This window comes from Pectobacterium polonicum (genome assembly GCF_005497185.1).
GTDB lineage: Bacteria > Pseudomonadota > Gammaproteobacteria > Enterobacterales > Enterobacteriaceae > Pectobacterium > Pectobacterium polonicum.
This window is the reverse complement of sequence record NZ_RJTN01000013.1, coordinates 1-43,554: the sequence shown is the minus strand read 5'-3', so window position 1 is coordinate 43,554 and position 43,554 is coordinate 1. Positions and strand designations below refer to the sequence as shown.

The following is a 43,554-nucleotide window of genomic DNA, read 5'->3' as shown; positions in this document are numbered from 1 at the left end:
GATATTTAATGAATGACCGTTCATTCATTTTGGTGCGAGAGTGTTTGTTTTACAAGTCCTCATTTTTGATATCGCTTTTCCCGCGAGATAAAAACGCACTCCTTACTCCTGCACGACAGGTCAGAAAAGGCAGGTCTGGCATGGAGAAAAAAAGCGCGCTAAAGTGCGCCCATTAATAATAGTCAGGATCAACCATGACGAATGACAATGTGACCTATCACAAACTCATCACTGCCGCTGCCGCTTGTTTTGCTGAGAAGGGTTTTAACGCAACCAGCATAAAAGAAATTGCTACACGTGCCGGCATAAGTCAGGGGGCGATGTATACCTACTTCAAAGGGAAGGGTGAACTGATCTCCGCAATCGTGTTAGAAGAACAAAGGTCAGCGCTTGCGGCTCAGGCATTGTCTCATTCGGGTTCGTACCTGAATTGTCTTTGTACTTTGCTTGAGTCATGCATCAGTGATGTGGGCTATCCTGCCTCACACCATCTTTGGGTGGAAATTATTGCTGAATCAGCCCGCAATCCGTCCTTACGTGAAACCTTCATTACGAGTGATAAGGCAATGCGTGATGGGATAGGAAAAATAATAGCAAAGGGCGTAGAAGCGGGAGAATTCAGTAATAGTATTAACATCGAAGAGACCACGATTATGCTTTTTTCAATCATCGATGGTCTTATCGGTCGGAAAGCGATAAATAAAGGTTTTTCACCCGAAAAAGATTTGCCTTCCTTTCGTCGGGTGATCGAGAAAATTTTACGTTAAGCGGAAACGTGGCGCGGATTTGCGCCCGTTAGATCGGATTCCAGCGATTTTTAAGATAATTAACCGCGTCTTGGGTCTGTGGTTGATTGAGATAATTCTCTCTGAACAGAATCGTGCCATTAATATGTGGCGTAGACTCGTTCAAATCGAGCTGCTTTTTCAGCTCTGGCACGCCGCCCTTTATCATCCAGTCTGGCTCATTCTTTGACGGCTCACCCACTTTATACAGTGCCACACCAATATAAAGGCGCGTACTCGTAGGTTTCACCACATCCGCCCACCATTTTGCTAACACATCGTAGCGAGCAGCATCACGTGCGAAGGGCCAGTATATCTGCGGGGCAATGTAATCCAGCAACCCTTGTTGCACCCACAGGCGCGTATCGGCATAAGCTTCATCGTAAGCCGCCGCGCCTCGCGTGTCGGAACCTGCCGAATCGTGTGATCGGTTGCGCCATACACCCGCAGGGCTAACGCCGAATTCAACCTCGGGTTTCAACTGCTTGATGGTACGCGAAACCTGCTCGATCAGTTGTTGAGTATTGTGTCGCCGCCAGTCTGCTTTTGAGCCAAATCCTTGACCATATCGTTTAAAGGTTTCGCTATCGTTAAGCGTTGAGGTCGATGATTCAGCATAGAAGTAGTCATCAAACTGCACGCCGTCAATAGCATAGCTCGCAACCACTTCGGCCACGATACTGGTGATCCAGCTTCGCGCTTCTGGGATGCCGGGGTCGAGTACAAAGCGATCGCCCGCAGTGCGGACCCAGTCACGGTGCAACACAAATACGCTGGCTGGATTCTGTGACAATGTACGGTTTAGTTCCGTCACGGTTCCTTGCTTGGTATTAACGGATACACGATAGGGATTAAACCAGGCATGGACTTTCATACCACGCTTGTGCGCTTCATCCAGCATGAATTGAAGCGGATCGTAGCCAGGAGCCTCACCAATATTGCCAGTCAACATATCTGACCAGGGCAATATTTTAGAGGGCCAAAGCGCAGTGCCATCAGGCTTAACCTGGAAAAATACGGTATTGATACCGAGGCTTTTCAATTTATCCAGCTTGCCTTTCAGTGCGTCCTGCTGCTGAGTTATGCGGCTAGCAGGGCTGCTGACATTGACGGATGCCACCGGTGGCCAATCCAGGCGGGAGACGGTCGCCAGCCAGACACCGCGCATGGGTTCCTTATTCTGCTGAGATTTCGCCGGAAGCGGCTGTTTAGCAGGAGGAAGCGGGGTGACAAGCGAGCTTGGTGGTTTAGACGCGCAACTGACAAGTAGAAGCGCAGTAGCAATGAGTACGACTGGCTTTTTCACGTTGGTTAGCTCTTATTTCTGCGACTATTAGCCCATGGGTCAACGGTGCTATTATCTGGTTTTACAGGAGCGGAACCGTCCAGAGAATCAAGATACAGTGCTTCAACTTCGGCACGAGCCCAAGGGGTCCGGCGCAGAAACTTTAAACTGGATTTGACGCTTGGATCGCTTTTAAAGCAATTGATGTTGATCAGTTTACCCAGCTCAACCCAGCCAAAACGGGCAACCAGCGCATTGACTTGCATTTCAAGCGTTACGCCATGTAAAGGGTCTTTAGAAATATGAGCTGTCATGTAACGTCCGGTAGTTTCAGATTTTTGTGTTCAGGGTTGAGCTTGTAGTAAGGAAGGTTACAAGAAAGCGGGGCGGCCAGCAATGATCCAAGCCGCGACACCATCGCTATGGGTATGAACCAGCGTACTGTTTTAATTGCAAATCTTGAGTAACAAGGCTGCAATCAGCGTGGGAATAAGTCATGAAAATGTCCAAAGATATAGTGAATGCGTTGAATATTATCTCTGACTGGTTGGCCGTAGATGATTTTACGGAGAGTCAGGAAATAGAGGCTGATCTGCTCATCATCGCCGGGCATGCTGTGATACCCAATATCATTGGTGCCTTGAATTTTGCCTCTGACGCAAAGCTACCTATGTTAATTAGCGGCGGCGTAGGTCATTCAACAGACCTTCTTCGTCATGAAATAGAAAGAAACGTAATCACCACCGGATTAGGTATTGAAACAAAAGGGAAAAGTGAAGCTGAAATCATCGCATCTCTGGCAACAAAACTTTTCAACATACCTCAGGAAAACATTTATATCGAAGGGACTTCAACAAACTGTGGGGCTAATGCAACCCTGAGCCGCAAATTGATCGTGGATCATGGAATAGAGGTGAAATGCGCAATCCTTGTACAGGACCCACTAATGCAACGGCGAACTTATGAGTCGTTTATGCATAGCTGGAGCCAAAGCAATTTGCCATGCACATTTATTAACTGGCCCATTTTGAGTCCACGATTAGTTATCGTCAGTGGTAAACCCCATATAATCGGCGGACATGTGCCTGGCATATGGACAATGGAACGTTACGTCTCAATGGCTTTAGGCGAAATAAAAAGACTATACGATGATGCTGATGGGTATGGCCCAAAAGGTGCGGGTTTCATTGGACACGTGGATATTCCAGATGCGGTATTAGAAGCATGGAACTACCTGAAGGTACATAAAGAGACGAGAGAGATAACTCGCTAAATGAGTACATGAAACAAACCTCATTATCGATATGAAGTAAGTGTACTCAGTGCCTAACGCAAGAAACGGGAGGGCTGTCAGAAATTACTAACATGTTGATTTGCTGGAAAGCGATGGCGGGATATGAAGTTATTTATCATTGTAGGTCATTTAACATAATACACATTATGCGAACCAATGGATAAACAGGAAGAAACTGGCCGTTCTACTGGGCAAATCCCCGCATCCACAAAACTCTTTTTCTGGCATCCACTGAAAATCATGCTGATATACATTGAATGGCGAGCGCTTGTTATTCATCGACAACGTCGCCATTCTTTCTTTACGCTATCCCCGCGTGAAATCAAAATATATTTTCTCGCCATCAATCATCAGGATCGTAACGTGCATTTTCCCATTCGGTAATAGTCTGATCGTATTAGGCGTTAGCGATTTATGATATGGGTGGCTGAACAGACTTGGTTTCTCTGAGTAGGCATAGCTATTAAAAGATAACGCATCATTTTCCCAATGCGCATTGTTATATAGATGATGCCAATTTTCATTGGCAGGCATATACAGATAAATCTGCCCATTTTTCCCTTGGCGGATTTCCAACTGAGTCACACCGTTATTCAGCCATTTGCCGATGTAATTAGCGAGATCTTTATGGTTGGGTATCTCTGGTGCGGGGATAAAATCGCTCTTTTGAAAAGCGGTTTCCCTGCTCCTATCCTTAGGTGTATATAAAAAACATAACGGCATGACCTTATCCACTTTCACATAGGAAAAGGTAAATTTCTCATCCACCACAGCCTGTTCCATCTTCATGACGCGAGACTTTAAATCTATTATTTTCAGTGTATTATTATTTCCAGGTGCGGTGAGGTGTAACAATTTCCCATGCTCATCGACAACGTAATCTGACGTTTCAACCCCTTCTTCAACGTTTGGTTTCTCACAGTTAAAAACGTGCAACAGCGCTTTTCCGCCTGCTCTAAACTCGACAACATTGGCAATACCATTTTTCAATGGCAACATCGCCCAGGTTCCAACCAGCGCGTTTTTATCGATGGATGCAGGAGACTGGGAACATGCGCTTAGAAGTGAGACAAGCAGCAATGTATTTAAAGATTTAACCATAAAACGTCCTGTTTATTTACGCTACGAATTTCATTGCCTAAATGGCAAAATCTGATGCTCTGGCCAGAATACGTTTGCTAAGAAAAGAAAAACCAGGCTGTCTTAATAAGATCCTGTTCTATCTCAAAAGCGGCAATGCTTTCTATTGGTTCAACTGAAAGCCCATGAATTAGCTCATGGTCAAATACTTTATTACCTAATACGGTACGTGACACCAGTTCAGCCCTCAGTTCTGGATTATTGAATCGGTTATTCACGTAAAACTCTCTCAGCGCCTCTTTTCCTTCCATTGACGGTGTTTCTGACGGCATGCGGTAGGCTTTGAAGTCTGGCGAAAAACATACCATGAAAGCATCTATATCATGTTCGTTATAAGCCTTAAACTGCGCTGCTACCACTAACTCTGGTGACATTACGTCCTCTCCATTATGCGTTTATATTCATCATGCTATTTACCTAAATAATCAAGTTAAAGACATGCGGTGTGATTTATCTGGGACTCTGTGTGTTTTCCTCTACAATGTATTTCCCAGCCCGCTTATCAGGTCCATTCCCATGCCCAGACTGACTCAGAAAGACATGACAGAAAGCGAACAACGTCAGCTTAAGACGTTACTCGATCAGGCGAGAAAAAAACAGGACCGTCCGCTAACCAACTCTGAAAGTAATCATATTAAAGACGATTACATCGATAAGCTGATGAAGGAACGTGAAGCCGTGGCAAAACAAGCCCGGGCAGAGAAGAAGAAAAATAAATTTAAACCTGACTCATCCACAACTTACGAATGGTCCGCGAATACAAATTTACGCGGCCGTCGCTAGCCACGCTGTAACACTAGACGTATTACCCGGCAACCTCAGAGTCGCCGGGTGATCGTGTTTCTTTTTATCTTAAAAGCGCATGAGGTAAAGCGTGCTGCTGTTCCAGTCGGAAATGCTCTATCGTTTGCGCCAGCAGCATGGACTGATCTTCCAACGAACTGGCTGCCGCAGACATCTGCTGTACCAACGCTGAGTTTTGCTGCGTGACACCATCCATTTCATTGACGGCGATCGTGACCTGACTTATGCCTTTCGCCTGCTCATCCGATGCAGTGACAATTTCACCGATAATACTTTGTACTGAACTGACGGCATGCGTCATATCCTGCATGGTTTTACCCGCATCATTCACCAGTTTAACGCCGCTTTCAACGCGCTGGCTGGATTCTTCGATCAAGGCGGCAATCTCTTTCACCGCACTGGCGCTGCGCTGTGCCAGACTGCGAACTTCCGATGCCACGACGGCGAACCCTCTACCCTGCTCTCCTGCTCGCGCCGCCTCTACCGCCGCGTTCAGCGCCAGAATATTGGTTTGGAAAGCGATACTGTTAATCATGGAGGTAATGTCGCCAATTTTCTTCGCGCTGTCATCAATCTGCGACATCGTCTGCACCACCTGACTAACCAGCGACTCACCGCGCTGGGCTATCTTCGTGGCATTCTCTGTCAACGTCGTGGCTTGATGGGCATTGTTGGCATTGTGTTTCACCGTGGCGGTGATCTCTTCCATACTCGCTGCCGTTTGTTCCAGTGCGGCGGCTTGCTGCTCCGTACGTGAGGCCAGATTGAGGTTGCCGCTGGCAATTTCCGCGGCACCTTGTCGCACGGAATCACTGGCATCTTTGATCTGTCCAACCACCTGGCGCAGCTGTGATTGCATCGTATGCAGTGCGAAGAACAGGCTGCTGCGATCGTCGGTTCTCACGTCAATCACATTACTCAGTCGCCCTTCAGCAACAGACAGCGCGATAGTTGCGGCTTCAAGCGGCTCACCACCGATCGGTTTAAGCACTTTACGGCTGAATACCCAGCCCAGCAGTGCACTTACCAACAGAATGCTGATCACCATCATGATCACCGCGTTCATTAGCTGGCGCTCAGACGCGGCCATCACCTGACTCACTGGCGCAACAATCCCCAGATACCATTTCTCCGTACTGTTGCCGATGGTGACAGGCTGCCAGGTCACCAGCGCCTGTTCGCCCAGAATCGCATCGTCGTGCTGTACCACTGAAGACGTAAAATTGTCAGTCGGTCCTTGCCAAGCTTTGCTCGTTTGGGATTTGTCAGGATAAGAGATGACTTTACCGGCGCTGGATAGCAGCATCGCGTAGCCGCCGCCTTCCCAAGGCTTAATCTGATTAACTTTTTGCTGCAATGACGCAAGAGAAATATCGGAAGTGACGACACCCCACAGTTTTCCCTGACTGACAATCGGTGCTGCGACTGATGTCAGTAACGTTGGGACGCCATTATAAGCATAGGTGTAGGGTTCAATTAGCGTGTCTTTCTGGCTCTTTTGTGGCAGCAGATAGTAATCGCCCTGGCCGGGAGTCAGATAAGAAAGCAGAGGATGCATCGTGTAATTGCCAGACTGATCGCGGTCAACAAACCAGGCATAGCGACCTTTCGGAGCCTGACCCGGTTGCTCGGCAAACTCAGCATCACGCCCGTCAAACACATTTTCTTCAAAAATGACTGAAACCGAGAGGTATTCCGGGTTATCCCGCAAGGCATATTCCATCATTTTATCGACCACCGCGCGGTCTTTAATGCCTGCGGATGGTAAAGCGACTAGCCCTTGCCCGAGGTTATGAGCCACATCACGAGCGTAGTTGAGTTCTTGTTGAATTCTCAAGGCTTCGCTTTGGGCTATTTGCTGTAAATAGCGCTCGGCCAGAGACTTTTGTTCACGACTAGACTGCCAGCTGAGCACACCGATGGTGACAGCGAAACCGAGTGCGATGGTGAGTGCGCCAGTTAACAATACCTGGGCGCGGGTGCTCATTGTCTTTTTTTGTATTAATTGTTTGGCCATTATGGCTCTCCTGGTGTTGACCCTTATCGTAATCAACATTCCCTTGCAATGAGTTCCCTGCTACTTGTCTATCGGCGTTTTTTTTTTGAACTTTAGCGGTGCAGGAATGAACAAGGGATAAGAGCCGGAGGCCAACGATCGTCGGAGATCGTTTTTACGTCATAGGTTTAGCCGCAGTCTGACGATGAGGTAGGCACTAGACTTTTGTGCATGTTAAAACCGGTAATCTGGAATCCCTGTTTTTCATATAACGCCTTGGCGACCGGGTTATGCGTAGCGACTCTCAGCCCGATTTCACAAATACCTAACGCCGCGAGCGCCACGTCCATCGCGGCCAGTGAGGCTTTACCAAAACCTCGGCCACGCCACGCTGGCAGAAGGATAAAATCGGATACCCAGGCCGAATTTCCGTTCAGAACTACCCACAAATAGCCAATGCTGACATCTTCATTATTTAAAGACTGAATGGACCATAATTTATTGGCTGGCGTATGAGTACCCTGCGGTAGCGCAATATCGATTGATTGCGTGGCAATCGCCCTCGCCTTTTCCACGTCATATCCTCGGGACGCTTGTAAATCCTGAGCATATTCAAGAATGAAGAACTGGCGATAGTTGGGATAATCCAACTCGGTGATATCCGTTAAATTTACCATTACGTTCGCTTTCCTAGATTGGAGTGACGGCCAGACTCACTGCTGTTATTTAATATTGGTGGCCATCACGTAATTTATTTTCAACATAATCAACATGGTGACACAGACTGCACGGTTCCGATAATACGAAATGGAACCGTGCAAAGACGTCAGGATGGCGTTTCAGATGCCGTACTGGCTCCCCGATCGCGGGCGGCAGAAGAACAAATAAAAGCCAGAATCACCATGGCAAGCACGGGTAACATCGCGATGCGCAACCCCGCCACCTCGCCAAGAAAGCCCAATGCAGGCGGCCCCACGAGAAAAGCAAAGTAACCCAATGTTGCGGCAATCGTGACGCGAACGGCACTGTTTTCTCCACTTCCTGCGGCAGAAATCGTGAGTGGGAATCCCAATGAGGCCCCAATTCCCCAGAAGATAACCGCAGCGGCAGCCAATAATGGAGCATCAGAGAAGATCACCAGCGCCAGCCCCAGTGCGGCGGAAGCGGCACTGAATCGGAGGACATTGACCTTACCGAAGCGATCGACAAAATATCCTCCGGCAAAACGACCCAGCGTCATACCTGCCGTAAACCCGACATAAACCAACGTTCCTGTCGTGTGGCCGAAGTTGTGGCCATCGATCATCAGTAACGGCAGCCAGTCGTTGGCAGAGCCTTCTGCAAGCGCCATCGCAAGAATAACCACGCCAAGAATCAACAAGCGGCGGTCTTTAAGTTCGTTAAAAACCTGGGTTTTGTAATTCCCTTTATCTTCTTGCTCAGAACTGGCTAGATCGCTCAGCCATGGCATTTGGCGCATCAGCAAAACCGCGGTAAGTATCGACAGTGCAACTACCGCGACAAAATGCAGCGTTGTATTAACGCCGAACGCCGTCATCGCCATCCCAGCCAGTGCACCAACCAGCGTTCCCAGGCTAAAGAAACCGTGTAACGTTGTCATCAGGCTTTTCTTCAGATGTTGCTCAAACGCCGCGCCTTCAATGTTGATGGCGATATCAACCAACCCAACGCCTGCACCGAAAATCAGCAGTCCCATAAAGGCACCCGGTGTGATCCGAATAGACAGCGAAACGGCAAGCACAAGTAGCCCAAACAGAAGCAGTAGAAATCCACCGGCCATGGTTTTACGGATGCCGAGGACGTTAATCACTTTACCCGCCCCCAATACGCCGAGCATGGAACCACATGAAAAACCGAACAGGATCATACCCATGGTTTCCGTTGAGGCATTCAGCACATCTCGCATCACGGGAGTTCGGGTCACCCAGGTTGCCCACGTAAAACCGGGAATGAACATCAGTCCGAACAGTGCGAATTTATTGATCGCGGATTTTGTAGTCATAGTTCTCGTCGTCTTTATTTAAATCAATTCGTACATATGTACGAATAACTATCGCACGAATATACGCCGCTTTGCACCTGTTTCATTACGTTCTTTTTTTCATGGGAAGACGTCTGGCAAGATCGCGCCAGACGGTATCAGGATGTCAGTTTTATCACCGTATTGAGAATATCTTCGCGGCCGACGGCTTCATTATTGAGATAGTTATGGATCGTATATCCTTCAATCACCGCATCCAGCGAACACGCGGTCGCAATACTGAAATGGAGGTGAAGTGATTTTCTGCTGCGCGTCATCCACTCCTGCAATATCAGCCGATACTCTTCTTTGCGCGATGCCAGCGCGTACAGTTCAAAGCTCAATGTCAGATGCCGCGGCGTCGCCCAGATATCGCCACAGATCAGATCAACCACCGCTTCGCGCGCGCTCTCGATGTCTTTTGCCTGTTTGAGACGGACTCGGAATGCGTGTGATATGCCATCAACCATGTAAACGAACGCGTTGTTCAGCAGCAGTTCAATACTGCTATAGCGATAGGTCAGCGTCCCCGGCGACAGCCCTGCCTGTTGCGCAATTTTTCGGTAGGTTGCCCCTCGCACGCCATGATCCAGTATGACTTCCAGCGCAGCCTCAAGAATTCTGTGTTGTGTATCTTTGCCATCATGCGTTGCATCGAGTGATGGTGACATTGTTCTATTCCCCCTTTTAGCTGGCAATGCTGACGATCGTAATCTTTATAATAAAAAAGCCGCCAGTGAGTTCGGTTCCCACTGGCGGCTTATGGTAAACGAAAAGCGGTTTAGCCTCTCAATTTACTGTGATATTCACCTTTCAAGGTGTTGATTTCTGCGAGCGCCGCTTTCGCTTCACTCAGTTTACCAGCATCCGCTAGAGCCTGCGCGCTGTCGACTTTTTGCAAAATCTTATCCAGACCTTCCACATAGGCTTTTCTGTCTGGGCCATCCGCAGGCTGCTTGGCGAAATCAGGCGGCACCTGTGTTTTAGCATTCACAACATGCTCACGGAATGTGCTCAGCGCTGTTTTCAACGTTGTAGCGTCGTCCGCTTTAGTCGCGGCAGTATAACTTTTTTGCATACCGCGCATGTCTTCCGACACGGTCGCATTTGCTAAAACAGGTGTCAGCAAACTACCGGCCAACAGTACAGAAAAACAGATCTTGGTCATTCTATTCATCTTGAACTCTCGCTTGTGTTCCATAGCACGACATACTCAAAGAATCTGGCCACCGTAGCCGGCCAGCCCAATATTGCTTTTGTTATTTATATTGCCTACAACACCACGACCAGATTACACCGTAATGGCAATTCTGATTTTATGGTTATTATCGTAAAGATGTTAAATTATTTTTAATCATTTTGCTGTTTTTGATTGGGTGAATGTAAAAAGGCCCACCAGTATCGCCTGGCAAGCCCTTTCATCGCCCCCGTATGTCGTCACGCTCAGTCGTTAGTTCAACTGATAGTCCAGTGTAATTTCGGCCTTGAGCACTTTTGACACGGGGCAGCCCGCTTTCGCTTTTTGAATAATCTTATCGAACGCGGCTTCATCAATCCCCGGTAGTTTCACCGTGCTGTGAAGCGCGATGTTAGTAATCGCAAATCCACCATCGACTTTATCCAGCGCCACATCCGCCGTCGTATCAATCGACTCGGGTTTATGGCCTTCTTCGCCTAACATCAGCGAGAGCGCCATAGAGAAACAGGCCGCATGCGCCGCGCCAATCAGCTCTTCCGGGTTCGTGCCAGGTTTACCCTCAAAGCGGGTATTGAAGCCATATGGTTGCTGCTGCAATGCCCCGCTTTCTGTTGAAACCGTGCCCTTTCCCTGCTTGATATCACCTTCCCAATGCGCTTGCCCTTTCTTATGAATAGTCATGCAATCTCCTCGTTATGCAACTCGAATTATTTGGGGTATAGATTAGCCATTGGCAGCTATCTGAGTTGAAGCGTAAGTCATGCCCTTTAAACCGTAGAACATATTTGATATAAATCCAAATCGATTATTCTATTCACATAATGATTTTACCGTATATAAATAAAGTCAGTGATATATTCACTGCTTTCTTATTTTAAGATAAAACTGATTTACCTATTTATACAAACCCTGAATTATCGATGGGTCAAAGCGATGGATTTTAAGAAAATGGAATTCTGTTTTGGCGCATTTATTTTTACGACTCAACTATGTTATTACTCTTGAATCATATTGGATGTGAAACATGAATAAAATAACCTCATTAGCGTTGTCCGCATTATGCATTATTCCTCTGATTAATACCGCTCACGCCCAGTGGGAACTGGACGATATCTGTTACGGCTACGCTACCGCAACGGGCTCTGGGTATCAGGGCGGAGCACTCTTATTGGACCCTATTCCACAGGATATGGAGATCACCGCGTTAAACCGGAGCCAACTGGATTATCGCGGTATTAAAGCGTCGCTGGCTGGAGCTTACCTGAAAGTGAATGGTCCAAAAGGCAGCACGGTGGTTTATGTCACGGATCTTTATCCAGAAGGTGGAGATTGCGCATTAGATTTATCGTTTAATGCATTCGAGAAAATAGGCAATCTGCAAGATGGGAAAATTAATATCGACTGGACGTTGATCGAAGCGCCGGTCAATGGCAACGTTATTTATCGTATAAAAGAGGGTTCAAACCCTTACTGGGCAGCGGTACAATTTAGGAATGTAAAATATCCGGTTATTGAAATGAAATATATGCGCAATAACCAATGGATTGCTGCACAAAAAACCGATTACAACCACTTTATTGTGGAGCACGTCGGAATGAACGATATTCCCATTGAATTTACCGATGTGAAAGGCAACGTCCTCAGTGATACGCTGCCGCCGATGTCACAAAGCACTTCATCTGCGTACCTGATCACGGGCAACGTCCAACTGTAATCACTCAAAACCTTGAGGGAAGCTGACACTACGCAGCATCCCTCATTTCTGCCAGATTGCGATTGACGCAGTAGACACTTTTTTTCAGCATTTTCATCGTATTATCTGGATGTTGTCCATTCTTCGTAAGTCCGCATCTCGCTTCCCACTTTTTCTATTGCCCAAATATTTGTTAGTTTTATCACTTCTTTAAGCGTTTGATTCGCCATCATTCGCACTACAGTATACCCTGTCGCAGATTACATTCTATTTTCTGCTTTAGGCATCATTACAAAAGGTCTCTTTTGCGTGGCAAAATTATTTTTACGTAGTGGAAGTTTGGATGATTTTCTGGCGCTGGGTGAGAACGGGCAGCCAGTTTATGCATCAGCACTTCAATTGCGGGAAACGTTACGTCTCAGAAAACAGCAGCAAATTGCCGATTGTCTGGCGATTCCTCAACCCAACGAGCATGGCGACCGTATTGACTGGTATGCGCCAATTGACGGTAAAGTCACCTCCTGGATTGCTGCCAGTGAAGAAGAACGAGAAAAGGCGCTGTCGTTACTGGAAACCTATCAAACCGCGGTTGCCGACATCAGCCTGCGTGCGCAAAATGCAGAGAAAGCCGGGCAGAAACTTTTCGGTGTCCTGCTGGCAAAAGCGATACAGTTCCCCGGTGCAAACCACGTCTATCTGGTTGATGGCAAACCCGTTTTAACGTTCTGGGGCTTCGTTAATCTCGATAAGAAATCCCGTCTTGATGCGTTAGACTGCCTGCGCCCTGTCATCAAGGACGCCGAGCCGCTTGTGATAACACCGACTCCCGTAGCAAGCGTACCAACGCTTCCATTGATTGACCCTGAACCCGAGCCAGAACCACAGCCTATCGCTCAGTCCGAGTCCGTCGAGCCGACACCAGCGCCTAACGTCGCGGCAACGTTGCCCGCTCGCACGCCATTCTTCCGTCTGTGGTGGCTGTTACCTGCCGCCGCACTGTTAGCTATTTTGGCATTACAAATACGTGGCTGCGTGTCAGGACAAGACGACAAACCGACATCCGACCAGGCTGCAACGGTCAAGCAGGAAAAACGTGCATTGCCCGCCTCTACACCGGCTGAACCCACACCGCCACCCGCCCCACCTGTCGTAGAAAAAGAGATCGTAAAAACCGTTGAGCCACCCGTTTCGGCTCCGCCGATTGTAGAGGCAGTCAAACCAGAAGCCCCTGCGGTTGTTGAATCCAAAGAGCCTGTTACACCATCGGTTGAACCTGTTATCGAACCAGTGCCAGCACTTCCTGCGGGCCGGGATGACCTGGTGATGCCGGCAGATGCGGTGAAAATCGGTTCTATCAAATTCCTGAACGGCAACTGGCGCGTTATTGTTGATGGAAAAGCCCCAATTACCGGAAGGCCACCTAGCCTGCGCTACCAAATCCAAAATGGCAAAGGGACTGCGCGTATCACCCATGGTGACGGTGTCACGTGTCGTGCCAATGTTGAGGCGGGATTAATGGGCTCTGGCAATCTGATCATCAATAGTCGTTCTGGTGCACGCTGTTCCGATAATTCTCGTTTCCAAATGCCGGAACTGGTCTGTAAACAAGGTGCATCTGGCACCGCTGCGGAGTGTATTGGTCGTTATGACGCAGACACCGTTTTCCCGATGACGATAAAGCGCGAGAGTAAATAATCATGCTGGCGACGATTACCGATTATAAACAACGCATTACGTTGATTCAGGACAGCGGGATTCAGTTTTTGGATTTTGCGTTAAAGCCGCAGTTTTTAGCTGAACAGCCTAGCTGCTATGTGCGTAAAAGTGCCAATGGCCCTTTACTACACCTGCTCTACGATGAACACTCGGACAAATACCTGCTACCTTCTGCAACCGGTATGCAACCGGAAGTCGTGAAGCCTGAGTTGAGTATTTCGCTTGAGCAATCGCTTAAGCTGTTGGAAAAAGTCTGGCTGCCACTGCCCTTCTTCCGTTTCAATCCGCCGCGTACTTTTATGGGCGGTCCTGACAACTGGGCGCGGATGCAGATCCTCACTTTAGATACGCCCGATCAGGACGGCAACACGCACCGCATTTGTTTAGCGTTCGATACCAAAACCTATCCCGAAGGCCACGAGTACGAGTCCCTGGCACCGAATGCCAATGACATCAAAACGGGTGGAAATTTCGCGTTGGCTTATCACAGCGATGAACTGGGTGAATTCCTCGATGAAACCTGGGTTGACGGGTGGCTGCGTGAAGTCTTTACTCAGCAGGTTAAAGTGCAGGAAAACCGCGATAGTCACGATGTGAAAGTGGCGCTCAGGGGATTTGAATATCAGGCACACTATTTGAATGTGTTGGATATGCTGGGCAACCAGCTCGAAATACCCGAAATACGCATCAATACCAGCACGTTGCAGGAACCCGCGGTCAACGTTGACCTGATTTTGGATGTGGGCAACTCGCACACCTGCGGCATTCTGGTGGAAGATCATGCTGATGAAAGTAACGGCCTGAAGCAGACCTATGAGCTGCAACTGCGCGATCTGAGTGAACCGCACTATCTGTATAATGAACTGTTTGAGAGCCGCGTCGAGTTTTCACAGGCAAAATTCGGCAAGGAAAACTTCTCCGTAGAAAGCGGTCGTGATGACGCCTTCATTTGGCCGTCGATCACCCGCGTTGGGCGTGAGGCTAGCCACATGGCGTTGCTGCGTCAGGGAACGGAAGGATCGAGCGGTATTTCCAGCCCGCGTCGTTACCTGTGGGATGAAGAAAGCTATGCACCAGGCTGGCGCTTCAGCCAGACGGACGCCCATTCGCAGACCGAACCGTTAGCGACTGCCATGCCGCTGACCATCATGCTGAATGATGAAGGTCAACCTCTCTACAATCAGCCGCTGGATGAGCGTTTACCGGTATTTTCACCGCACTACAGCCGCAGCTCGATCATGACCTTCATGCTCTCTGAACTGCTGGCACAGGCGCTCATGCAGATGAATAGCGCCGCTCAGCGGTTGAAGATGATCCACAGCAGCGCACCGCGCCAGCTGCGTAATATCATTTTGACGTTGCCTTCTGCGATGCCGAAGCCTGAACGTGAAATTTTCCGCCGCCGGATGCATGAAGCGATCGCGCTGGTCTGGAAAGCGATGGACTGGCATCCGATGGATGACGATTTCACCACCCCTGCCGACAAGCAACAGAGCCGGGTTCCGGTTCCTGACGTGCAAATAGAATGGGATGAAGCGACCTGCGGACAGATGGTTTATCTGTATAACGAAGCACAGGTGAATTTTGGCGGTCGAGCGGAAGATTTCTTCGCCAGCATGGCGCGACCGGATAAAGAACTCGACGAAGGCGAACCCGTAGGAAAAACGCTGCGCATTGCCTCAATCGACATCGGTGGCGGCACCACCGACCTCGCCATTACGCAATATCTGCTCGATGACGGTGTGGGCAACAACGTTAAAATCATTCCACGCCTGCTGTTCCGCGAAGGCTTTAAGGTCGCGGGCGATGATATCCTGCTGGACGTGATTCAGCTCTATATCCTTCCCGCGCTACAGGCCGCGCTGAAAACAGCAGGATTGGCCAGCCCGGATGCGCTGATGGCAAAACTGTTCGGCAATGAAGGCCGTATGGACGCGCAGCTTACGCTACGCCAGCAGGTAACGTTGCAGGTCTTTATCCCGATCGGTCGCGCGATTCTGGAAGCCTATGAGCGCTTTGATCCGCTGGATACCAGCGTCGAGATCGAATCCACCTTCGGCGAATTGTTGGAACAGGCACCGACAGGTAAAGTGCTGGAATACATCAATACGGAAGTGCAGCGCGAGCTGCCGGTTAGCGATATCGTATTCGATATTTTGCAGGTGCCGCTCATCCTCAAACTGAACAAGCTGCACGGCGAATTCCTGTCTAACAAAATGAATATCACGCAGAATCTGCGCCTGATGTCTGAAGTGGTATCGCTGTATTCCTGCGATGTGCTGCTGCTCACCGGCCGTCCTTCGCGTTTCCCTGGGATTCAGGCGCTGTTCCGCCACCTGCAACCGCTGCCGATTAACCGGATGCTGTCACTGGATGGCTATCACACCAACGACTGGTATCCGTTTAACAAACGTGGGCGTATCGATAACCCGAAATCCACTGCGGCCGTCGGTGCGATGTTGTGCCTGCTGGCGCTCGATCTGCGCTTACCGGGCTTTTACTTTAAGGTCGGTGATTTTCAGCCATACTCTACGGTGCGCTACCTCGGCATGATGGACAGCAATAACGCACTGACGCTGGATAACGTGTATTACAGCGATATCGATCTGGATGCGCCGGATTTCGTGCTTGACCCGAAACATAGCTTCCAGGTACGCGGTTCACTCTGCCTCGGTTTCCGTCAGTTAGACAACGAACGCTGGCCCGCCTCCTCGCTCTATATGCTGTCGATCGTCGATCAGGATTTAGCCCGCAAGGTTGTCGGCGACAGTAAACTGCGCGTCCGGTTAGCCGTAACAAAAAGCGACGATCAGGACAGCCCCGAACGCTTTGAAATTGCCGATGCAGTGCTGGAAGATGGCACTCGCGTGCCGCCCCATCATTTACGACTTAAATTGAACACATTATCCGCTAACGGTTCAGGAGCGACCCATTATTGGATCGATAGTGGGAGTGTATTTAAAAAATGAAACGATTAACGCCTAAACAGCTTTCCACCCGACTTCACGGCCAGCTACAGGCCGTTACACAAGGTGTCGAACAAGCCATCGACTGGGTTGAAACCACGCGTCAGAACGCCCCGCGTCTGGATATTGAAGCTGACCGCCTGATCGTCAAATTGCGCCGTAATTACAATAAAGCGCAGCACCTGTCCAATGTGGCGCAGAAAGAGATTGCCATCGGCTTTTTTGGCCTGTCTCAGGCGGGGAAAAACTATCTGATCGCATCACTGGCCGGGGGAGAAAACGGCAAGCTGGAAACCTCGTTTGAAGGGCAACAGCTGGATTATATCGATCATATTAACCCGTCTGACCGAGCCGCTGCGCTCGTCACACGCTTTAGCCGACAGTCTGGCGTGAAGAACAAATCGTTTCCCGTTCAGTTGCAACTCCTCAGCGAGTTGGATATCGGCAAGATCATGGCCAACGCGTTTTTGAACGATCTCAACCAAGAGACAACGTTCGAAGAGTTAGATGAACGTCATATCGCCGAGCATATTAAAACGCTGTTGATGCACCGTCAGCCAGAACCCGTAGAAGGGATGAGCCGCGACGAAGTGGTCGAACTCTGGGACTATCTCGCACGTCACGATAGCAAACGGCAGAAACAGCTGGAGGCACACTTCTGGCCAGTTGCGATTGAATTAGCCCCCTCTCTCACCGTTGATGACCGCGCCCAACTTTTCTCTGTGTTATGGGGTGAATTGAATTCGCTAACCGCTGCGTATCGCCATTTCAGTCACACGTTGCAACACCTGTCCGGTACGAGCAAGCTGCTAGCCCCGTTACGAACGTTGGTGGATGATGATTTGAATCCAGCGGACAGTTTGATCGACGGTTCCGCGCTGGAGTGTCTGCACAGCGCCGACGATCCCGGCGTGTTGGTGCGCCCAGTTCAGAATGGACGTGCAGGGAAGACCACAGAACTCTCGCTGGCTGAATTAACGATGCTGACCGCAGAGTTACTTGTCCCGCTGCACTTGCCTCCCAAAGAAGCATTGTTCGAGCAGGTCGATGTGTTGGATTTTCCCGGCTTTGGTGAAATCCGCGAAACGCGGGACGAGCCACCAGCAAAACGCCAACATATACCGTATCCGCTGGCCCACACGTTATTGCGCGCAAAACGCGCCTATCTGCTAGAGCGCTATACCGATAATCAGGAAATGAACGTACTGATGGTATGCAGCGCCGCTGGCGATCGTGGCGATGTTAAAGTGGTCGGTAAAGCCTTGGATCACTGGGTGAAACAAACGCAGGGCGAAAACGCGCAGGTTCGTAGCCACCGTAAACCGGGGCTGATTTGGGCGGTCACTCGCCACGATCGGCGTATTACGCACGGGCAAAACTACGATGCGGCGGTACAGCGCTATGTGGGTAACCCAGGTGATGCCTGGGGAACGATGCTGGCGATGGATAAGCGCGGTGTGGCGCGTATGGCAACGTGGTTGGGTGCCGAAGTCCACCGGGAAGTGAAGCTTGGGCGCATCGGTGAACAGCTCAACGAACTTCAGCGTGAACTCAGCGATAACCTGCTGGGGAACTGGTATCTACCCGTTGATGTTGACGATCCCGCGGAAAAACAGCGCATCGCAGAAACCTTGCTTAAATCGCTCCAGACCCGAACCGGCGTGCACGGCGAGTTGCTGGAACGTCTTTTGCCTTCGCGTGATGAGCTACGCCGTCTGTATCTGCAACAGCGAGGCGCAAGCTATGGCAGTTTTCTCACCGATGCCGAAGACCCTTCAGCTCCCTTGATCAATAGCGATCCGTTTGGTGTCGGGATCGAGATCGATCTCTTTGCCGATGAACCGATCGCGCTTGACCAACCTGCTGCGCCCGCCATTACCGTCGATCATGGCTATGAGGCGGACTATGCACACGGCGTTTATCGCTACTGGATTAACTACCTACGTGGCCTGCCGGAAAATGCCCCGCTCCTCGATCTGCTGAATGTGCCGAAATCAACGATCGAAATGCTGGTCGAAGAATTGATTACCGGCAGCATCCGTTTGCGGATCGAAGAAGCGTTGGTCGATATGTTGGTCGATGGTGAATCGTTGGGCATCAACCGCGAGAATAAAGCTGACCGTCAGGTTTCGCGCGTGCTAACTATTCTCGGGGACTTTGTTGCCTGGCTCGGTTTCCAGCAGCTTGATGAATCCCTGCGCCCTGCCAGCCGGATTAATCGCGGACATAAAATTTTCGCCAAGCCGGAAAAGCAGGCGGTCAGCTTTGGTGCTTCGCAGCGCCTCACCAAGCTATCACTCACGCCCACCAACAATACGGCGTTTTATATCTATGACTGGTTAGTTGGCTTGAATGAGATGATTATCCAGAATGCGGGTTATTCCGCTGCGCGCGAAGTCAGTGCTGAACAGCGCGAACAGTTGGGCACGATTCTGGCGTTAATTAAACCCGCCGAGAAATAATTTCCAGGCTATCGCTATTGATGTAGGAAACATGGCGTGACGTTGTCACTATCTTTCATGTCATGTTTCCTTTTTCTGCCACATTTCCCCTCCTAATGTACTTATCGCTCCCTTGTCATTCCTAAAAATCTTATTTGACGAATGGTGGATTCAATCTATACCTAAGCTGATAACTTTCAATTAATAAGCGTTGACGTTCCTCTATCTGTTAGCCATTTCCACTACGTGGATGTGGGTGACCTTAACAGGAGTGGTTATGACGATAGAAAAAGCGCGCGAGGAAGGCGGTATCTCGCTAGAAAACAGCGAATATGAACCCATTTTGCTGAAAATAAAGACATTCTATCGAGAACTGACGACCGAGGGATTAACGGAACTCGGCGATATTTATCATCAGGATATTCACTTTATCGATCCTATTTCCAACCATCATGGGCTGAGTGCCTTACAGCGTTACTTTTCCTACTCACTCAACAATCTGAGCTATTGTCAGTTCAATATCAGCGATATCCATACCTTTCGCGGTGGCGCAACGATGTTCTGGACGATGCACTATGCCCATCCGTCGCTAAAGCATAATGCGCCGCTGACGCTCGCGGGCTGTAGCCACCTACTCTTTGCTGACGACAAAGTGATCTACCACCGAGATTACTACGACATGGGCGCGATGCTTTATCAACATGTTCCCCTGCTGGGCTCGTCAATCCGTTATCTAAAATCGAGACTTCAGGCATGAAGCGCGTGTTGATTACCGGAGCCAGTTCGGGCATCGGTCAACAGTTAGCGCTGGATTATGCCAGAGACGGCTGGGACGTCCTCGCCTGCGGGCGCGATGAGCAACGGCTTCACGCATTAACTGCCGCCTTCCCAGCCCTCCGTACCACAGCATTTGATATGACGAACGTAGCCGATACGCGGCAGGCATTGGACGGCGTCACAGCCGATCTGGTGATTCTCTGCGCGGGGACCTGTGAATATTTGGATAATGGCGTCGTTGATGCGGAAAAAATCGGCCGGGTGCTAACAACCAACGTGATAGGTCCCGTGAATTGCCTGTCAGTCCTATTGCCTCAACTTGCTAACCATAGTCATCTGGCATTCGTCGGGTCAACCGCCAGCCTCGTTCCCCTACCGCGAGCGGAAGCCTATGGGGCTTCAAAGTCCGCACTGGCGTATTTCGCCCGTAGCCTGTCACTGGATTTGCAAGCCCGCCATATCACCGTGTCGCTGATCCTCCCCGGTTTTGTGGATACCCCGCTAACTGCGCGTAATGATTTCCCCATGCCGATGATGATCGCTGTGTCACATGCCTCTGATGCTATTCGTCGCGGGCTGAAAAAGAAGAAACGCGAAATCGCCTTCCCTCTGGGGTTTGCGCTATTACTCAAATTGATTTCCGTGCTCCCACAGTCATGGCAACGTCTGCTGGCCAGCCGGTTAGTAAGGTAAAGGTATGAAGATTGCCATTATTGGTAGCGGTATCTCTGGTTTAACCTGCGCGCTCAGGTTATCCGAACGCTTTCAGGTATCGATATTTGAAGCGAACGATTATCTGGGGGGACACACGGCAACGGTCGATGTGGTTCAGGATGGCATCCACTATGCTATCGACACGGGTTTTATTGTTTATAACGAGCGAACCTATCCAAACTTCATTGCCCTGCTGGATGAACTGGGCTTAATCGGCCAGCCCACGGAAATGAGTTTCTCGGTCAGTAACCCGGTTTCTGGCCTGGAATATAACGGGCATACGCTAAATACGCTATTTGCCCAGCGCGGTAACCTGTTCCGCCCGGCGTTCTATCGGTTTGTGGCGGAAATCGTGCGCTTCAACCGGGTGTGCAAGCGGTATCTTGCCAGTGGAGATAACCAAGGGCTGACGCTAAGCCACTTGTTACAGCAGGAAAAATTTTCGCCCTTCTTTGCGCAGCACTACCTTTTGCCAATGGGCGCAGCAATCTGGTCATCATCGCTTGAGGATATGCGGCATTTTCCTCTATCGCTTTTCCTCACCTTCTTCAACCACCATGGGCTGTTGGATTTGGTCAATCGTCCGCAGTGGATGGTCGTGCCTGGCGGTTCACGGGAGTATGTGCGACGCATTGCCGAGCGTATCCGCGATCGAGCAGCGATCCACCTCCATACGCCAGTCAACCAGGTGGTACGTGATAACGCAGGAATTACGCTGCATACTGCCGAACAGGCGTATCGGTTTGATCAGGTCATTTTCGCCTGCCATTCCGATCAGGCGCTGGCTCTGCTGGAAACAAGCACGTCCGATGAACGACGCATCCTCGGAGGCATACGCTACCAACCTAATCATGTGATCCTGCATACCGATACCCGGCTTTTACCCCAGAACCATCGGGCTTGGGCGAGTTGGAATTATCGTCTGCCGGTCGATCAAGCGCTTAGCCGTTCGCGCGCGTCCGTCACGTATAATATGAATATCCTACAAGGTGTTCGTTCATCCACCACCTTCTGTGTCTCACTGAACCCTCAACAGGATATTGACCCGGATAAAACATTGCACCACGCGGTTTATCATCACCCGGTGTTTACGCAACAGACGCCGGAGTACCAACAGCAGCGTGAACGTATTAATGGACACCACCGTAGCTGGTTTTGTGGTGCCTATTGGTACAACGGTTTTCATGAAGATGGTGTAAAAAGCGCTCTGGATGTCATCAGCCAATTCGACCAAGGTATGCCGTATGAATAGCGCCCTGTATGTGGGTAACATTCGTCATCGGCGCTTCACGCCCGTCACGCATCGTTTTGACTATGCGCTCTTCATGCCGCTCATTGATTTAGATGAAATTCCCGCTTTGCCGCATATGGGTATTGCGCTGGAGCGCTTCGCCCCGGCGTCATTTTGTCGCGGTGATTACCTCGGCGGCGGCGATATCAAAACCAAGGCACAGGATCGGATTGCGGAACTGACTGGGGAACGTCTCACCGGGAAGGTTTTCCTACTGTGCCAACTGCGTTATCTGGGCTGTTATTTCAATCCGGTTAATTTCTATTATTTATACGATGAGCACAACGCGCTGCGCTGGTTACTGGCAGAAGTGCGCAATACGCCCTGGAATGAACGCCATACTTATGCCGTCGTCCCTGATGGATCGACGCCCGTATCCAAGGCGTTTCATGTATCGCCGTTTAACCCGATGGATATGGTATACCACTGGCGACTCACGCCGCCCGTTGCACGGCTGAGAATTCACATCGAGAATCACAAACAGGGGCGCGAGTTTGATGCAACGCTGTTGCTACACCGACAGCCGCTCACCCGTGCCACCCTGCGCCGCCAGCTTTGGTATCTGCCGTTAATGACGATAAAGATCGCCTGCACCATATATTGGCAGGCTTTGAAACTGTGGATTAAACGCTCGCCCGTTTATCCTCATCCGCAGTCAGGAAAGAAGGATAACCCATGAGTTCAACGGAAACACAGCTGGTGCGTCACCCGAGCAATACCGCTCGTTATCTCCGAGCCCGAAAAGTGGTCTTTGCCTTGCTTGAGCGCATAGACGGCGGAAGTTTGCGCCTGCGCGAATCAGAAGGTCATGAGATACGCTTCGGGGACCAGCACGCGGCATTGCAAGGCGACGTCACGATACATCATCCTCGCGTTTATCGTCGAATCTTGCTGGGTGGAAGCATCGCAGCCGGAGAGAGCTACATTGATGGAGACTGGAGTTCAACAAACCTGACGCTCGTTCTTCAGCTATTGGCGCAGAATCAGGCGTTAGTTGATACGCTTGAAGCACGTTTTGGCTGGCTGACAGCGCCATTTCATCGGTTTATACACTGGTGTCGTCGTAATCGTCCGCAGCAGGCACAGAAAAACATCGCCGCCCATTACGATCTGGGCAATCATTTTTATCGCAGCTTTCTCGATAGCGACATGCTCTATTCCAGCGCCTGGTATCAGCACCCCGACATGACGCTAGAAGACGCACAGCGCGCCAAGCTGCGCCGTCTATGCGGACAATTAGCGCTGTGTGAAACGGATCATTTGCTGGAAATTGGTACTGGCTGGGGCGGGCTAGCCGAACTGGCCGCACGTGAGTACGGTTGTTACGTCACCACAACCACGCTGTCACAACAGCAATATGACTACGCGGTTGAACGTATCCAGCAAGCAGGGCTGAGCCATAAGGTCACGGTGCTGCTACAGGATTATCGAACCTTGGCCGGCCAGTATGACAAATTGGTCTCGGTCGAAATGATCGAAGCGGTCGGGAAAGCCTATTTACCCACCTTCTTCAAACGCTGCCAGCAACTATTGAAGCCACAAGGCCGCATGGTGCTTCAGGCCATCACCATCGCCGACCAACGCTACCACCATTACTCTCGCAATGTGGACTTTATTCAACGCTATGTTTTCCCCGGCGGTTTTCTTCCCTCAGTTACCGCGATGACCGCCACCATGACGCGGCATACCGACTTTATTACCCGCGACCTGTTCGATATCGGTCAGGACTATGCCCGCACCCTGAGCGAATGGCGTCAGCGTTTTTATCAACAGTGGCATATGTTGAATACGCAGGGCTTTGATGAATCCTTCCAACGCCTGTGGGTATTTTATCTTTGCTATTGTGAAGCGGGCTTTCGCGCTCGAACCATTAGCACGGTACAGCTCACGGCAGAAAGACCATGAATGAAGCAGGTAAACGAAGCGTGCGATGCCATATCCTTCACGACACGGCATCGCACACGAACAGCGGTGGTTATCGGATAGCGCGTTTTAAAATGCGATTAGCGCTACTCAGGAAATCATCGGCGACTTTATTTACCTCACCATTGCCGTAGTCCAGTTTTTGCAGACTCGTGGTCCACAGCTGTACCAGCTCCTGATTTTCCATAAACGGTGAAACGGGCACCTTCGATGCAGGTTGTTCCGCTGCGGCACGATAAGCATTTGCTAACAGGTTACCGGCGTTGATCACACCGATATCTTCCAGCAGTTTTTGTGCTTTCGGGTTAGCAGGCATCCCGTTTTGCAGCCCAACCGCCTTCACGCCTTCTGGGTGACTCAGCATAAAACTCATCAACATCGCGGCTTCCTTCGGATGTTTACTGTTCTTACTGATCGCAAACAGCGAAGACGGCTTGCTTGTCAGCCCGGAATCTTTAGCATCCGGCATCGTGATAAATGGCCCGGTTTCTAAGACAGCCTCTTTCGGCATATTGCTGGAATAGGTATAGATGGCTGAATCCCACAGATACATACCGGCTAATTCGCCGTTAATCCACGGACGAATTTCATAAACATTAGTACGCCCGAACGAGGAAAAATAGCGCTGATCGGGTATCACATGGGAATCAACCAGCTTTTTATAAAAGCCGAAGAGTTCTCTTACCTGATCGCGGCTATAGGCGATGCTCTGTTTCTTCTCATCGATGAGATCAATGCCGTATTTTTGTGCCATGTAGCTACGGCCGAGAGTGAGAATATCCAGCACATCGCTTGCCCCTTGGGCAACACCAAGTGGGTAAAAATTGTCACCCAGTTTTTGTTTAAACACCGGGCCTGCGGCAAACAGTTCATCCCAGGTTTTCGGATAAGCGACACCCGCATTATCCCAGGTGGTTTTGTTGTAAATCATGCTACGGGACGTCATCGAAATCGGGAGACCTTGCAGCTTCCCTTTTACGTCGGCCGTTTTCAGGTAGTTAGGCGGAAAATCCCCCAATCCTAAAACGTCTTTTTGCTTATTCAAATCGTAAAAACCATCGCCGTTGCGGGAAAACTGCGGCAACCAGTTCCAGTCAATACGCATAACATCAGGTTCTTGCCCCCCAGCCATCTGCGTTGATAGTCGGGAAAGATAACCGTCCCAGCCAGCATATTCCGCTTTGACGGTAATTGTCGGGTTGGCTTTTTGAAACGCGTTAATAGCAGCCAGTGTGGCTTCGTGCCGTTGATTTCCTCCCCACCAGGAGATACGGATCTCCGTGGCGTCAGCTGAGTGAGAGAAAGCAGCCCCGACGGGAAGAGCAGCACAAAGTAAGAGCAGGTGAGGTAATGTGTTCCGTGTTTTCGCCATAATAAAACCCTTATAATAGTATTTGGAGGTTTCCACCCTTCTCCTTGTTACAGGCAGACGGGTACTACGGATGCGGACGCGCTTGCTGCGAAATAGCAGGTACTTTGATTAATTCCCTCTTTTCAGGTTAACGGCCAGCTCGCTTATTTTCACTGGCAGTTCGGTGCGTAGCGATCGATTAGCGGCAATACCCGTTAAAATAGACATCGCCCCATCACGATAATCTGCTGCACGATGTAATGGATCGGGTTCCGGTGTACCAAACAGATCGTTTAACATGACCTGATCGCCGCCGCCGTGCCCACCCGATTTAAATTCAACCGGTACGGCATAAGGCGCGTCAAACATCGGATAGATCTTTATTTCACATTCATCCAGCGCACCTTCATCCTCTTTTTGTCCGCCTCCGTTTACATAAGACTTCTCGACCAGTTTCATTTCTAACCGACCCTTGCTGCCATTAAACACCACATTCAACCCTTCCCACGGTAAATAGGCGTTTAATGAGTACGTCATAATGGCTTTGTTCTTATAACGCACCATGACACCCAGCACATCTTCAATATTAATACCGTCATCGAATACGCTTTTATCGCGGTAATAGCCATCTTCATGTTCGGCATCTAAATATAAAGCCGTCAATTGTTCGCTTTGATTCATATGCAGTGCAAACGGGTCATTCTCTGCCGCAACGCTATTATGTGAACGTGCATAGAATGCAGTGACTCCACGCGCTTCCGCATTCGCTTTACCATAAAAACGCAAATCACCTTGTGCGTAGACCGTTTCTGGTTCGCTATTCAGCCAGAAGTTCACCAGGTCGAAATGGTGGGTGGATTTGTGCACCAACAGCCCGCCGCTATTGCGTTTGTCACGGTGCCAACGACGGAAGTAATCTGCCCCATGTTCGGTATTCAACAGCCACTCAAAATGGACGGAATAAACCTCACCAATAACGCCTGCGGCAATTAATTCACGGACTTTACTGTGATGAGGGGCGTAGCGGTAATTAAAGGTCACACGCAATTTACGGCCGGTGCGGTTAATTGCATCGATAATCGCCTGACATTTTTCTTCGTCAATCGTCATCGGTTTTTCACTGATGACATCACACCCTAATTCCATTGCCCGAATAATATAGTGATGATGCGTCCGGTCTATCGATGCAACAATAACAACATCTGGTGTGGTTTCTGCGATCATCTGCTCAAATTGATCGGCGTGATACGTCGCCACATTATTGTGCCCAAATTTATGGACAATCTGGTTGGCGTAATCCATCCGCGTCTGGTTTGTATCGCAAAATGCAACAAAGTGCCCCTGATCCTGATAATCTCTGGCAATCGATTCCAGATAAAGCCCCGCTCGGCCACCGGTTCCCACTACAGCATATTTCTTTTTCATTCTGCGCATGTCCCCCAATAACGTAGATCACATAGCTATTCGTACATAAAACGCCTTTGCCATAAAAAATAGAACATACCAACATCGTTCACCTTCATATTATTGCCATGTGATAGCGTTCTCTGGCAGTAGGATAAAGATTGACATGCTCCATCTCTCATAAATACAAATTGAACATTTACTATATTACCGTTTGATTTAATTGGTAATATTCGATGCGATTTATCCCACATACCTCACACATGAATGCATGTTGCTTCTCTTAACGGTTCATGCGCCAACGAGATTTCCCTAAAATGGGGTACCGTTTTTCTATTTTTGTCTGAATCAGAATGCACCGAGGCGACACCGGTTATGATCGTGATGGCCTTCTCCTTTTTCACCTCACGGCGTGACACATCTCTCATTTTATTTTCAATCCATCTGGTGATGCAGGATAATCGGCGTGCAACTAATGAGAGATGCAAGAAAGCGACAAGCACGTAAGGAATCACTATGCAGATTTTTTTCCAGGACACCATGGCAACGCCACTTGGGGAGTTATTGATTATTGCTGATGAAAATAATCATTTGCGTGCCGTTGAGTGGCGCGAATATGAAGACGATTTATTTCGCTCACTCAATCGCAGTTATCGGAATGATCCCTTTTCGTTACAGCCACGTCATAATCCCGGTGGTTTGACAGACAGCCTGCAACGCTATTTTGATGGCGAATTAACGATTATTGATACGCTGCCCGTCGCTTCTGTAGGAACCGAATTTCAACAGCAGGTTTGGCGGGAATTACGCAAAATCCCCTGTGGAGAAATTACCACGTATGGCGAGCTTGCGACGCTGCTAGGGCGTACTGGTGCAGCACGTGCAGTCGGGATGGCGAACGGATCAAACCCTGTCAGCATCGTAGTTCCGTGTCATCGTGTTATCGGTGCGGGAGGGGCGATGACCGGCTACGCAGGGGGAGTTCACCGTAAACAGTGGCTGCTAAAGCACGAAGGTTATTTGGCTCGCCAAAATAGTTTACCGTTATAATTATAACGCGTCCGACAGGTAAAAAATCCACGCCGAATTGCTTATCATCGTAAGCGATTCGGGTTAACCAATGTGTTAACCATTCTGTAACGCGATAGGCGAAAATATTATTGCCACGCAAAGTTTATATATCAGAATATTTTTCAGCAAAATCGAAAAATTATAGTTAGTTCACTATTTATTGGTCTATTCCTGTGATTGCCGCTCTTATCACGGCCGATAAAAGCTGTTAAAATTGACCAATATCAATTATTGCCTGAGCAAAGCCTATGATCCCGGAAAAGCGAATTATCCGACGCATCCAGTCTGGCGGTTGTGCAATCCACTGTCAGGATTGCAGTATCAGTCAGCTATGCATCCCTTTCACCTTGAATGAACACGAGCTCGATCAGCTCGACAACATCATTGAAAGGAAGAAGCCTATCCAGAAGGGGCAAGCGCTATTCAAAGCAGGTGATGAACTTAGATCGCTGTACGCGATTCGTTCCGGTACGATAAAGAGCTATACCATCACAGAGCAAGGCGATGAGCAAATTACCGGCTTTCATCTGGCAGGCGATTTAGTCGGTTTTGACGCGATTGGTACGGCTCAACACCCGAGTTTCGCTCAGGCGCTGGAAACCTCAATGGTCTGCGAAATCCCGTTCGAAACGCTGGACGATCTCTCTGGGAAAATGCCGAACCTCCGTCAACAGATGATGCGCTTGATGAGCGGCGAAATCCGTGGCGATCAGGACATGATTCTGCTGTTATCGAAGAAGAACGCTGAAGAACGTCTGGCGGCGTTTGTTTACAACCTCTCCCGCCGTTTTGCCCAACGTGGCTTCTCGCCGCGTGAATTCCGTCTAACCATGACGCGCGGTGACATTGGTAACTATCTGGGGCTGACCGTTGAAACCATCAGCCGTCTGCTGGGGCGTTTCCAGAAGAGCGGTACGCTGGCAGTAAAAGGGAAATACATTACGATCGAGAATATCGATGCGCTTTCCGAATTAGCCGGGTCTTCACGTAAATAATCTTTCCAGCCTAACTCGTTGACGCTGCCACTTTTTTTGCTATGGCAGCGTCAAGGTTTGCCCCCCTTCTCAGCCTCATCCGTGATATTTCCTATTTTGTTATTCTGCGGCTTATCTCTGTTGTTCAAAACGATTCCATTGCGGTACTCTTAATTTACGGGCTGTGGAGTAACAGCTGTTTGGAGGAGCTATGGCAAAGTATCAGAATTTACTGGTAGCTATTGACCCAAATCAGGATGACCAACCAGCGCTGCGTCGCGCGGTTTATCTGGTTCAGCGACTTGGCGGCCATATTAAGGCGTTTCTGCCGATTTATGATTTTTCTTATGAAATGACAACCCTGCTTTCCCCCGATGAAAGGGGTGAGATGCGTCAAGGTGTTATTCAGCAACGGACCGAGTGGATTGAGGAACAGTGCAAACACTACCTTGAGGCTGGCGTTTCAATAGAGATCAAAGTGGTCTGGCACAATAAGCCATTTGAAGCCATTATTCGGGAAGTAATTTCTGGGCACCATGACCTGTTGTTGAAAATGGCCCATCAGTACGATCGGCTGGAAGCCGTTATCTTTACGCCAACAGACTGGCAATTACTGCGAAAATGTCCTTGCCCTGTGTGGATGGTAAAAGATCAGCCATGGCCGACCGAAGGCCGAGCATTAGTTGCCGTCAATCTGGCCAGTGAAGACCCTTATCACGATCCGCTCAATATCAAACTGGTATCAGAAACGCTGGAGCTGGCGCAGCAGGTTGACCAAACCGAAGTTCACTTGGTTGGCGCTTACCCGGTTACCCCCATCAATATCGCCATTGAATTGCCTGATTTCGATCCCAGCGTCTATAACGATGCGATTCGAGGGCAACATCTGATTGCCATGAAATCACTCCGGCAGAAGTTCAGCCTGGATGAACGCGTGACGCACGTAGAAAAAGGGCTGCCAGAAGAAGTCATTCCCGATCTGGCGGAACATTTGCAGGCGGGTGTCGTGGTCTTGGGGTCGTTGGGTCGAACCGGCCTTTCCGCTGCCTTTATCGGCAATACCGTCGAACATGTGATTGATCACCTGAAGTGCGACCTGCTGGCGATCAAGCCCGATGATTTCGTTTCGCCGATTACGCAGGAAGATAGCGAAAACGGCTGATTGCTCATTACATCGCTTTCAGCATCAAATAATGCCCGCCTTCGTGCTGGCATTATTTTTCGCAATATCATAGATATGATAGATGTAAAAAAGGGGCGATATTCGCCCCTTTCGTTTTCGACGTCCTACGACGCTTACAGCGCTTTCAGAATCGCCTCAACGCTGTCTTTGGCATCGCCAAACAGCATCTGCGTGTTCTCTTTAAAGAACAGTGGGTTCTGTACACCGGCATAACCGGTATTCATAGAACGCTTGAACACGATAACATTCTGCGCTTTCCACACTTCCAGTACTGGCATGCCAGCAATCGGGCTGTGTGGATCTTCTTGCGCCGCCGGGTTAACCGTATCGTTCGCGCCAATGACCAGCACGGTGTCGGTGTCGGTGAAATCGTCATTAATTTCATCCATTTCCAGCACGATGTCGTAAGGCACTTTCGCTTCAGCTAACAGCACGTTCATATGTCCAGGTAAACGCCCTGCAACCGGGTGAATACCAAAGCGAACATTGATACCACGAGCACGCAGTTTTGCGGTGATGTCATGCACTGGGTATTGCGCCTGTGCTACAGCCATACCGTACCCCGGAGTGATGATGACCGAGGTTGAGTTCTTGAGTAAATCAGCAACATCTTCCGCTGAAGCCTCACGATATTCACCCACCTCTTCGCTCTCACTGGAGGACACGCCATCAGTACCAAAACCACCGGCAATCACGCTGATAAAGGAACGGTTCATCGCTTTACACATGATGTAAGACAGAATCGCACCAGAAGAACCCACCAGCGCACCGGTCACGATCAGCAGGTCATTGCTCAGCATGAAGCCCGCTGCCGCTGCCGCCCAACCAGAGTAGGAGTTCAGCATAGAAACGACGACTGGCATGTCCGCCCCGCCAATCGATGCAACCAAATGCCAGCCAAATACCAGTGCAATCGCCGTCATCAGAATCAGCGCCAGTACCTGCAACGCTACGCTGCCCGTATTGACGAAAACCAGCAACAGCAGGAAAGACACAACCAGCGCCGCCAGATTCATTTTATGGCGATGAGGCAGCATCAATGGCTTGGAGGAGATATTGCCACGCAGTTTACCGAACGCTATCACCGAGCCCGTGAAGGTCACCGCACCGATGAAGATACCCAAGAAGACTTCCGTCAAATGGATATTGACCATCACCGGATCGGTGATTTCACCGTGGTCGAGGAAGCTGTTAAAACCGACCAGCACCGCAGCCAAGCCCACAAAGCTGTGAAGAATCGCGACCAGTTCCGGCATTTCGGTCATTTCAACCTTACGTGCCAGATAAATACCGATTGATCCACCGATCGCCATTGCCACGATGATCCAGCCAACGTTGCCAGAATCAGGCCCCAGAATCGTCGCGATCAGCGCAAGCGCCATCCCGCTGATCCCAAAGATGTTCCCTTGTTGCGACGTTTCGTGCTTGGACAACCCAGCCAAACTGAAAATAAAGAGAATTGCGGCAACAATGTATGCAGCAGTTACTAATCCACCAGACATGTGTTACCCCTTAGTTTTTACGGAACATTTTCAGCATGCGCTGAGTCACGGTGAAACCACCGAAAATATTGATGCTGGCAATCAATACGGCAATGAATGAGAAAAATGACACCCATCCGCCGTGACCGATTTGCAACAATGCTCCGACAACGATAATGCCTGATATCGCGTTAGTGACTGACATTAGTGGCGTGTGCAACGCGTGGCTGACATTCCAGACCACGTAATAGCCCACCACGCAGGACAACGCAAAAACAGTAAAGTGAGACAGGAACTCTTTAGGTGCGACATCAGCCAGCCAGCCAAACAGCAGAATGGCAATCACGAGGAACGCGTATTTCTTCCACGGTGATGTTGGCTTGGCTTCTGCTTTCACAGGTGCAGCGGCCGGTTTTGCCTGCTGTGGCTGCGCTGAAACCTGAATTGGCGGCGCTGGCCAGGTAATTTCACCTTCTTTAATAACGGTCACACCGCGAATCACCGTGTCGTCAAAATCGACATCGATTTCGCCGTTTTTCTCTTTGCAGAGTAATTTCAGCAGGTTAACCAGGTTAGTGCCGTAAAGCTGTGAGGATTGTGTTGGCAGACGGCTAGGTAAATCGGTGTAACCAATAATTTTGACACCGTTTTCCGTCACGGTCACGCGGTCGGCCACGGTCAATTCGCAGTTCCCACCCGTTTGCGCGGCCAAATCGACGATCACGCTGCCGGGCTTCATGCTCAGCACCATTTCTTTGGTGATCAGACGCGGAGCTGGTTTCCCTGGGATCAAGGCGGTAGTGACGATAATGTCGACTTCTTTCGCCTGGGCAGCAAACAGTTCCATTTCCGCTTTGATAAAGGCTTCAGACATGACTTTGGCATAGCCGTCACCGCTGCCCGCCTCTTCTTCAAAGTCGAGTTCGAGGAACTCGGCTCCCATACTTTTAACCTGCTCCTTCACTTCAGGGCGGGTGTCAAAAGCACGAACGATAGCCCCTAGGCTACCCGCAGCGCCGATCGCAGCCAAACCAGCCACACCTGCACCAATAATCATGACCTTAGCAGGCGGAACCTTACCCGCAGCGGTAATCTGTCCGGTAAAGAAACGGCCAAATTCATGGGCAGCTTCAACGATAGCGCGATAGCCTGCAATGTTGGCCATCGAACTGAGTGCATCCAGTGACTGTGCGCGCGAAATACGTGGCACAGAATCCATTGCCATCACCGTCACTTGACGGGCAGCCAGTTTTTCCAGCAGTACCGGGTTTTGAGCCGGCCAAATGAAACTGACAACCGTACTGCCCGCACGGGTCAGCTCGATTTCATCATCCTGCGGCGCATTCACCTTCAGGACAATATCGGATTGCCAGACTTCTGAGCTGTCAACAATCGACGCACCGGCTTCTTCGTATGCCGCATCGTCAAAACTTGCCAGTTTTCCTGCCTCACGTTCTATCGAGACCGTAAAACCCAGTTTCAGCAGCTGTTCAACCGTTTTCGGCGTAGCTGCTACACGGGCTTCATTGGCCAACCGCTCTCTTGGTACACCAATACGCATGCTGATACCCTTTTCGCTTATTTTTAACGAAGGTTATTATTCTCACCCTACTCTGTTATACGAATTCGCCGAGACCCACTGCACCCTGTATCCCCGCACTCACGCGGCAGGAAGAGCATCTACTCATCTTCTACCACACGCTTTTTCGGGGCGTCTCACTGTAGGCGAATTCATTTATAACGTACTGAAAATGTGATCGATGATCCATAAATAAAATGAATTTCACAGAAAAGCCGAGTTATCACAGGTTCTGCCAGCCTTTCTTGGTCGAAAATCATGCTCTTCTCCGCCTTTTGTAGCATTATTATGGAAGTATTTTTCTGTGCTGTTTCACAAAAACGATGTGTTACAAGGTTGTTAATGTGATAAATCACATAAATATCCCTTATGATGGCAAAACAATCATTAACCGTTATTATTAGCACTTTTCTTGTTCTTAGCTGAAGCATCACGCCTTTTCAGCCCGCTGAAAATGCTAAAGCACAAGAATTTATTCCGTGCGATAATCAGCCCCATTCCGTTACAGGTTGATTGCTATACCTTAAATAATTCGAGTTGCAGGAAGGCGAAAGGATTTTTTATGAAGCTGAAGACTACTGTTATTGCGTCCACATTATTGTTATCACTCTCGGCATTTTCAGCGCAGGCGGCACAGGAACTGACACCTGAGCAGGCAGAATCCCTGCAACCCTTTGAGCGGATTACGTTTAAAGGAAGATTTAACGCAATCGGTGAAGCGGTAGCCGCAGCATCAAAACGCGCCGACAAAGCGGGTGCAGCGTCGTTTTATGTGCAATCTATGACGGATGCTAATTCAAACGACGCCTGGAATGTTACCGTCGATCTGTATCGTAACGATGCCCCTAAAGCGAAACAAAACGTGCAATATCGCACGGTTTATGGCGTGAAAGAACTGCCGAAAGATGCGGCCTATTTGCTGGAACCCTATGATACCGTCACGGTAAGCGGTTTATTCAGCACTCAGCCCGATCTAATCGATGCGATCGCTAAAGCAGCAAAAGAAAAAAATGCGGATTCGTTTTACATCGTACGCCAGATCGACGTGAACTCGAATAGCGCGAATCAAAGGGCTACCGCCTTTATCTATAAAGCCGATGCGCCAAAACGTCAGCTCCAGCGCCCTGATGCGATCCCTGCCGATTCTGATGCGGGTCGTACCGCGCTGGCTGCCGGTGGAGCAGAAGCCGCCAAGGTGGAAATTCCAGGGGTTGCTTACTCTGATAGCCCCAGCCGCAGCGTGGGTAACTTCTTTGAAACGCAATCATCAAAAGGCGGACGTTACACGGTAACGTTATCTGATGGCACCCAAATTCAGGAACTGAACAATGCAACGGCGGCACAGATGGTGCCTTTCGACTCGATCCAATTCCGCGGCAACTACACCAATATTACACAGATATCTGAAGCCGTTGCTAAACGTGCGGGCGAAAAAGGTGCCAAGTACTACCACATCACCAGACAGTGGGAAGGCAAAGGCAACAACATGACCATCAGCGCCGACCTCTATAAATAACGGACGCAGCGTAGCCACTCAGCCTTATAAAAAAACCCGCGACATCGCGGGTTTTTGCTATCCGTAATCAATACGACAGATTATTTGCTGGTATCCAGCTCTGGGAAATTTTTCACCAGATCGTCAATCGCTTTGATCTGTTGCAGGAACGGTTCCAGTTTATCTAACGGCAGCGCTGATGGACCATCACACTTCGCATTCGCAGGATCGGGGTGAGCTTCAATAAACAGTCCCGCCAAACCTACCGCCATCCCAGCACGCGCCAGTTCAGTCACCTGCCCACGGCGGCCACCGGATGCCGCACCAAACGGGTCACGACACTGTAGCGCATGCGTAACGTCAAAAATGACCGGCGCACCGTTAGATACCTGCTTCATAACATTGAAGCCCAGCATATCAACAACCAGATTGTCATAACCGAAGTTGCTGCCGCGGTCACACAGAATCACCTGATCGTTACCGCCCTCGATGAACTTATCGACGATATTACCCATCTGACCAGGGCTGACGAACTGCGGTTTCTTCACGTTGATCACCGCACCAGTTTTCGCCATCGCTTCTACCAGATCGGTTTGGCGTGCTAAAAATGCAGGAAGCTGGATCACATCAACCACATCAGCAACGGGTTGCGCCTGATGCGCTTCATGCACGTCAGTGATAATTTTTACACCGAAAGTCTGTTTCAGTTCCTGGAAGATTTTCATCCCCTCTTCCAGACCAGGACCACGGTAAGAGTGAATCGAGGAGCGATTAGCCTTATCGAATGACGCTTTGAACACGTAAGGAATACCCAACTTCTGCGTGACCGTGACGTAATGCTCACAAATGCGCATTGCCAGATCGCGTGATTCAAGAACATTCATGCCGCCAAACAGCACAAAAGGCAAGTCGTTGGCAACGGGGATATCCCCTATCTTGACCACTTTATTCGTCATACTTTTACCTTCATGTCGGGAAATAAATTAACGCTGCATTACTGCAAAACGGTTTCTTAATGTAAGACAATCTGTTTCTGCTCTATCGAGTGAATCTGTACTTTTATCATTTCACTCACCGGATCTTCCGGGCACTGTTCAACAAAATAGTTGAGGTCAGACAGTGCAATATGGTCACAATCCAACTGCGCATAAATCAGACCGCGATCGCGGATCTCATACGGATCGTCCGGGTCAAATTGCAACACCGCTTCGCTGGCTCGTAGCGCCAATTCCATCTGTTTTTCTTCCATCAGCGCGACTTTCAGCGTATCGAGCATTTTACGCACGATCATGACATTTTCCGCTTCATCCAGATCTTCATCCAGTAAACGGGTTGACGGACCGATGTTACCTTTCAACCAAACTTCCAGCACGTGCTCACTTAGCGTATCGCCATTAAGTGGATTGATCAGCCACATCTCTTCGTCGAGCCAGTCAGCACGCAGAATCAACTGCGTCGGGAAAATCACCGGCATTAGCGGCAGGCCAAGCTCGTTTGCGATATGCAGGAAGATGATACCAAGTGACACGGGCATACCCTGACGAGATTCCAGCACCTGATCCAACCATAACGCATCAGACAAGCGATAAACGCCGCCGGCTCCGCCAAATCCCCACGTGTGATAAAACAGCTCAATCAGTTTTTCAAGCTGAAGATCTTGCTCAAGGTCGTCAGGAATAACAGCTCGGGCGCTCTCAACCAGCTGTTGCAGATTTTGCCGCACATCCTGAGCGGGAAAGTCGCGGCGAATCGCCTGTGAAACCAACACGACACCATCACTTAGCAGTGACTGGTTGAATTCAAAATCAGCAATAGCACTCATAATTATTCCATCAGCAACGGTGACTGGGTCAGTGCCAGCAGCACGACCACACCAAAGCATATTAAAGCAGATACAAACGCCAGCCAGCGAACATTCAGGCTACGGGGGCGTTTCCCCAAGGCGATAGCGCCAAGAAGGATATAAATGATAACGCCAAACAGTTTTTCCGTCAGCCAGCTTTGCTCCGGCGTAAACGGATAAGTGTGACTCTGAATGATTAAACCAATACCGCTGATCAATAACAAGGTATCGTTAATATGCGGCAGAATTTTAACCCAACGCTGTTGCAGCAGGGGCGATTGCCGACACAGCCAGAAAAAACGGACGACAAACAGGGAAATACTGATGCCAACCGTTGCCAGATGCAGATATATCGTGGCTGGGTAAAGAGTTATCACGTCCATTGCTCCTAATAATTGATGGTATCCAACCAGCGCCCTAACGACACACGATCATTGCCACCATAATCCTGACACGTTTCTATTTGTGTAAATCCTCGCGCCTGCAATAGCTGGCGCACCGCGTCACCCTGCTGCCAGCCATGTTCCAACAGCAGCCAGCCACCAACCTCTAAATAGCGTGGCGCGGATTCAATAATGATGCGTAAATCTGCCAACCCGTTATCGGCAGCAATCAGAGCGCTGGCAGGTTCAAAGCGAACATCCCCCTGCGACAAGTGCACATCATCAGCATCGATATACGGTGGATTACTGACGATAAGCGCAAAGCGCATGCGATCGAGCGGTGAATACCAACTCCCGGGCAAGAAACTAGCGTTGTCGAGCCTTAATTGCCGGGCATTTTTCGTCGCCAACGCCACAGCCTCCGGTTGACGGTCGACCCCCATCACCCGGCAGTCACGCCGTTCGCTGGCAATAGCTAACGCGATCGCGCCGGTTCCTGTGCCTAAATCCAGCACATCACACGGCGTTTGCGGCAGACGCAACAACGCTTGCTCTACCAGACATTCGGTATCAGGGCGAGGAATCAGCGTAGCAGGCGAAACGGCCAGCGGCAGCGACCAAAACTCACGCACGCCGATCAAATAAGCGATAGGTTCGCCCTGTTCACGACGCGCCAGCAGTTCGGTTAACTGCTGCTGTTCAGCAGCAGTTAACTCAGTTTCACCAAACGCCAGCAAGAATGTACGGGACTTGCCAGTTACAAAACCCAGCAGAATTTCCGCATCTCGCTTTGGGCTTTCTCCCGCTGCGAGTTGCGCCATCGCAGAAACTAACCAATCCTGATACGTCATTATTCCTGCTCGGACAACGCAGCAAGCTGATCGGCTTGATATTCCTGCACCACCGGCTGGATCAGCGTATCCAATTTTCCTTCCATCACTTCATCCAGACGGTAAAGCGTCAGGTTAATGCGGTGATCGGTCACCCTTCCCTGCGGGAAGTTGTACGTGCGGATACGGTCGGAACGGTCACCGCTACCGAGCAGGTTGCGGCGCGTTGACGCTTCTTCCAACTGCCGTTTTTGCACTTCAGCCGCACGGATGCGCGCACCCAACACCGACAGCGCTTTAGCTTTGTTCTTGTGCTGTGAACGTTCGTCCTGACATTCCACAACAATACCGGTTGGCAAGTGGGTAATACGGATAGCGGAATCGGTGGTATTAACGTGCTGACCGCCCGCACCAGAAGAGCGGAAAGTATCGATGCGTAAATCAGCCGGGTTGATGTCTGGCATCTCCGCTTCCGGCACTTCCGCCATGACAGCGACGGTACAAGCTGACGTATGGATACGGCCCTGAGATTCCGTAGCAGGAACACGCTGCACGCGATGTCCACCAGATTCAAACTTAAGTTGGCCGTACACGCCGTCACCAGAGATTTTGGCAATGACTTCTTTATAGCCGCCATGTTCGCCATCGCTGGCACTCACAACTTCTACACGCCAGCGGCGTGCTTCCGCATAACGGCTGTACATACGGAACAGGTCGCCAGCAAAGATCGCGGCTTCATCCCCACCGGTTCCCGCGCGCACTTCAAGAAAACAGCCGCGCTCATCGTCAGGATCTTTCGGCAACAATAGGACTTGAAGCTGCTGCTCCAGTGCTTCAATCGTCGCTTTACCCTCTTTCAGTTCTTCCTGCGCCATATCGCGCATTTCGGGATCGTCCAGCATCATTTCTGCGGTCTGCTGATCCTCTTGCGCCTGCTGCCATTGCTGGAAACAGCGGGTAATGTCCGTAAGCTGAGCATATTCTCGCGACAACGCGCGAAAGCGATCCATATCAGCGATGACGCTGGGCTCACCGAGTAACGCCTGGACTTCTTCATGGCGTTCTTGTAACGCTTCCAGTTTAGCAACAATAGAAGGCTTCATGCGGGCGATTAAATCCTGTAATAGAGATGAATGCTAGTCCAGCCCAAGGCTGTCACGTAAAATTTGTAATCGGTTTTGGTCGCCGTCACGAGCGGCTTGCTGAAGGGATTTGGTCGGCGCGTGAATCAGACGGTTGGTTAAACGGTGTGTCAATTCTTGAATCACCGCTTCGACGTCATTGCCTTGTTGGATGGCAGCCAACGCCTTGGCTGTCATTTCCGCACGCAGCTCGTCGGCCTGAGCGCGATAATCGCGGATCGTTTCCACCGCTGACTGCGCACGCAGCCACGCCATGAAATCGGAGCTTTCTTGCTGCACGATGGATTCAGCCTGCACCGCCGCCGCTTTGCGCTGCGCGAGATTATGCTGAATGATCGCGTGCAGATCGTCCACGCTGTAGAGATAAACGTTCGGCAGTTTGCCGACTTCCGGTTCAATATCACGTGGGACCGCAATGTCCACCATGAGCATTGGCTGATTCCGTCTCGCTTTCAGCGTTCGTTCCATCATCCCTTTTCCGATAATCGGCAGTGTACTTGCCGTTGAGCTGATCACGATATCGGCATGGACGAGCTGTTCGTCCAGCTCTGCCAGCGTGATGACCTCAGCCCCCACTTCCGTTGCCAGCGCCTGCGCGCGTTCACGGGTGCGATTCGCGATCACCATTTTCTGTACGTTGTGCTCGCGAAGATAGCGAGCGACCAGTTCAATGGTTTCTCCTGCCCCCACCAACAGCACCGTGACATCCGCCAGTGACTCAAAGATCTGCCGCGCCAGCGTACAGGCAGCAAATGCCACCGACACCGCACTGGCACCGATATCCGTTTCTGTACGAACGCGCTTGGCGACGGTAAAGGATTTCTGGAACAGCCGCTCCAGTTCGCTGGACAGAGAATGACCACGCTGTGATTCGGCAAACGCCTTCTTCACCTGCCCTAAAATCTGCGGTTCGCCTAGTACCAGAGAATCCAGACCGCTAGCAACACGCATCAGATGGCTGACTGCCGCGTTACCCTGATGCCAGTACAGGCTGTCGTTAACCTCTTCCGGGCGCAATTGATGATATTCACACAGCCAGCGAATCAATTGCTCACGCTGGTTTTCCTGTTCGTCAACGCTAAGATAAAGTTCCGTGCGATTGCAGGTAGACAGCACAACGCCGCCCTGCACCAGCGGTTGCTGTAACAGACTGTCGAGGGCCACGCCGAGTTTATCTTGTGAGAACACAACGCGTTCACGCAAAGAAACGGGTGCGGTTTTGTGATTAATACCAAGCGCAAGCAGGGTCATTAGGCTGTTTCTGAGTAATACCGGTCTTAGTATGGATTTCGTTTGAGTCGCATTCTACTTGATGCAGGGGTGCAAGAAAAGCGACAGCACGTGATACACCTCGTCTGAGGTAGTCACTTTTTGACAAAAAACAATAAACGTCATTAATCAATAACAATCATTGACGCTGAACGGTAAGCCCGTTAGCGTGACGTATTTCACGAACTGCATTCATTTACAGGATACGACCGACATGCCAACCAAAACCGTCCGATGCCTGCGTTTACTGCCTTTAGCCAGCGTATTGCTCGCCGCCTGTAGCATTAATCAACCCACTCAAACGGGTACAAGTCCTACCTCGCCAGAGTGGCAACAGCATCAGCAAAAAGTACAGCAACTCAGCCAATATCAAACCCGCGGCGCTTTTGCCTATATCTCCGATAGCAAAAGAGTATCAGCTAATTTTTTCTGGCAGGACACTCCGCCACAGCGTTATCGACTGCTGCTGACCAATCCACTCGGCAGCACTGAATTAGAACTACGAGCCCAACCTGACGGCGTGCAAATCACCGACAATCAAGGCAAGCGTTATGTGGGCAAAGATGCCGAATACATGATTCAGCAACTGACCGGCATGGCAATCCCATTGAATAATCTACGCCAATGGATACTTGGTATACCGGGTGATGCCACCGAATTCACACTGGATGAACGCTATCTGCTGAAAACCATCACCTATCGGCAGGGTAATCAAAATTGGAATGTCAGCTATCAGAGCTACAACACTGAGCTAACCCCCCCGCTCCCCACCAGTCTGGAACTCGTTCAGGGGGAACAGCGTATTAAGCTGAAAATGAATAATTGGATGGTTAAATAAGCGATGCAACCGACGGTTACCGAAACATGGCCTGCTCCCGCCAAACTGAATCTGTTTCTTCACATTACTGGCCAGAGACCGGACGGGTATCACCTACTGCAAACGCTATTTCAGTTTCTGGATTACGGCGATACTCTGACGATTCGGCCACGTGATGACGATGAGATTAACCTGATTACACCGGTAGAGGGTGTCGATAACGAGCAAAATCTGATCGTCCGCGCCGCACGCTTATTACAGCAGCACTGCGAACACCACAATATTCACGCCATCCAGCGCGGCGCAGACATCAGTATCGATAAGTGCCTGCCAATGGGCGGTGGGCTAGGCGGTGGTTCATCCAATGCCGCCACGGTTTTAGTCGCCCTTAACCATGTGTGGCAAAGCGGGTTGAGTGTTGATTCATTGGCTGAATTGGGATTACAGCTGGGGGCAGATGTTCCTGTGTTTGTTCGTGGACATGCCGCCTTTGCCGAAGGTATCGGTGAACAGTTAACACCCGCGAATCCGCCAGAGAAATGGTATCTGGTCGCGCACCCTGGCGTTAGCATTGCCACGCCGTTGATTTTTAGCGATCCGGAGTTGACGCGAAATTCGCCAGTACGTGATTTAGAAACTTTATTAAACCAGACCTTCGTCAATGATTGTGAAGCTATCGCAAGAAAACGTTTTCGTGAGGTTGAACAGCTACTTTCATGGCTGCTAGAATATGCCCCGGCGCGCCTGACTGGAACGGGGGCTTGTGTGTTTGCAGAGTTTGACACCGAGTTCGCAGCCCGTCAGGTGCTTGACCAGGCCCCGGAATGGTTAAACGGTTTTGTCGCACGAGGCGTTAACGTCTCTCCGCTACACCGTAAACTTTCTGGGCAACTTTAGGTTTTGATACACACCGGTTGCCGTGCGGCCTGTCTGTATCAAACTTAATTCATACACCCGTATGCATATTGTGCCTGTTGCTCTTCCCTGCCTGGCAGGTACAATATTTCTCTGGACGCAAGCCTGAGGTTCTTCTCGTGCCTGATATGAAGCTTTTTGCTGGTAACGCCATCCCGGAACTAGCACAACGTATTGCCAACCGTTTGTACACTAGCCTTGGCGACGCCGCTGTCGGTCGTTTTAGCGATGGCGAAGTCAGCGTGCAAATCAATGAAAATGTACGCGGTGGTGATATTTTCATCATCCAGTCCACCTGCGCACCCACCAATGACAACCTAATGGAACTGGTTGTGATGGTCGATGCTCTGCGTCGCGCTTCTGCGGGACGTATTACCGCCGTTATTCCCTACTTCGGCTATGCCCGTCAGGATCGTCGCGTGCGTTCCGCACGTGTGCCAATCACCGCGAAAGTTGTTGCTGACTTCCTATCCAGCGTCGGTGTTGACCGTGTTCTGACCGTTGATCTGCACGCTGAGCAGATTCAAGGGTTCTTCGATGTGCCAGTAGATAACGTATTCGGTAGCCCGATCCTGCTGGAAGATATGCTGCAACAAAATCTGGAAAACCCAATCGTGGTTTCTCCTGATATCGGTGGCGTTGTACGTGCCCGTGCAATCGCTAAACTGCTGAATGATACCGACATGGCGATTATCGACAAACGCCGTCCACGTGCCAACGTTTCTCAGGTGATGCACATCATCGGGGATGTCGCGGGTCGTGACTGTGTGCTGGTTGACGATATGATCGACACTGGCGGCACGCTGTGCAAAGCGGCGGAAGCGCTGAAAGAACGTGGGGCTAAACGCGTATTCGCTTATGCCACACACCCAATTTTCTCAGGCAATGCTTACGAGAACATCAAAAACTCTGTCATTGATGAAGTGATTGTCTGCGATACCATTCCGCTGGCGGAAAACATTCGTGCACTGCCGAATGTTCGTACATTGACGCTGTCTGGTATGTTGGCCGAAGCGATTCGTCGTATCAGCAACGAAGAATCCATTTCTGCGATGTTTGAACATTAATCACCGCTGACCGGGTAACCGCTCGCGGAAGATAATGATGAAGCCACCTGTAATAAGGTGGCTTTCTTATTTCTGCCGTCTTGTCGCTATAAAAAACAAAAAACCGCCATAGCAAGGCTACAGCGGCTTTTCTGTTCAATGTTCATTCGACTTCATTAACGCTTATGGGTGATGCTGGCGACGGCAACGCTTATCAAAGTGTTTAACCCACCAATAACGGTCTGCGACTTCTTCACGCCCGCTAATACGCGCACCGACCAACCAAAATATTGCGCCGGAAAAAATACCGACCAAGTCAATGTAAGTCATATATTCAGGGACATTCAGCTTAGGAAACTGGCTGGCGATGGAGAAACCAATACCACCAATCATCAGAATCATACCAAGTCCCATCAACACATTACCCAGTGCTGCCACGTTCTTGCGTTTCATCTGCCACCTCCAAATTAATTCAGTGGATGAATCGGAGTGCCATTACAGGTTACTTCCTTATATTGATGTAATTATAGACAATAACGCGGTCATATGATTGCGGGAGGGATCACAGATAAAAGGAATGATTAATATCTTTTTACGTTTAAACAAATAAATAGACAAAAATCCGAATAATCACACCACTAAACAAATAACAATATTTTCACATTCCAACACCGATATACCCTAAATAATTCGAGTTGCAGGAAGGC

At 49.9% G+C, this 43,554-nt stretch carries 40 protein-coding genes; 19 read left to right on the top strand and 21 right to left on the bottom strand.

Translation table 11 applies throughout. From position 1 onward, the window contains the following. The first annotated feature begins 194 nt into the window (after positions 1–194). Positions 195–767 carry a TetR/AcrR family transcriptional regulator gene (locus tag EDI29_RS13895; protein WP_137741357.1) on the top strand — a complete coding sequence of 191 codons (573 nt, stop codon included), beginning with the start codon at positions 195–197 and terminating at the stop codon, positions 765–767. Positions 768–795: 28 nt separating this feature from the next. Here the strand turns inward: EDI29_RS13895 and EDI29_RS13890 are convergent, their stop codons facing one another. Together EDI29_RS13890 and EDI29_RS13885 are read right to left on the bottom strand one after the other, a co-directional pair. Beyond that, positions 796–2,091 carry a glycoside hydrolase family 10-like protein gene (locus EDI29_RS13890; protein ID WP_137741356.1) on the bottom strand — a complete coding sequence of 432 codons (1,296 nt, stop codon included), beginning with the start codon at positions 2,089–2,091 and terminating at the stop codon, positions 796–798. 5 nt (positions 2,092–2,096) lie between these two features. Then, positions 2,097–2,384, bottom strand: a complete 288-nt coding sequence (locus tag EDI29_RS13885; protein ID WP_137741355.1) for a VF530 family protein — start codon at positions 2,382–2,384, stop codon at positions 2,097–2,099. 182 nt (positions 2,385–2,566) lie between these two features. Between EDI29_RS13885 and EDI29_RS13880 the strand changes: the two genes are divergently transcribed. Next, a complete protein-coding gene (locus EDI29_RS13880) occupies positions 2,567–3,343 on the top strand; it encodes a YdcF family protein (RefSeq protein WP_137741354.1) in 777 nt (258 codons plus the stop codon). Between the two features lie 327 nt (positions 3,344–3,670). Here EDI29_RS13880 and EDI29_RS13875 read toward each other — a convergent pair whose 3' ends face one another. Further along, positions 3,671–4,465, bottom strand: coding sequence for a hypothetical protein (locus EDI29_RS13875; RefSeq protein ID WP_137741353.1), 795 nt, complete (start codon positions 4,463–4,465; stop codon positions 3,671–3,673). Positions 4,466–4,542: 77 nt separating this feature from the next. Further along, the gene (locus tag EDI29_RS13870; RefSeq protein WP_137741352.1) at positions 4,543–4,878 is read right to left on the bottom strand and encodes a nuclear transport factor 2 family protein; all 336 of its coding nucleotides are present in this window, start codon (positions 4,876–4,878) and stop codon (positions 4,543–4,545) included. Between the two features lie 142 nt (positions 4,879–5,020). On the opposite strand from EDI29_RS13870, the gene EDI29_RS13865 reads away from it, so the two are divergent. Continuing rightward, positions 5,021–5,287: a YjbD family protein gene (locus EDI29_RS13865; RefSeq protein ID WP_005968519.1), complete on the top strand. Its 267-nt coding sequence runs from the start codon at positions 5,021–5,023 to the stop codon at positions 5,285–5,287. Positions 5,288–5,351: 64 nt separating this feature from the next. Here EDI29_RS13865 and EDI29_RS13860 read toward each other — a convergent pair whose 3' ends face one another. The 6 genes from EDI29_RS13860 to EDI29_RS13835 form a co-directional block, all read right to left on the bottom strand. After that, on the bottom strand, positions 5,352–7,325 hold the full coding sequence (locus EDI29_RS13860) for a methyl-accepting chemotaxis protein (RefSeq protein WP_137741351.1): 1,974 nt from the start codon (positions 7,323–7,325) through the stop codon (positions 5,352–5,354). 167 nt (positions 7,326–7,492) lie between these two features. Beyond that, positions 7,493–7,981 carry a GNAT family N-acetyltransferase gene (locus tag EDI29_RS13855; protein ID WP_137741350.1) on the bottom strand — a complete coding sequence of 163 codons (489 nt, stop codon included), beginning with the start codon at positions 7,979–7,981 and terminating at the stop codon, positions 7,493–7,495. A 149-nt stretch (positions 7,982–8,130) separates the two neighbouring features. Further along, positions 8,131–9,327, bottom strand: a complete 1,197-nt coding sequence (locus EDI29_RS13850; RefSeq protein ID WP_137741349.1) for an MFS transporter — start codon at positions 9,325–9,327, stop codon at positions 8,131–8,133. A gap of 137 nt (positions 9,328–9,464) precedes the next feature. Beyond that, complete coding sequence (locus EDI29_RS13845; protein WP_137741348.1) at positions 9,465–10,016, bottom strand: TetR/AcrR family transcriptional regulator; 552 nt, start codon at positions 10,014–10,016, stop codon at positions 9,465–9,467. 110 nt (positions 10,017–10,126) lie between these two features. Continuing rightward, positions 10,127–10,522 (bottom strand): cytochrome b562, encoded by a 396-nt coding sequence (locus EDI29_RS13840; RefSeq protein WP_107169523.1) that lies wholly within the window; start codon positions 10,520–10,522, stop codon positions 10,127–10,129. A gap of 273 nt (positions 10,523–10,795) precedes the next feature. After that, complete coding sequence (locus tag EDI29_RS13835; RefSeq protein WP_137741347.1) at positions 10,796–11,224, bottom strand: OsmC family protein; 429 nt, start codon at positions 11,222–11,224, stop codon at positions 10,796–10,798. Positions 11,225–11,567: 343 nt separating this feature from the next. Here EDI29_RS13835 and EDI29_RS13830 point away from each other — a divergent pair, with 343 nt between their 5' ends. The 9 genes from EDI29_RS13830 (at position 11,568) to EDI29_RS13790 (ending at position 24,046) form a co-directional block, all read left to right on the top strand. Next, entirely contained in the window at positions 11,568–12,257 is a 690-nt protein-coding gene (locus EDI29_RS13830; protein ID WP_137741346.1) for an expansin EXLX1 family cellulose-binding protein, read from the top strand. Between the two features lie 288 nt (positions 12,258–12,545). After that, entirely contained in the window at positions 12,546–13,931 is a 1,386-nt protein-coding gene (locus EDI29_RS13825) for an SrfA family protein (protein WP_137741345.1), read from the top strand. Between the two features lie 2 nt (positions 13,932–13,933). Beyond that, positions 13,934–16,921, top strand: coding sequence for a virulence factor SrfB (locus tag EDI29_RS13820; protein ID WP_137741344.1), 2,988 nt, complete (start codon positions 13,934–13,936; stop codon positions 16,919–16,921). Then, entirely contained in the window at positions 16,918–19,380 is a 2,463-nt protein-coding gene (locus EDI29_RS13815) for a putative virulence factor (protein WP_137741343.1), read from the top strand. Before EDI29_RS13820 ends, EDI29_RS13815 begins: the two co-directional genes overlap by 4 nt. Before the next feature lie 256 nt (positions 19,381–19,636). Further along, the gene (locus EDI29_RS13810; protein ID WP_137741342.1) at positions 19,637–20,116 is read left to right on the top strand and encodes a nuclear transport factor 2 family protein; all 480 of its coding nucleotides are present in this window, start codon (positions 19,637–19,639) and stop codon (positions 20,114–20,116) included. Continuing rightward, entirely contained in the window at positions 20,113–20,829 is a 717-nt protein-coding gene (locus EDI29_RS13805) for an SDR family NAD(P)-dependent oxidoreductase (protein ID WP_137741341.1), read from the top strand. Before EDI29_RS13810 ends, EDI29_RS13805 begins: the two co-directional genes overlap by 4 nt. Positions 20,830–20,833: 4 nt before the next feature. Then, on the top strand, positions 20,834–22,102 hold the full coding sequence (locus EDI29_RS13800; RefSeq protein WP_137741340.1) for an NAD(P)/FAD-dependent oxidoreductase: 1,269 nt from the start codon (positions 20,834–20,836) through the stop codon (positions 22,100–22,102). Continuing rightward, positions 22,095–22,820 carry a DUF1365 domain-containing protein gene (locus EDI29_RS13795; RefSeq protein WP_137741339.1) on the top strand — a complete coding sequence of 242 codons (726 nt, stop codon included), beginning with the start codon at positions 22,095–22,097 and terminating at the stop codon, positions 22,818–22,820. The genes EDI29_RS13800 and EDI29_RS13795 overlap by 8 nt, the downstream gene beginning before the upstream one ends. After that, positions 22,817–24,046, top strand: coding sequence for an SAM-dependent methyltransferase (locus tag EDI29_RS13790; RefSeq protein ID WP_137741338.1), 1,230 nt, complete (start codon positions 22,817–22,819; stop codon positions 24,044–24,046). Before EDI29_RS13795 ends, EDI29_RS13790 begins: the two co-directional genes overlap by 4 nt. 70 nt (positions 24,047–24,116) lie before the next feature. Here the strand turns inward: EDI29_RS13790 and EDI29_RS13785 are convergent, their stop codons facing one another. Together EDI29_RS13785 and EDI29_RS13780 are read right to left on the bottom strand one after the other, a co-directional pair. Next, a complete protein-coding gene (locus tag EDI29_RS13785; protein WP_137741337.1) occupies positions 24,117–25,436 on the bottom strand; it encodes an ABC transporter substrate-binding protein in 1,320 nt (439 codons plus the stop codon). A gap of 108 nt (positions 25,437–25,544) precedes the next feature. Next, entirely contained in the window at positions 25,545–26,840 is a 1,296-nt protein-coding gene (locus tag EDI29_RS13780) for a Gfo/Idh/MocA family oxidoreductase (protein WP_137741336.1), read from the bottom strand. Positions 26,841–27,335: 495 nt separating this feature from the next. Here EDI29_RS13780 and ogt point away from each other — a divergent pair, with 495 nt between their 5' ends. The 3 genes from ogt to uspE all read left to right on the top strand — a co-directional run bounded on the left by ogt (position 27,336) and on the right by uspE (position 30,026). Then, positions 27,336–27,869, top strand: a complete 534-nt coding sequence (gene ogt, locus EDI29_RS13775) for a methylated-DNA--[protein]-cysteine S-methyltransferase (RefSeq protein ID WP_137741335.1) — start codon at positions 27,336–27,338, stop codon at positions 27,867–27,869. Between the two features lie 269 nt (positions 27,870–28,138). Continuing rightward, a complete protein-coding gene (fnr, locus tag EDI29_RS13770) occupies positions 28,139–28,885 on the top strand; it encodes a fumarate/nitrate reduction transcriptional regulator Fnr (RefSeq protein ID WP_005968491.1) in 747 nt (248 codons plus the stop codon). Positions 28,886–29,075: 190 nt separating this feature from the next. Further along, positions 29,076–30,026: a universal stress protein UspE gene (gene uspE / locus EDI29_RS13765; protein WP_137741334.1), complete on the top strand. Its 951-nt coding sequence runs from the start codon at positions 29,076–29,078 to the stop codon at positions 30,024–30,026. Positions 30,027–30,160: 134 nt separating this feature from the next. Here the strand turns inward: uspE and pntB are convergent, their stop codons facing one another. Next, positions 30,161–31,549: a Re/Si-specific NAD(P)(+) transhydrogenase subunit beta gene (gene pntB / locus EDI29_RS13760; RefSeq protein ID WP_103860658.1), complete on the bottom strand. Its 1,389-nt coding sequence runs from the start codon at positions 31,547–31,549 to the stop codon at positions 30,161–30,163. 10 nt (positions 31,550–31,559) lie between these two features. Beyond that, positions 31,560–33,089 (bottom strand): Re/Si-specific NAD(P)(+) transhydrogenase subunit alpha, encoded by a 1,530-nt coding sequence (pntA, locus tag EDI29_RS13755; protein ID WP_137741333.1) that lies wholly within the window; start codon positions 33,087–33,089, stop codon positions 31,560–31,562. Positions 33,090–33,669: 580 nt separating this feature from the next. On the opposite strand from pntA, the gene ydgH reads away from it, so the two are divergent. Further along, positions 33,670–34,623, top strand: coding sequence for a DUF1471 family protein YdgH (gene ydgH / locus EDI29_RS13750; RefSeq protein WP_137741332.1), 954 nt, complete (start codon positions 33,670–33,672; stop codon positions 34,621–34,623). Positions 34,624–34,703: 80 nt separating this feature from the next. Here the strand turns inward: ydgH and kdsA are convergent, their stop codons facing one another. From kdsA to hemA, 6 genes are read right to left on the bottom strand one after another with little or no spacing between them, the layout of a single operon-like run. After that, positions 34,704–35,558, bottom strand: a complete 855-nt coding sequence (kdsA, locus tag EDI29_RS13745) for a 3-deoxy-8-phosphooctulonate synthase (protein ID WP_107169539.1) — start codon at positions 35,556–35,558, stop codon at positions 34,704–34,706. A 56-nt stretch (positions 35,559–35,614) separates the two neighbouring features. After that, entirely contained in the window at positions 35,615–36,424 is an 810-nt protein-coding gene (sirB1, locus tag EDI29_RS13740) for an invasion regulator SirB1 (RefSeq protein WP_005968481.1), read from the bottom strand. A gap of 2 nt (positions 36,425–36,426) precedes the next feature. Then, positions 36,427–36,828: a SirB2 family protein gene (locus EDI29_RS13735; RefSeq protein WP_137741331.1), complete on the bottom strand. Its 402-nt coding sequence runs from the start codon at positions 36,826–36,828 to the stop codon at positions 36,427–36,429. A gap of 5 nt (positions 36,829–36,833) precedes the next feature. Continuing rightward, positions 36,834–37,679: a peptide chain release factor N(5)-glutamine methyltransferase gene (gene prmC, locus EDI29_RS13730; RefSeq protein ID WP_137741330.1), complete on the bottom strand. Its 846-nt coding sequence runs from the start codon at positions 37,677–37,679 to the stop codon at positions 36,834–36,836. Beyond that, entirely contained in the window at positions 37,679–38,761 is a 1,083-nt protein-coding gene (gene prfA, locus EDI29_RS13725; RefSeq protein ID WP_137741329.1) for a peptide chain release factor 1, read from the bottom strand. The genes prmC and prfA overlap by 1 nt, the downstream gene beginning before the upstream one ends. 33 nt (positions 38,762–38,794) lie before the next feature. Further along, positions 38,795–40,051: a glutamyl-tRNA reductase gene (gene hemA / locus EDI29_RS13720; protein WP_137741328.1), complete on the bottom strand. Its 1,257-nt coding sequence runs from the start codon at positions 40,049–40,051 to the stop codon at positions 38,795–38,797. A gap of 232 nt (positions 40,052–40,283) precedes the next feature. On the opposite strand from hemA, the gene lolB reads away from it, so the two are divergent. The 3 genes from lolB to prs all read left to right on the top strand — a co-directional run bounded on the left by lolB (position 40,284) and on the right by prs (position 42,868). After that, positions 40,284–40,907 (top strand): lipoprotein insertase outer membrane protein LolB, encoded by a 624-nt coding sequence (lolB, locus tag EDI29_RS13715; protein WP_107169544.1) that lies wholly within the window; start codon positions 40,284–40,286, stop codon positions 40,905–40,907. Between the two features lie 3 nt (positions 40,908–40,910). Continuing rightward, entirely contained in the window at positions 40,911–41,783 is an 873-nt protein-coding gene (gene ispE, locus EDI29_RS13710) for a 4-(cytidine 5'-diphospho)-2-C-methyl-D-erythritol kinase (RefSeq protein WP_137741327.1), read from the top strand. 137 nt (positions 41,784–41,920) lie between these two features. Beyond that, on the top strand, positions 41,921–42,868 hold the full coding sequence (gene prs / locus EDI29_RS13705; RefSeq protein ID WP_005968468.1) for a ribose-phosphate diphosphokinase: 948 nt from the start codon (positions 41,921–41,923) through the stop codon (positions 42,866–42,868). Between the two features lie 162 nt (positions 42,869–43,030). Here the strand turns inward: prs and ychH are convergent, their stop codons facing one another. Further along, positions 43,031–43,300 carry a stress-induced protein YchH gene (gene ychH, locus EDI29_RS13700; RefSeq protein WP_129708126.1) on the bottom strand — a complete coding sequence of 90 codons (270 nt, stop codon included), beginning with the start codon at positions 43,298–43,300 and terminating at the stop codon, positions 43,031–43,033. Between the last annotated feature and the right edge of the window lie 254 nt (positions 43,301–43,554).

Coding starts and splice junctions, on each gene's coding strand:
- EDI29_RS13840 (WP_107169523.1), bottom strand. CDS start 10,522: ATGAATAGAATGACCAAGATCTGTTTTTCTGTACTGTTGGCCGGTAGT.
- lolB (WP_107169544.1), top strand. CDS start 40,284: ATGCCAACCAAAACCGTCCGATGCCTGCGTTTACTGCCTTTAGCCAGC.
- EDI29_RS13850 (WP_137741349.1), bottom strand. CDS start 9,327: ATGACTACAAAATCCGCGATCAATAAATTCGCACTGTTCGGACTGATG.
- EDI29_RS13835 (WP_137741347.1), bottom strand. CDS start 11,224: ATGACTATTCATAAGAAAGGGCAAGCGCATTGGGAAGGTGATATCAAG.
- prfA (WP_137741329.1), bottom strand. CDS start 38,761: ATGAAGCCTTCTATTGTTGCTAAACTGGAAGCGTTACAAGAACGCCAT.
- EDI29_RS13790 (WP_137741338.1), top strand. CDS start 22,817: ATGAGTTCAACGGAAACACAGCTGGTGCGTCACCCGAGCAATACCGCT.
- EDI29_RS13820 (WP_137741344.1), top strand. CDS start 13,934: ATGCTGGCGACGATTACCGATTATAAACAACGCATTACGTTGATTCAG.
- EDI29_RS13880 (WP_137741354.1), top strand. CDS start 2,567: ATGAAAATGTCCAAAGATATAGTGAATGCGTTGAATATTATCTCTGAC.
- EDI29_RS13780 (WP_137741336.1), bottom strand. CDS start 26,840: ATGAAAAAGAAATATGCTGTAGTGGGAACCGGTGGCCGAGCGGGGCTT.
- EDI29_RS13860 (WP_137741351.1), bottom strand. CDS start 7,325: ATGGCCAAACAATTAATACAAAAAAAGACAATGAGCACCCGCGCCCAG.
- EDI29_RS13895 (WP_137741357.1), top strand. CDS start 195: ATGACGAATGACAATGTGACCTATCACAAACTCATCACTGCCGCTGCC.
- EDI29_RS13845 (WP_137741348.1), bottom strand. CDS start 10,016: ATGTCACCATCACTCGATGCAACGCATGATGGCAAAGATACACAACAC.
- uspE (WP_137741334.1), top strand. CDS start 29,076: ATGGCAAAGTATCAGAATTTACTGGTAGCTATTGACCCAAATCAGGAT.
- fnr (WP_005968491.1), top strand. CDS start 28,139: ATGATCCCGGAAAAGCGAATTATCCGACGCATCCAGTCTGGCGGTTGT.
- kdsA (WP_107169539.1), bottom strand. CDS start 35,558: ATGACGAATAAAGTGGTCAAGATAGGGGATATCCCCGTTGCCAACGAC.
- ogt (WP_137741335.1), top strand. CDS start 27,336: ATGCAGATTTTTTTCCAGGACACCATGGCAACGCCACTTGGGGAGTTA.
- EDI29_RS13805 (WP_137741341.1), top strand. CDS start 20,113: ATGAAGCGCGTGTTGATTACCGGAGCCAGTTCGGGCATCGGTCAACAG.
- hemA (WP_137741328.1), bottom strand. CDS start 40,051: ATGACCCTGCTTGCGCTTGGTATTAATCACAAAACCGCACCCGTTTCT.
- EDI29_RS13870 (WP_137741352.1), bottom strand. CDS start 4,878: ATGTCACCAGAGTTAGTGGTAGCAGCGCAGTTTAAGGCTTATAACGAA.
- ispE (WP_137741327.1), top strand. CDS start 40,911: ATGCAACCGACGGTTACCGAAACATGGCCTGCTCCCGCCAAACTGAAT.
- EDI29_RS13815 (WP_137741343.1), top strand. CDS start 16,918: ATGAAACGATTAACGCCTAAACAGCTTTCCACCCGACTTCACGGCCAG.
- EDI29_RS13855 (WP_137741350.1), bottom strand. CDS start 7,981: ATGGTAAATTTAACGGATATCACCGAGTTGGATTATCCCAACTATCGC.
- EDI29_RS13885 (WP_137741355.1), bottom strand. CDS start 2,384: ATGACAGCTCATATTTCTAAAGACCCTTTACATGGCGTAACGCTTGAA.
- EDI29_RS13785 (WP_137741337.1), bottom strand. CDS start 25,436: ATGGCGAAAACACGGAACACATTACCTCACCTGCTCTTACTTTGTGCT.
- EDI29_RS13875 (WP_137741353.1), bottom strand. CDS start 4,465: ATGGTTAAATCTTTAAATACATTGCTGCTTGTCTCACTTCTAAGCGCA.
- EDI29_RS13735 (WP_137741331.1), bottom strand. CDS start 36,828: ATGGACGTGATAACTCTTTACCCAGCCACGATATATCTGCATCTGGCA.
- pntA (WP_137741333.1), bottom strand. CDS start 33,089: ATGCGTATTGGTGTACCAAGAGAGCGGTTGGCCAATGAAGCCCGTGTA.
- EDI29_RS13830 (WP_137741346.1), top strand. CDS start 11,568: ATGAATAAAATAACCTCATTAGCGTTGTCCGCATTATGCATTATTCCT.
- EDI29_RS13865 (WP_005968519.1), top strand. CDS start 5,021: ATGCCCAGACTGACTCAGAAAGACATGACAGAAAGCGAACAACGTCAG.
- EDI29_RS13810 (WP_137741342.1), top strand. CDS start 19,637: ATGACGATAGAAAAAGCGCGCGAGGAAGGCGGTATCTCGCTAGAAAAC.
- EDI29_RS13795 (WP_137741339.1), top strand. CDS start 22,095: ATGAATAGCGCCCTGTATGTGGGTAACATTCGTCATCGGCGCTTCACG.
- sirB1 (WP_005968481.1), bottom strand. CDS start 36,424: ATGAGTGCTATTGCTGATTTTGAATTCAACCAGTCACTGCTAAGTGAT.
- pntB (WP_103860658.1), bottom strand. CDS start 31,549: ATGTCTGGTGGATTAGTAACTGCTGCATACATTGTTGCCGCAATTCTC.
- ydgH (WP_137741332.1), top strand. CDS start 33,670: ATGAAGCTGAAGACTACTGTTATTGCGTCCACATTATTGTTATCACTC.
- EDI29_RS13800 (WP_137741340.1), top strand. CDS start 20,834: ATGAAGATTGCCATTATTGGTAGCGGTATCTCTGGTTTAACCTGCGCG.
- ychH (WP_129708126.1), bottom strand. CDS start 43,300: ATGAAACGCAAGAACGTGGCAGCACTGGGTAATGTGTTGATGGGACTT.
- prmC (WP_137741330.1), bottom strand. CDS start 37,679: ATGACGTATCAGGATTGGTTAGTTTCTGCGATGGCGCAACTCGCAGCG.